This is a genomic window from Nocardioides jiangsuensis (genome assembly GCF_019679455.1).
GTDB lineage: Bacteria > Actinomycetota > Actinomycetes > Propionibacteriales > Nocardioidaceae > Nocardioides_C > Nocardioides_C jiangsuensis.
This window is the reverse complement of the sequence record NZ_JAIEZQ010000002.1, coordinates 1299630-1355366: the sequence shown is the minus strand read 5'-3', so window position 1 is coordinate 1355366 and position 55737 is coordinate 1299630. Positions and strand designations below refer to the sequence as shown.

Annotated in this window: 53 protein-coding genes (2 of these 53 running past the window's edge); 29 read left to right on the top strand and 24 right to left on the bottom strand. The window is 72.7% G+C overall.

What is annotated here, in order from left to right; all coding sequences use genetic code 11:
* Positions 1-3816, bottom strand: the 5' portion of a protein-coding gene (hrpA, locus tag K1X13_RS14850; protein WP_221025796.1) for an ATP-dependent RNA helicase HrpA. The gene continues 102 nt to the left of window position 1, outside the view; the window shows 3816 of its 3918 coding nt (coding positions 1-3816); its start codon is at positions 3814-3816; its stop codon lies off the left edge, out of view.
* 166 nt (positions 3817-3982) lie between these two features.
* Here hrpA and K1X13_RS14845 point away from each other — a divergent pair, with 166 nt between their 5' ends.
* Together K1X13_RS14845 and K1X13_RS14840 are read left to right on the top strand one after the other, a co-directional pair.
* Positions 3983-4270: a Fe-S cluster assembly protein HesB gene (locus tag K1X13_RS14845; RefSeq protein ID WP_221025795.1), complete on the top strand. Its 288-nt coding sequence runs from the start codon at positions 3983-3985 to the stop codon at positions 4268-4270.
* 199 nt (positions 4271-4469) lie between these two features.
* Positions 4470-4607: a GPGG-motif small membrane protein gene (locus K1X13_RS14840; protein WP_221025794.1), complete on the top strand. Its 138-nt coding sequence runs from the start codon at positions 4470-4472 to the stop codon at positions 4605-4607.
* 144 nt (positions 4608-4751) lie between these two features.
* Here K1X13_RS14840 and K1X13_RS14835 read toward each other — a convergent pair whose 3' ends face one another.
* A complete protein-coding gene (locus K1X13_RS14835) occupies positions 4752-5633 on the bottom strand; it encodes a universal stress protein (RefSeq protein ID WP_221025793.1) in 882 nt (293 codons plus the stop codon).
* Positions 5634-5783: 150 nt separating this feature from the next.
* On the opposite strand from K1X13_RS14835, the gene K1X13_RS14830 reads away from it, so the two are divergent.
* Positions 5784-6437: a response regulator gene (locus K1X13_RS14830; protein WP_221025792.1), complete on the top strand. Its 654-nt coding sequence runs from the start codon at positions 5784-5786 to the stop codon at positions 6435-6437.
* A gap of 32 nt (positions 6438-6469) precedes the next feature.
* Here the strand turns inward: K1X13_RS14830 and K1X13_RS14825 are convergent, their stop codons facing one another.
* Positions 6470-6931 (bottom strand): CHRD domain-containing protein, encoded by a 462-nt coding sequence (locus K1X13_RS14825; RefSeq protein WP_221025791.1) that lies wholly within the window; start codon positions 6929-6931, stop codon positions 6470-6472.
* 429 nt (positions 6932-7360) lie between these two features.
* Here K1X13_RS14825 and K1X13_RS14820 point away from each other — a divergent pair, with 429 nt between their 5' ends.
* On the top strand, positions 7361-7969 hold the full coding sequence (locus K1X13_RS14820) for a hypothetical protein (protein WP_221025790.1): 609 nt from the start codon (positions 7361-7363) through the stop codon (positions 7967-7969).
* A gap of 19 nt (positions 7970-7988) precedes the next feature.
* On the top strand, positions 7989-8909 hold the full coding sequence (locus K1X13_RS14815) for a universal stress protein (RefSeq protein ID WP_221025789.1): 921 nt from the start codon (positions 7989-7991) through the stop codon (positions 8907-8909).
* A 32-nt stretch (positions 8910-8941) separates the two neighbouring features.
* Here K1X13_RS14815 and K1X13_RS14810 read toward each other — a convergent pair whose 3' ends face one another.
* Both K1X13_RS14810 and K1X13_RS14805 read right to left on the bottom strand, forming a co-directional pair.
* Positions 8942-10546 carry a GAF domain-containing sensor histidine kinase gene (locus K1X13_RS14810; RefSeq protein ID WP_221025788.1) on the bottom strand — a complete coding sequence of 535 codons (1605 nt, stop codon included), beginning with the start codon at positions 10544-10546 and terminating at the stop codon, positions 8942-8944.
* A 16-nt stretch (positions 10547-10562) separates the two neighbouring features.
* Positions 10563-11003: a pyridoxamine 5'-phosphate oxidase family protein gene (locus K1X13_RS14805; protein WP_221025787.1), complete on the bottom strand. Its 441-nt coding sequence runs from the start codon at positions 11001-11003 to the stop codon at positions 10563-10565.
* Positions 11004-11167: 164 nt separating this feature from the next.
* On the opposite strand from K1X13_RS14805, the gene K1X13_RS14800 reads away from it, so the two are divergent.
* Both K1X13_RS14800 and K1X13_RS14795 read left to right on the top strand, forming a co-directional pair.
* The gene (locus K1X13_RS14800; RefSeq protein WP_221025786.1) at positions 11168-11599 is read left to right on the top strand and encodes a universal stress protein; all 432 of its coding nucleotides are present in this window, start codon (positions 11168-11170) and stop codon (positions 11597-11599) included.
* A gap of 5 nt (positions 11600-11604) precedes the next feature.
* A complete protein-coding gene (locus K1X13_RS14795) occupies positions 11605-13056 on the top strand; it encodes a DUF6544 family protein (protein WP_221025785.1) in 1452 nt (483 codons plus the stop codon).
* Positions 13057-13069: 13 nt separating this feature from the next.
* Here the strand turns inward: K1X13_RS14795 and K1X13_RS14790 are convergent, their stop codons facing one another.
* Positions 13070-13675, bottom strand: coding sequence for a TetR/AcrR family transcriptional regulator (locus tag K1X13_RS14790; protein WP_221025784.1), 606 nt, complete (start codon positions 13673-13675; stop codon positions 13070-13072).
* A 72-nt stretch (positions 13676-13747) separates the two neighbouring features.
* Between K1X13_RS14790 and K1X13_RS14785 the strand changes: the two genes are divergently transcribed.
* Genes K1X13_RS14785 through K1X13_RS14760 form a run of 6 tightly spaced genes read left to right on the top strand, consistent with a single transcriptional unit; the run spans position 13748 to position 18524 of the window.
* Positions 13748-15298: a flavin-containing monooxygenase gene (locus K1X13_RS14785; protein WP_221025783.1), complete on the top strand. Its 1551-nt coding sequence runs from the start codon at positions 13748-13750 to the stop codon at positions 15296-15298.
* Positions 15295-16140, top strand: a complete 846-nt coding sequence (locus tag K1X13_RS14780; RefSeq protein ID WP_221025782.1) for an SDR family NAD(P)-dependent oxidoreductase — start codon at positions 15295-15297, stop codon at positions 16138-16140. Before K1X13_RS14785 ends, K1X13_RS14780 begins: the two co-directional genes overlap by 4 nt.
* A gap of 30 nt (positions 16141-16170) precedes the next feature.
* On the top strand, positions 16171-17175 hold the full coding sequence (locus K1X13_RS14775; protein WP_221025781.1) for a YihY/virulence factor BrkB family protein: 1005 nt from the start codon (positions 16171-16173) through the stop codon (positions 17173-17175).
* A gap of 19 nt (positions 17176-17194) precedes the next feature.
* Complete coding sequence (locus K1X13_RS14770; RefSeq protein ID WP_221025780.1) at positions 17195-17710, top strand: DUF402 domain-containing protein; 516 nt, start codon at positions 17195-17197, stop codon at positions 17708-17710.
* Positions 17711-17712: 2 nt separating this feature from the next.
* The gene (locus K1X13_RS14765) at positions 17713-17997 is read left to right on the top strand and encodes an acylphosphatase (RefSeq protein ID WP_308249566.1); all 285 of its coding nucleotides are present in this window, start codon (positions 17713-17715) and stop codon (positions 17995-17997) included.
* A gap of 2 nt (positions 17998-17999) precedes the next feature.
* A complete protein-coding gene (locus K1X13_RS14760; RefSeq protein ID WP_221025778.1) occupies positions 18000-18524 on the top strand; it encodes a 2'-5' RNA ligase family protein in 525 nt (174 codons plus the stop codon).
* 10 nt (positions 18525-18534) lie between these two features.
* Here K1X13_RS14760 and K1X13_RS14755 read toward each other — a convergent pair whose 3' ends face one another.
* Positions 18535-19857 carry a threonine/serine exporter family protein gene (locus K1X13_RS14755; protein ID WP_221025777.1) on the bottom strand — a complete coding sequence of 441 codons (1323 nt, stop codon included), beginning with the start codon at positions 19855-19857 and terminating at the stop codon, positions 18535-18537.
* 159 nt (positions 19858-20016) lie between these two features.
* Here K1X13_RS14755 and K1X13_RS19735 point away from each other — a divergent pair, with 159 nt between their 5' ends.
* The gene (locus tag K1X13_RS19735; RefSeq protein ID WP_221025776.1) at positions 20017-21423 is read left to right on the top strand and encodes a M1 family metallopeptidase; all 1407 of its coding nucleotides are present in this window, start codon (positions 20017-20019) and stop codon (positions 21421-21423) included.
* A gap of 290 nt (positions 21424-21713) precedes the next feature.
* On the opposite strand, the gene K1X13_RS14745 is transcribed toward K1X13_RS19735, so the two are convergent.
* From K1X13_RS14745 to K1X13_RS14730, 4 genes are read right to left on the bottom strand one after another with little or no spacing between them, the layout of a single operon-like run.
* Entirely contained in the window at positions 21714-24869 is a 3156-nt protein-coding gene (locus K1X13_RS14745; RefSeq protein WP_221025775.1) for an ATP-binding protein, read from the bottom strand.
* A gap of 34 nt (positions 24870-24903) precedes the next feature.
* Positions 24904-26121, bottom strand: a complete 1218-nt coding sequence (locus K1X13_RS14740; RefSeq protein WP_221025774.1) for an NAD(P)/FAD-dependent oxidoreductase — start codon at positions 26119-26121, stop codon at positions 24904-24906.
* Positions 26122-26126: 5 nt separating this feature from the next.
* Complete coding sequence (locus K1X13_RS14735; protein WP_221025773.1) at positions 26127-27383, bottom strand: NAD(P)-binding domain-containing protein; 1257 nt, start codon at positions 27381-27383, stop codon at positions 26127-26129.
* A 30-nt stretch (positions 27384-27413) separates the two neighbouring features.
* On the bottom strand, positions 27414-27983 hold the full coding sequence (locus K1X13_RS14730; protein ID WP_221025772.1) for an OsmC family protein: 570 nt from the start codon (positions 27981-27983) through the stop codon (positions 27414-27416).
* Positions 27984-28155: 172 nt separating this feature from the next.
* Between K1X13_RS14730 and K1X13_RS14725 the strand changes: the two genes are divergently transcribed.
* Complete coding sequence (locus K1X13_RS14725) at positions 28156-28776, top strand: GNAT family N-acetyltransferase (RefSeq protein ID WP_221025771.1); 621 nt, start codon at positions 28156-28158, stop codon at positions 28774-28776.
* Complete coding sequence (locus tag K1X13_RS14720; protein WP_221025770.1) at positions 28749-30425, top strand: bifunctional AfsR/SARP family transcriptional regulator/alpha/beta hydrolase; 1677 nt, start codon at positions 28749-28751, stop codon at positions 30423-30425. The genes K1X13_RS14725 and K1X13_RS14720 overlap by 28 nt, the downstream gene beginning before the upstream one ends.
* Positions 30426-30438: 13 nt before the next feature.
* Here the strand turns inward: K1X13_RS14720 and K1X13_RS14715 are convergent, their stop codons facing one another.
* Positions 30439-30861 carry a MaoC family dehydratase gene (locus K1X13_RS14715; protein WP_221025769.1) on the bottom strand — a complete coding sequence of 141 codons (423 nt, stop codon included), beginning with the start codon at positions 30859-30861 and terminating at the stop codon, positions 30439-30441.
* 181 nt (positions 30862-31042) lie between these two features.
* On the opposite strand from K1X13_RS14715, the gene K1X13_RS14710 reads away from it, so the two are divergent.
* Positions 31043-31738, top strand: a complete 696-nt coding sequence (locus K1X13_RS14710) for an AzlC family ABC transporter permease (RefSeq protein WP_221025768.1) — start codon at positions 31043-31045, stop codon at positions 31736-31738.
* Positions 31735-32055, top strand: coding sequence for an AzlD domain-containing protein (locus K1X13_RS14705; RefSeq protein WP_221025767.1), 321 nt, complete (start codon positions 31735-31737; stop codon positions 32053-32055). The genes K1X13_RS14710 and K1X13_RS14705 overlap by 4 nt, the downstream gene beginning before the upstream one ends.
* On the opposite strand, the gene arcC is transcribed toward K1X13_RS14705, so the two are convergent.
* Genes arcC through K1X13_RS14690 form a run of 3 tightly spaced genes read right to left on the bottom strand, consistent with a single transcriptional unit; the run spans position 32033 to position 35235 of the window.
* Positions 32033-33007: a carbamate kinase gene (arcC, locus tag K1X13_RS14700; RefSeq protein WP_221025766.1), complete on the bottom strand. Its 975-nt coding sequence runs from the start codon at positions 33005-33007 to the stop codon at positions 32033-32035. The genes K1X13_RS14705 and arcC overlap by 23 nt on opposite strands.
* Position 33008: 1 nt before the next feature.
* Positions 33009-34010, bottom strand: coding sequence for an ornithine carbamoyltransferase (argF, locus tag K1X13_RS14695; protein ID WP_221025765.1), 1002 nt, complete (start codon positions 34008-34010; stop codon positions 33009-33011).
* A gap of 1 nt (position 34011) precedes the next feature.
* On the bottom strand, positions 34012-35235 hold the full coding sequence (locus K1X13_RS14690; RefSeq protein ID WP_221025764.1) for an arginine deiminase: 1224 nt from the start codon (positions 35233-35235) through the stop codon (positions 34012-34014).
* Positions 35236-35412: 177 nt separating this feature from the next.
* On the opposite strand from K1X13_RS14690, the gene K1X13_RS14685 reads away from it, so the two are divergent.
* Together K1X13_RS14685 and K1X13_RS14680 are read left to right on the top strand one after the other, a co-directional pair.
* Positions 35413-36981 (top strand): YfcC family protein, encoded by a 1569-nt coding sequence (locus K1X13_RS14685; RefSeq protein WP_221025763.1) that lies wholly within the window; start codon positions 35413-35415, stop codon positions 36979-36981.
* A 45-nt stretch (positions 36982-37026) separates the two neighbouring features.
* Positions 37027-37653: a hypothetical protein gene (locus tag K1X13_RS14680; RefSeq protein ID WP_221025762.1), complete on the top strand. Its 627-nt coding sequence runs from the start codon at positions 37027-37029 to the stop codon at positions 37651-37653.
* A gap of 44 nt (positions 37654-37697) precedes the next feature.
* Here K1X13_RS14680 and K1X13_RS14675 read toward each other — a convergent pair whose 3' ends face one another.
* The gene (locus K1X13_RS14675) at positions 37698-38354 is read right to left on the bottom strand and encodes a nucleoside/nucleotide kinase family protein (protein WP_308249565.1); all 657 of its coding nucleotides are present in this window, start codon (positions 38352-38354) and stop codon (positions 37698-37700) included.
* Between the two features lie 98 nt (positions 38355-38452).
* On the opposite strand from K1X13_RS14675, the gene K1X13_RS14670 reads away from it, so the two are divergent.
* The 3 genes from K1X13_RS14670 (at position 38453) to K1X13_RS14660 (ending at position 43212) form a co-directional block, all read left to right on the top strand.
* A complete protein-coding gene (locus K1X13_RS14670) occupies positions 38453-39190 on the top strand; it encodes a hypothetical protein (protein ID WP_221025760.1) in 738 nt (245 codons plus the stop codon).
* Between the two features lie 9 nt (positions 39191-39199).
* Positions 39200-41659, top strand: a complete 2460-nt coding sequence (locus tag K1X13_RS14665) for a zinc metalloprotease (RefSeq protein ID WP_221025759.1) — start codon at positions 39200-39202, stop codon at positions 41657-41659.
* Positions 41660-41733: 74 nt separating this feature from the next.
* Entirely contained in the window at positions 41734-43212 is a 1479-nt protein-coding gene (locus tag K1X13_RS14660) for an LVIVD repeat-containing protein (protein WP_221025758.1), read from the top strand.
* 4 nt (positions 43213-43216) lie between these two features.
* Here the strand turns inward: K1X13_RS14660 and K1X13_RS14655 are convergent, their stop codons facing one another.
* Positions 43217-44422, bottom strand: coding sequence for a sensor histidine kinase (locus K1X13_RS14655; RefSeq protein ID WP_221025757.1), 1206 nt, complete (start codon positions 44420-44422; stop codon positions 43217-43219).
* 141 nt (positions 44423-44563) lie between these two features.
* Here K1X13_RS14655 and K1X13_RS14650 point away from each other — a divergent pair, with 141 nt between their 5' ends.
* Positions 44564-45691, top strand: coding sequence for a glutamate--cysteine ligase (locus tag K1X13_RS14650; RefSeq protein ID WP_221025756.1), 1128 nt, complete (start codon positions 44564-44566; stop codon positions 45689-45691).
* Between the two features lie 104 nt (positions 45692-45795).
* Here K1X13_RS14650 and K1X13_RS14645 read toward each other — a convergent pair whose 3' ends face one another.
* Positions 45796-46170, bottom strand: a complete 375-nt coding sequence (locus K1X13_RS14645; protein ID WP_225914986.1) for a DUF6281 family protein — start codon at positions 46168-46170, stop codon at positions 45796-45798.
* A gap of 319 nt (positions 46171-46489) precedes the next feature.
* On the bottom strand, positions 46490-48472 hold the full coding sequence (locus tag K1X13_RS14640) for a hypothetical protein (protein WP_221025754.1): 1983 nt from the start codon (positions 48470-48472) through the stop codon (positions 46490-46492).
* A gap of 297 nt (positions 48473-48769) precedes the next feature.
* On the opposite strand from K1X13_RS14640, the gene K1X13_RS14635 reads away from it, so the two are divergent.
* Positions 48770-49159: a hypothetical protein gene (locus tag K1X13_RS14635; protein ID WP_221025753.1), complete on the top strand. Its 390-nt coding sequence runs from the start codon at positions 48770-48772 to the stop codon at positions 49157-49159.
* A 92-nt stretch (positions 49160-49251) separates the two neighbouring features.
* Positions 49252-49782 carry an XdhC family protein gene (locus tag K1X13_RS14630; protein ID WP_221025752.1) on the top strand — a complete coding sequence of 177 codons (531 nt, stop codon included), beginning with the start codon at positions 49252-49254 and terminating at the stop codon, positions 49780-49782.
* A gap of 57 nt (positions 49783-49839) precedes the next feature.
* Here the strand turns inward: K1X13_RS14630 and K1X13_RS14625 are convergent, their stop codons facing one another.
* On the bottom strand, positions 49840-50241 hold the full coding sequence (locus tag K1X13_RS14625; protein WP_221025751.1) for a cupin domain-containing protein: 402 nt from the start codon (positions 50239-50241) through the stop codon (positions 49840-49842).
* Positions 50242-50378: 137 nt separating this feature from the next.
* Complete coding sequence (locus K1X13_RS14620; RefSeq protein WP_221025750.1) at positions 50379-51191, bottom strand: hypothetical protein; 813 nt, start codon at positions 51189-51191, stop codon at positions 50379-50381.
* Between the two features lie 188 nt (positions 51192-51379).
* On the opposite strand from K1X13_RS14620, the gene K1X13_RS14615 reads away from it, so the two are divergent.
* Positions 51380-52036: an SDR family NAD(P)-dependent oxidoreductase gene (locus K1X13_RS14615; protein WP_221025749.1), complete on the top strand. Its 657-nt coding sequence runs from the start codon at positions 51380-51382 to the stop codon at positions 52034-52036.
* Here the strand turns inward: K1X13_RS14615 and K1X13_RS14610 are convergent.
* On the bottom strand, positions 52024-53070 hold the full coding sequence (locus K1X13_RS14610) for a DNA polymerase IV (RefSeq protein WP_221025748.1): 1047 nt from the start codon (positions 53068-53070) through the stop codon (positions 52024-52026). The genes K1X13_RS14615 and K1X13_RS14610 overlap by 13 nt on opposite strands.
* Complete coding sequence (locus K1X13_RS14605) at positions 53067-53408, bottom strand: hypothetical protein (RefSeq protein WP_221025747.1); 342 nt, start codon at positions 53406-53408, stop codon at positions 53067-53069. Before K1X13_RS14605 ends, K1X13_RS14610 begins: the two co-directional genes overlap by 4 nt.
* 352 nt (positions 53409-53760) lie before the next feature.
* Between K1X13_RS14605 and K1X13_RS14600 the strand changes: the two genes are divergently transcribed.
* Positions 53761-54645, top strand: coding sequence for a hypothetical protein (locus tag K1X13_RS14600; protein ID WP_221025746.1), 885 nt, complete (start codon positions 53761-53763; stop codon positions 54643-54645).
* A gap of 37 nt (positions 54646-54682) precedes the next feature.
* Complete coding sequence (locus K1X13_RS14595; RefSeq protein ID WP_221025745.1) at positions 54683-55303, top strand: cysteine hydrolase family protein; 621 nt, start codon at positions 54683-54685, stop codon at positions 55301-55303.
* A 128-nt stretch (positions 55304-55431) separates the two neighbouring features.
* Here the strand turns inward: K1X13_RS14595 and K1X13_RS14590 are convergent, their stop codons facing one another.
* On the bottom strand, positions 55432-55737 hold the final stretch of the coding sequence (locus K1X13_RS14590; RefSeq protein WP_221025744.1) for a nuclease-related domain-containing protein. The gene runs 519 nt beyond the window's last position; only the last 306 of its 825 coding nucleotides appear in the window; the start codon falls outside the window, past its right edge; its stop codon occupies positions 55432-55434.

The following is a 55737-nucleotide window of genomic DNA, read 5'->3' as shown; positions in this document are numbered from 1 at the left end:
CCGCACCTTGCGCAGCGCGGCACTCTCCGGCCGCCCGGCGGGCAGCGCGGCGACCCGGTTCAGGTAGGCCTCCTGCAGGCTCGCCAGCTGGTCCATGAGCAGCCGGTCGCGCCCGACGGACGACGGCAGCCGCTCCCGTCGCGCCTGCACGGCCGCCAGGTACCGCGGCAGCTCGCGCAGCTGTGCCGCCCCCGTGTCGGCGACGAAGCCGCGGTGCACCAGCCGGCCCACCTGGGCCTTCATGTCGCTCAGCGCCGGCAGCATCGGCAGGTCCGCCGACCCGCTCAGCGCGCGGTCGGTCTCCCGCCACACGGCGAGCACCCGGGTGACGTCGTACAGCACCGCCCGGGTCGTCTCCACCAGGTCGGCGCGCACCTTGTCGGTGAGCGCCGCGAAGCCGGCCTCGTCCCAGACCGGCCCGCCGTTGCGCTCCACGAGCGCGTCGACCGCGGCCGCCACGCAGTCCTCGAGCAGGTCGTGGACCGAGGGGTACGGCGACCCGGCGAGCGTGAGCTTGTCGGCGTTGGAGAGCCCCTCGGCCACGGACCGGGCCGGGGAGGGGATCGCGAGCATCAGCAGCCGGCGCAGTCCGTGGCGCATCGACGCCTCCTGCTCCGCCTCGGAGCCGAGCACCTGCACCCCGACGGTCGCGGGACCGCCGGCCTCCGCCTCGTCGACCAGCGCCGGGTAGCCACGCACCTCGTGCCCCGCGCGGACGCTGGTGAAGGTGCGCTCCAAGGTCCCGAAGGTCCACGTGGTCTGCCCGGTCACGGTCACCCCGCTCGACTCCGCGGCCGCCGACATCGCCTGCCGGAACTTCGGTCGCAGGGGCTCCTTGAGCGCCTCGAGGTCCTTGCCCTCGCCGACCACCTTCCCCGCCTCGTCGACGACCCGGAAGGTCGGCCGCAGGTGGCCGGGCACCTTCGACCAGTCCCAGGCCTCGCGCGGGACGACGACCCCGGTGGTGGCGCGCAGGAACCGCTCCAACGCGTCGAGCAGCGGCTCCTCCCCCGGCGAGACCGCGTCGAGGAACGCGCGGGCGTGGTTCGGCGCCGGCACGAAGTTCACCCGCAGCTGCTTGGGCAGGGAGCGGATCAGCGCGACCACGAGGTCCTCGCGGAACCCGGGCACCTGCCACGAGAACGCGTCGGCCTCCACCTGGTTCAACGTGGCGACCGGCAGGTCGACGGTGACGCCGTCGGCGGCGGTGCCCGGCTCGAACTGGTAGGTCAGCGGCATCACGAGGTCGCCCTCGCGCCACTCGTCGGGGTAGTCGTGCGCGGTCACCGACGCCGCCGCCTCGTTGACCAGCATCTCGGGGTCGAAGGTCAGCAGCTCCGGGTCCTTCTGCCGTGCCTTCTTCCACCACGTGTCGAAGTGCGCGCCGGACACGACCTCGGCGCCCACCCGGGCGTCGTAGAAGTCGAACAGCGTGTGCTCGTCGACCATGATGTCTCGCCGTCGGGCCCGGTGCTCGAGCTCCTCGACCTCCTCGAGCAGCGCGCGGTTCGCGGCGAAGAACCTGTGCCGCGTCGACCACTCGCCGTAGACCAGCGCGTGCCGGATGAACAGCTCGCGGGCCAGGGCCTGGTCGACCTTGCCGTACGACACCAGCCGTTCGGCGACCAGCGGGACGCCGTACAGCGTGACCCGCTCGTAGGCCATCACCGCCGCCCGCTTCTTCGACCAGTGCGGCTCGGACCAGGTGCGCTTGACCAGGTGCGCGCCGAGCGCCTCGGCCCACTCCGGCTTGACCGCGGCGTTGATCCGGCCCCACAGCCGCGACGTCTCCACGAGCTCGGCGGACATCACGAACTGCGGCTGCTTCTTGAACAGCCCCGACCCGGGGAAGATCGAGAACCGCGCGTTGCGCGCGCCCAGGTAGTCACGGCGGTCCGGGTCCCGCAGGCCGATGTGCGAGAGCAGCCCGGACAGCAGCGACTGGTGGATCGCGTCCTCGTCCGGGGTGTCCGCGGGCTGTCCGACGTCGAGGCCGAGCTGCTTGGCGACCTGGCGCAGCTGCGCCTCGAGCTCCTGCCACTCCCGGATCCGCAGGTAGTTGAGGTACTCCGCGCGGCACATCCGGCGGAACGCGCTGGAGGACAGGTCGCGCTGCTGCTGCCGGACGTAGCGCCACAGGTTCAGCAGCGTCAGGAAGTCCGAGCTCTCGTCGCGGAAGCGCGCGTGCATCTGGTCCGACTGCGCCTTGAGCTCGGCCGGCCGCTCGCGCGGGTCCTGCACCGACAGCGCCGCCGCCACGACGAGCACCTCTCGCAGGCACCCGAGCCGGTCGGCCTCCACGACCATCCGTGCGAGCCGCGGGTCGATCGGGAGTACGGCGAGCTGGCGACCGAGCCCGGTGAGCAGGTGCCGACCCGGGACGAGCGCGCCGAGCTCCTCGAGGAGCTGCACGCCCGCCTTCACGTTGCGCTGGTCGGGCGGGTCCACGAACGGGAACCGGCCGACGTCGCCGAGCCCCAGCGCGGTCATCTGCAGGATCACCGAGGCGAGGTTGGTGCGGAGGATCTCGGGGTCGGTGAACTCCGGGCGGCTCTCGAAGTCCTCCTCCGAGTAGAGCCGGATGCAGATGCCCGCCTCGACCCGGCCGCAGCGGCCCGTCCGCTGGTTGGCCGAGGCCTGGCTGATCGGCTCGATCGGCAGCCGCTGCACCTTGGTCCGGAACGAGTACCGGGAGATCCGCGCGAACCCCGCGTCGACGACGTACCGGATCCCCGGAACGGTCAGCGAGGTCTCCGCCACGTTCGTGGCCAGCACGACCCGGCGCTTGGTGTGCCGCTCGAAGACCTTGTGCTGCTCGGCGCCGGACAGCCGCGCGTACAGGGGCACCACGTCGAACTCGTCGACCACCCGCGCCGGCCGCAGCTTGGCCAGCACGTCGGCGGTGTCGCGGATCTCCCGCTCGCCGGGGAGGAACACCAGGATGTCGCCGGGCCCCTCCGCGACGAGCTCCTGGACGGCCTCGACGATCGCCTCGGTCTGGTCCCGGACGACGGTCTCGCCCTCGTCGTCGTCGTAGGTCTCCTCCACCAGCGGCCGGTAGCGCACCTCGACCGGGTAGGTCCGGCCGGAGACCTCGACGATCGGCGCGTCGTCGAAGTGCCGGCTGAACCGCTCCGGGTCGATGGTGGCGGAGGTGATCACGACCTTGAGGTCGGGACGGCGCGGCAACAGCTGCTTGAGGTAGCCGATGATGAAGTCGATGTTCAGGCTGCGTTCGTGCGCCTCGTCGATGATGAGCGTGTCGTACGCCGACAGCATCCGGTCGTGCTGCATCTCGTTCAGCAGGATGCCGTCGGTCATCAGCTTGACCAGGGTGTCCTGGCTGGAGCGGTCGGTGAACCGCACCTGGTAGCCCACGGTGCTGCCGAGCTCGGTGCCGAGCTCCTCGGCGATCCGCTCCGCGACGCTGCGGGCCGCGATCCGGCGCGGCTGCGTGTGCCCGATCAGACCCTGCACGCCGCGGCCGAGCTCGAGGCAGATCTTCGGCAGCTGGGTGGTCTTCCCCGAGCCGGTCTCGCCTGCCACGATCACGACCTGGTGGTCGCGGATCGCCGCGGCGAGGTCCTCGCGCCGCTGGCTGACCGGCAGCTCCTCGGGATAGCGGATCTCCGGCACCAGCGCCGCACGCCGCTCGACCTGCTCCGGGCTCAGCCGCCGCTCACCGCGACCACCCCTCCCGCCGGCGCTGCCGCGGTTGCCGCCGCCCCGGCCCGGGCGACCCGAGCGCCTGCGGGAACGCGGACGGTCGTCGCCGCCCTCGGGGACACGACGGGAGGGCGGGGCGGGCTCAGACATGACGTCACGAGTCTAGGGCGAGCCGGCAACCGGCTTTGCCGTCGCACCGGACGCACGGACATGTCCGACACGCCCGGGACCCCGCCGAGGATTTGAGTCGGAGTGCCATGGCGGGCACGGTGGAGGGAGAACGAACGCAAGACGCCATCGATCGAAAGGCACACACGTGCTCACTCTGACCGAGAACGCCAGCACCGTCGTCAAGAGCATCGTCGACCAGACCAGCGAGGCCGAGCAGGCCGGGCTGCGCATCAGCCAGGACGCCGAGGACTCCCCCGCTCTGCACGTCATTCCCACCGAGGCACCGCAGCCCGGGGACCAGGTCCTCGAGGACGGCGGCGCCCGGGTGTTCCTCGAGGAGACCGCCGCGGTCACCCTCGACGACAAGATCCTCGACGCGCAGGTCGACGACAACGGCGGGGTGCAGTTCACCATCGCCGCGCAGACCGTCTGAGGACGCACCTGCCGGGCGGCCACGCCGCCCCACGCAGACGAGGACAGGGCCGGAACCCCGCGCGGGTCCGGCCCTGTTCCTGTGTCCACCGCCGTACTGTTCGTCCGCTCGGAGCACGTCGTGACCAAATCTTGACCGCAGGGCGGGTTTGGGACGCGTGGTGCGCGGGCATCACTCCAGTCGAACAGGAGGAAACACCATGACAACGCTGCTACTGATCCTCGGGATCATCCTCGTCATCGCCGGTGTCGTCGGACTCGTCCGCGGCCAGATGCTCTGGGGAATCATTCTCATCGTGCTCGGGCTCATTCTCGCGCCCGGATCCCAGCTGCTGTAACCGCATCACCTGCACCACCCTTTCCAGAGCGGTGGGCCCGGCCACCGCACCCGGCCCCCCTTCCCCGCGGGGGGCCCGGGCCCGCGCCCGGGCCCACCGCTCTTTTCTCGTGCCGTGCCCGCCCTGGCGGGACGGGCCCGGCACCTAGGGCCGTACCACGGCGACCGGGCACTCGGCCCGCTCCACCACTCCTCGACTCACCGAGCCGAGCAGCCGGGACCTCACCAGGCGACGTCCGCGCGTACCCACCACGACGAGCGACGCCGCTCTGGACGCCTCGACCAGCTGGTGGACGGGGTCCCCGCGCCGGTACATCTCCGTGACGGCCACATCCGGGTACTTCTCCCCCAGGCCGGCCATCGTCTCGGCGACCAGCCGTTCCTCCTCCTCACTGAGGTTCACCTTCTGCGCATAGGTCCGCAGGTCGACCACCGACGAGACGTGCTCGCGCAGGTCCCAGGTGGCGTGCAGGACGGTGAGGGGGCGGCCCCGCACCGACGCGGCGTGGAAGGCGTGCTCCACGGCCGCGGTCGACGCCGGGGTCCCGTCGACGCCGACCACCACGGGCCCGTCCCGCAGCACGTCCGCCGCGGACCGGACGACCACGACCGGGCAGGCGGCCTCCCGGATGACGGGGGCGCTCACCGACCCCAGCAGGGCGCTGACGACCGCTCCCCGGCCGCGCGCCCCCAGGACCACCATGGCGGCGGTCTCGGAGGCCTCGACCAGCATCGTGGACGGGTCACCCGTCGTCACGACGCTCTCCACGCCCACGGTCCAGTCGGCCGCGCGCGCCTCCCGCACCGCCTCGCCGACGATCGACCGGCCGACCGAGAGCAGCCCCCGCTCGCTGGCGAGGACGTCCTCGAGGTCGTCCATCGCCCCGGCGAACCCGGTGGCGTGCACGACGGTCAGTCCGCGCCCCTCGAGGGCGGCGGCGCGCACGGCCCACAGCAGCGCGGCCGAGCCGGCCTCGGACCCGTCGACCCCGACGACCACCGTTCCGTGCACCACCGACATGTCCATGCCTCAACCCTCGCCGCGCCCGCCGGCACCGATAAGGGCCCATCGTCCGCGCCGGAAGGGACCTCCGACCCCCGGCGTGGCGTACGTCGCCGACGGCCGATTGCGCGACGTTGCGTGCAAAGAAGGGGGGCGCAGGGTAGAAACGACCTCATGGACACCACGCCCGGCGAACGGCCCATCCGCGTCTTCCTGCTCGACGACCACGAGGTGGTCCGTCGCGGGCTGCACGACCTGCTCGAGAGCGAGGGCGACATCGAGGTCGTCGGCGAGTCCGGGTCGGTCCGCGAGGCGATCGCGCGGATCCCCGCGCTGCGCCCCGACGTGGCCGTGCTCGACGGGCGGCTGCCGGACGGCAGCGGCATCGACGTGTGCCGCGAGGTGCGCTCGGTCGACCCCACTATCAAGGCGCTGATCCTCACCAGCTACGACGACGACGAGGCGCTGTTCGCGGCGATCCTCGCCGGTGCGGCCGGCTACGTCCTCAAGCAGATCACCGGCAACGACCTGATCGACGGGGTACGCCGGGTCGCCGCGGGCCAGTCCCTGCTCGACCCCACGCTGACCGCCCGGGTCCTCGAGCGGGTGCGCAAGGGTCCGGAGGCCAACGAGGAGCTCGCGAAGCTGACCGAGCAGGAGCGCAAGATCCTCGCGCTCATCGCCGAGGGTCTCACCAACCGGCAGATCGGCGAGCGGCTGTTCCTCGCCGAGAAGACCGTGAAGAACTACGTGTCGAGCATCCTGTCCAAGCTCGGGCTCGAGCGACGTACCCAGGCCGCGGTGCTCGCCGCCAAGCTGCTTAAGTAGCGGGCCGGCCGGAGCCGGGCCGCCCCTGGCCGCTACCGGTGCAGGACACCCTGGATCGCGCCCGCCGGGTAGTCCTCGTTGTGCACGTTGACGTAGTACCGGCGCGGGTGCTCCACGATCTTCCGGATCGTCGGCTTCGGCACCTTGCGCGCGCACGTGGCGCCGCCGGTGACCGACCCGGAGAGGCCGACGACGATGCCGCCGTCGGACCGACGGTGGATGTGCGCCGCGTTGGGCGTGGCGATCTTCGACCACGTGATCGTCGCGCACACCTTGCGCTTGGCCTTGAACAGCCGGACCACGGCGTACCCGGTGCCGTCCGGGTCTCCGGTGTCGGTGCCCTCGAGCTCCGCGACGAGCCGTGGTGCCGCGGCCTGCTGGGCGGCGGCCGTCCCGGAGCCGGTCCCGACGCCGACGAACGACGTCGCGGCCAGGGCGGCGCTGAGCGCGACCGCACTGCTGCGACTGCGCAGCGGCACTGTGTGGATGGTCATCTCTTCCTCCTCGAGGTTGCCGTGTCCTCGGGCGGCCCAGGGGCCGGCGGTGAGCCGGCCGGACCTGGACCGCCCTTCCCCGAGCAACCGAGGAGGGGCTCGGCCCCCGGGTGTCAGGGGTCGTCGGTCCGTCCCGCCTCCGGGCCGCCCGCTCGTGTGACATCCCCCTCAGCACGATGCTGCGCTCTCGCGGCGCCGGAGGGAATGGCGCACTGAGGCTGGCCCACCCGTCCGCACGGACGGCGCGGACCGGGGCGGTCGAACGGGTCGCCCCGCGGTGGGACAGCGGGGACAGCGGCCCTGGAGGGCTGGGACCTTGGGCCCTCGAGGTCGTGCCTGTCGGCACTCACCGCCGCCCCGCCGCCGCTCGATGCTGGTCATGTCAGGAGAAACCACTCCCGGCGCCAGAACCTCTCAGGGGAGGACAGGATGACCACCACCCACCACCGCCACGCGATCGACGTCGAGAGCGTCGTCACAGAGCCCGAGGTAGTCACCAGCTCGGCGGCGCGCAAGGCGCTCGCGGCGATGCGGATCATGTTCGGGCTCACCTTCTTGTGGGCCTTCTTCGACAAGCTGCTCGCACTCGGCTACCACACCGGCGCCATCACCAACGAGGAAGGCGTACGCACCGGGATCGACTTCTACGCCCAGGACGCCGCCTGGCTCAACGGCGGCAGCCCCACCGAGGGCTTCTTGAAGTTCGGCGTCGCCGAAAGCAACCCGTTCCAGGGCTTCTACAACAGCATCGGCGGCACGTTCCTGGCCGACGCGCTGTTCATGCTCGGCCTGCTCGGCATCGGCCTGGCCCTCACCTTCGGGTTCGGGATGCGGATCGCCGCCGCCAGCGGCGCGCTGCTCTACTTCCTGATGTGGACCGCCAGCCTGCCGCTGGACAACAACCCGGTCCTCGACGACCACCTGCTCGGCGCGATCGGCGTCATCGTCCTCGGCCTCACCCTCGCCGGCGACACCTGGGGTGTCGGCAAGCAGTGGGCGCGGACGCACCTGGTCCGCCAGTACCGGTTCCTCCGGTAACCACGGGCGACGATCTTCGATGACACTCGAAGAGAGCACGACGGCGACCGGCGAGTGGGCCGACACCCACAAGCCGATCGTCGTCGCCGTGGACGGCTCCGAGCGCAACCGCGCAGCCGTGCTGTGGGCGGCCCACGAGGCCGCCGACACCGGCTGCGTGCTCACGCTCGTCACGGCCGTCGAGGACCACGTGGTGGCCACCCCCCACTTCTCGGTGCGCAGCCAGGACCAGGAGGCGCTCGACATGCTCGCCGACGTGCGGCACGAGGTGCACCACGTCGTGGCCGAGCACCAGGTGCGTTCGGAGGTCGTGGCCGGCTCGCCGGTCGACGTACTCCTCGACCGGGCGCGCGAGGCGCGGCTGCTGGTCGTGGGCAAGCGCGGCCTCGGCACCTTCACCCGGATCATCGTGGGCTCCACCTCGATCGCGCTGGCCGGCCGCGCGCACGTCCCGGTCGCCATCGTGCCCGACAAGTGGCACCCGGAGGAGCACCGCGGCGCCCCGATCGTCCTGGGCATCGACCCGTACAAGGTCGACCAGCCGCCGGTGGACCTCGCGTTCCGCCGTGCCGCCCGGCTCGGCGTACCGCTCGTGCTCGTGCACGGGTGGGAGACCCCGACGGTCTACTCCTGGGACGCGGCCGCGGTCGCCGGCGTCACCTCCGAGTGGGAGCAGCAGGCCCGCGAGGAGTTCGAGCGGCTCGCCGGGACCTGGCACGCGCGCTTCCCCGACGTCGACCTGCGGGTGGTGCACCGCAACCAGCACCCGGCCATGGCGGTGCTCGACGCCGCCGAGGACGCCCAGCTCGTCGTCCTGGGACGGCACACCGACAGCAAGCTCGGCGGCTTCACCTTCGGCTCCGTGGCCCGCGCCGTCCTGCACTACAGCGAGTGCCCGGTCGTGGTGGCGCCCGCCGACAAGGCCGGCCACCACGCCTGACCAACCACCAACCACCGACGGCCTCGGGCCGCTCAGCCCAGCGGGACCCTCCACTCCAGGACGGTCCCGCTCGGCTCCTCCGGCATCAGCCGCAGGGACCCTCCGCGGTCGGCCGCCCGGCGCCGCGCGTTGCGCAACCCGCTCTCCTGCCGGTCCTCGGGAAGCCCCCGGCCGTTGTCGGCGATCCGCAGCAGCAGCTCCCGGTCCTGGACCGCGACCTCGATCACCGCCGCATCGGCCTCCGCGTGCCGGGCCACGTTGGAGAGCCCCTCGCGCAGCACCGCGAGCAGCTGCTCCGAGGTCTCCTTCGGCACCGCCGTGTCGAGCGGGCCGGAGGTGCGCACCATCGGCGTGAAGCCGAGTACCGGGACGTACTCCTTCACCAGGGCACGTACGTCCGCGCGCAGGGACAGCTCGTGCCCGTGCTGGAGCTCGAAGATCGTCGAGCGGATGTCGCGGATGGTCACGTCGAGGTCCTTCACCGCGCTGTCGATCCGCTCGGCCACGTCCTGGCTGGTGGCCATCCGCCGCGCCCCCTGCAGCTGGAGGCCGGTCGCGAACAGCCGCTGGATCACCAGGTCGTGCAGGTCGCGGGCGATCCGGTCGCGGTCCGTGACCAGCATCAGCTCCTGCCGGTCGGAGATCGCCTGCGCCCGGTCGAGGGCCAGCGAGGCCTGGTCGGCGAACGACGAGAGCAGCTCCGCCTCGTCGGCCTCGAGCGGGCCCCGGCCCCCCTCGAGCACCGCGAGCAACACTCCCTGGGTGGCCAGGTGGGCGCGCAGCGGCACGATGACCACCGTGGCCTCGTCGCCCTGCGGGACGACCACCACGTCGGCCTCGTCCTCCGCCCCGGCGATGTGCCGCTCCATGGCCCGCACGTACGTCTCCACCTCCCCGCTGCGGATCCCGTCGGCGGCTGCGATCTCGTGCTCCACGCCGCCGTCACGACGCCGTACGACGGCCACCGCCGACGCCCCGGCCACCCGGCGGGCGCTGATCGCGATCTGGCGCAGCGCGTCGTCGACCCGGATCGGGGGCTGGAGCGCGTCGCTGATCTGCGCCGACGCCTCGAGCCACTGGCGCTGCCGCTCGCTCTGGGAGTAGGCGCGGGCGTTCTCGATCACGAAGCCGGCCGCCTTGGCGAGCACCTCGACGAGCTCCTCGTCACCGGAGTTGAAGTCCTCGCCACCGGCCTTCTCGGTCAGGTAGAGGTTGCCGAAGACTGTCCCCCGGATGCGCACGGGGACGCCGAGGAAGCGCTCCATCGGGGGGTGGTGGGCCGGGAAGCCGTAGGACTGCGGGTGCTCCTGGAGGCGGTGCAGGCGCAGCGGCTCGGGGTGGTCGATCAGCAGGCCGAGGATCCCGTGCCCCCGCGGGAGCGCGCCGATCGCCTGCCGCTGGGCGTCGGTGAGGCCGTAGGTGATGAAGTCGACGAGCGTGCCGCTGCTGCCGAGCACGCCCAGCGCGCCGTACCGCGCCTGGGTGATCTCACAGGCGGAGGCGACGATCCGGTTCAGCACCGTGTGCATGTCGAGGTCGGAGGAGATCGCCACCACCGCGTCGAGCAGTGCCCGGGCGTTGCGGGGCAGGTCGAGCCCCTCGACGGTCGCATCCTGGACGGTCCCGTGGTCGCTCATGCGACCAGCCTAGGGGTCAGAGCGCGCGGCGTACCGGCATCATCGAGCCCCGGGACCAGTCCCCGCCGATCCTGCGTCCGGTGAGGTCACGCCAGCGGATCTTGACGTACAGGTGCCGGCGGCCGCCGGCCCAGGGGGTCGGGTCCCAGTGGGAGCGGATGTCGGCCAGCTCGTCGGGATCCTCGATCAGCGAGGACCGCCCGATGGCGACCACGCTCCAGCCCTGGTGCTTCTCGTAGTCGATGTGGTCGACCTCGAAGGCCAGGTCGGTGTTCCAGCCATAGGTGCCGAGCTCGCTGTACGGCGTGGTCCGGAAGACGATCTGGTCCTCGTACATGGCGTAGTTCACCGGGACGATCCGCGGGCCCATCGGTGTGGACATGGCCACACGCCCAAGAACCCCCGCGTTCAGCAGCTCCAGACACTCCTCGAGTGTCAGCTCGACCGGCTCCGCCATCTCGACCTCCTTCAGACACCTCCCATGATCCGGTCGGAGCAGGCTCGCAAACACGGGTCTAAGGTCCCGGTCCGGACGTCCGTTGCGCCCTTATCGCCCCTCTGTCGACCACCGCACGATGGACACAGGAATCGAGCACGCTCTGGAACCGGGAGGCACCACCCATGGCAACCATGGAGCGCATCGTCGTGGGCGGGGACCACACCCCCTCGGCCACCTCCGCCCTGCGCTGGGCCGTCCAGGAGGCGGCGGTGACCGGCGCGGCGGTCGTCGTGGTCCACGCCTTCGACCGGACCGACCGAGCCGACCTGCTTCTCGAGAAGGACCTGGCCCGAGCCCGGCGCAATGCGCGCTACCGCACTCAGTCGTGGGTGGTCGAGGTCCTCAGCGACCTGCACGTCGAGGTACCGGTGATCGTCTCCACCCCCGACGGGACCGTCGAGGACGCGCTGGCGGAGGCCGCGCAGCACGCCCGGATGGTGGTCGTCGGAGCCGCCGAGGGTCGCCGCTACCGCGACCTCGCCACCGCACTGGCCGCGCGGTGCGCCTGCCCCGTGATCACCGTGACCGGCGACCGCGTCGCCCTGCCGGGGTGAGTCCGATGTCGGTCCGTCCGCCGCCCACGGCACGGGTCGACCACGACCTCGCGCCGCTCTTCAGCCAAGGTCCTCGCGCGCTCCGGCGCAGCTGGCTCCTCGCCACCACCGTGGGCGAGACCCTGGGCTTCACCGTCCCCGTGCTGGTGGTCCTGCTGGCCCTGGACCTGCCCCCGCTGGCCTTCCTGGCCGTGACGGTGGCCGCAGGGGCGGGTGAGGGGCTCCTGCTCGGGGCCGCGCAGGCGTTCGTGCTGGGCCGGGAGTTCCTCGGGTTCTCCCGACTGCGCTGGGTGGTGGCGACCGCGGCCGGCGCGTCGTTCGCCTGGCTGGTCGGCATGCTGCCGAGCACGTTCTACGACACCTGGCGCGACTGGCCGGTGGCGCTCTCCGTCTCCCTGGGCGTCGTGCTCGGGCTCCTGCTGCTGTGCTCCATCGGCACGGCCCAGTGGGTGGTGCTCCGCCACCACGTGGAGCGGGCCGGCTGGTGGGTGGTGGGCAACGCGGTCGCCTGGCTGCTCGGCCTCGGGGTGCTGCTCGCGGTCGTCATGCCGCTGTGGCACGAGGGCCAGCCTGCCGCCCTGGTCGTCGGCATCGGCGTCGCCGGAGGCCTGGCGATGGCGCTCGCGGTGGCCTGGACCACCGGGCTGGTGCTGGCCCGACTGGTGCGGCCGCACCGGCCGGGCGGGCGCAAGGGGGGCCGCCCGCCGGACACGGTGCCGCGCGACGAGTGGACGGCGCTGGGCGAGCCCACCGACGGCTTCCGGGTCTTCGACCCCTCCCTGGTGGAGGCCCTCCCCGAGCCCGTGCAGCGCTGGCTGCTGCACAGCATCGTCCCCGGCACGTCCCTGCTCACCGCGGTCGAGGTGGACAGCATCGGGCAGATCCGGCTGGGACGCTCCTGGCACGGCTTCCGCGCACGGCAGCGCAGCTCGCTGCGCGGCGGCTTCGTGTGGGCCGCCAGCACCCGCGTGCTGGGCCTCCCGCTGAACGGTTTCGACCGGTGGACGCGCGGCACCGGCGAGATGCGGTGGCGGCTGCTGCACCGCCTGCGGGTGATGTCCGCGGACGACGTGACGGTCACGCGCAGCGGGGCCGGACGGCACGCCGCCGAGCTGCTGGTGATGCTTCCGGCGGTCGCCCTCGACCCGTCGGTGCGCTGGGAGCCGGTCGACGACGTCCGCGCCAAGGCTCACCTCCGGGTCGGCGACGACGACCAGTCCGTCACCGTGACCGTCGGTCCGACGGGGCGGTTGCGCCAGGTCGAGCTGCTGCGCTGGGGCACCCCGCCCGGGTCCGGCTACGGCCTGCACCGGTTCGGGGCCGTGCTCGACGACGAGCGGCTGATCGACGGCTACCGGGTGCCCACCACGGTGACCGCCGGCTGGCACTTCGGCACCGGGCGCTGGAACGACGGCCGGTTCCTGCGCTGCCAGGTCGTCCGGTGCAGCTTCCGCTGACCGCGGCCGTCGCTCAGCTCGAGCCGTTCGGGGGCTGAGCCGTGGGCGCGAGAACGGCCGGCAAGGCGGCGGCGAGCAGGGACAGCAGCTCGTCCTTGGACAGCTGCTGGTCGGGCACCCAGGCGATCACGGCCTCCTCGACCATCGCGGCCCAGCCGTTGGTGAGCAGGCGGACGGCGGGGGTGTCGTCCAGGCCGTACTCCCCCAGGCTCTCGAAGATCCGCCCGGTCAGCGCGGTCCGCGCGTCCTCATAGATCTCGCGGAGCAGCTGGTCGCCGCTGGCCGCACCCCGCACGAGCGAGGTGTAGGGCTCGAAGTGGTGCTCGACGTAGTCGACGTACGCCGCCAGCGCCGCGGTCAGCCGGCTGATCGGGTCGAGTGTCTCGTCGGGGACGGTGACCGCGATCAGGTCGTCGGCGGCGCGGCGTACGACGGCGCGGTGGAACTCCTGCTTGTTGCGGAAGTAGTGGTACAGCAGGCCACGCGAGATGCCCGCCTCCTCGGCCAGCACGTCGATCGACAGCTCATCGAGGGACCGGGTGCCGAGGAGCTGGACACCGAGGTCGAGCAGCTGCTCGCGTCGGGTGTCCGGGCTGAGCCGGACGCGGGTGTGGCTCATGCCCCCACCTTACTGAACTCCGTTCGACAACGCTATTGACCCTTGTTCAATACCGTCGGTATGGTCCTCGGCATGGACACCACGACTCCGACCTCCCCGGGCCTGCCCGACCACGTCCGCGTGCTCGTCGTCGGCGCCGGCTTCGGCGGTCTCGGCATGGCGATCCGGCTCGCCGAGCACGGCGAGCAGGACTTCCTCGTGATCGAGCGCGGCGACGACGTCGGCGGCACCTGGCGCGACAACACCTACCCCGGCGCCGCCTGCGACGTCCCCTCCCAGCTCTACTCGTTCTCCTTCGCGCCGAACCCGGACTGGTCGCGGTCGTTCTCTCCCCAGCCCGAGATCCAGGCCTACCTGCGGCGGGTCGCGGAGCGCTCGCAGGTGATGGACCGGTTCCGGTTCGGCACCTCGGTCGACGACGCCACCTGGGACGCCGAGCGCCACCGGTGGCGCGTCACCACCAGCGCCGGCGCCCTCACCGCCGACGTCGTGGTCTCCGCCGCCGGCGCGCTCTCGGACCCGAAGATGCCCGACATCGAGGGCATCGACACCTTCCAGGGCGAGGTCTTCCACTCCGCCCGGTGGAACCACGACTCCGACCTCACCGGCAAGCGCGTCGCGGTGATCGGCACCGGGGCCTCATCCATCCAGATCGTCCCGGAGATCGCCGGCAAGGTCGCCCACCTCGACGTCTACCAGCGCACCGCGCCGTGGGTCGTCCCGCGCCGCGACCGCGCCTACACCCGTCTCGAGCGGCTCGCGTTCCGGCACGTCCCGGGGCTCCAGAAGGCCTACCGCACCGCGATCTACTGGGGCCGCGAGGCGCTCGTGCCGGCCTTCACCGTGAACCCGAAGCTGGCCATGCCCGCGAAGAAGGCCGGCCTGGTCAACATCCACCGCGGCATCAAGGACCCCGCGCTGCGCGAGAAGGTCCGGCCGACCTTCGAGATCGGCTGCAAGCGGATCCTGCTCTCCAACGACTACTACCCCGCCCTCGACCGCGACAACGTCGACCTGGTCACCGACGGGATCGCCAAGGTCACCGGCAACGCCGTGGTCACCCGCGAGGGGGTGGAGCGCGAGGTCGACGTGCTGGTGGTCGCCACCGGGTTCCACACCACCGACCTGCCGATCGCCGAGCGGATCACCGGCCGCGACGGCGAGACCCTCGCGGCGCAGTGGGAGCGCGAGGGGATGTCGGCGTACAAGGGCGCCACCACCCACGGCTTCCCGAACCTGTTCTTCCTCGTCGGTCCCAACACCGGCCTCGGGCACTCCAGCATGGTGTTCATGATCGAGTCGCAGATCGCCTACGTGGTCGACGCGCTGCGCGAGATGACCGCTCGCGACATCGACACCGTGGAGCCCAAGCCGGCCGCGCAGAAGCGGTGGAACCGCGACATCCAGCGCCGGATCCGGCGCACCGTGTGGAGCGCCGGCGGATGCTCGAGCTGGTACCTCGACGCCCACGGCCGCAACGTCACCCTGTGGCCGCGCACGACGTTCACCTTCCGCCGGCTGACCCGTCGCTTCGACGCCGGGAAGTACCTCACCACGGCGCGGACCCGCACCTTCGACGACACCGCCGCCGCCCTCACCGAGAAGACGGAGCAGCCCGCATGAAGACCCTCGACGACAAGGTGGTCGTGATCACCGGCGCCGGCTCCGGCATCGGCCGGGCGCTGGCCCTGAACGCCGCCACCCGCGGCGCCGTCCTGGCCCTCTCCGACAAGGACGAGGTCGGCCTGCTGGAGACCGCCGAGCTCGCCCGCGCCCATCACGCCCGCGACGTCCACGCGGACAAGGTCGACGTCGCCGACCGCGCAGCGATGCGCGAGTACGCCGCCTCGGTCCGTGCCGACCTCGGCCGGGTCGACGTGCTCGTCAACAATGCCGGGGTCGCCCTGCACGGCGACTTCGAGGAGACGTCGTACGAGCAGCTCGAGTGGGTCATGAACGTGAACTTCTGGGGCGTCGTGCACGGCAGCAAGGAGTTCCTGCCGCACCTCATCGAGAGCGGCGACGGGCACCTGGTGAACATCTCGAGCCTGTTCGGCCTGATGGGGATGCCCGGCCAGTCGGCGTACAACGCCTCGAAGTTCGGGGTCCGCGGCTTCACCGAGGCGCTGCGCACCGAGATGCTCGTCGCCAGGCACCCGGTCCAGGTCTCCTGCGTCCACCCCGGTGGGATCAAGACCGCGATCGCCCGCAACGCGCGCACCACCGCCGCGCACGACCAGCAGACCGTGGCCGACTTCTTCGACCGGAAGCTGGCGAGGACCACCGCCGAGAAGGCCGCCCAGGTCATCGTCGAGGGGGTCCTGGCGGGGAGGCCGCGGATCGTGGTCGGAGCCGACGCCAGGCTGCTCGACGCCTGGGTCCGCCTGGTCGGCGCGCGCTACCAGTCCGGTGTGGCCCGGGTCGCCGGCAAAGTCGTGCCGAAGAGCGACCGCCGGGGCTGTTAGGCACGAGCCGGGGCGGGGTACGACACAGGTATGTCCAACCCAGCCACCCATGGCACCGACCCCTCCCGCGACCTCGACCGGGACTACCCGGGCGCGCACGCCAGCCAGCCCCGTGAGATCCCCCGAGGCGGCTGGGTCCAGGTCGTCAAACGGGCCTGGGCGGAGTCGAAGACCGACCAGGTCCCGCTGCTCGCGGCCGGCGTGGCCTTCTTCTCGTTCCTCTCCCTCTTCCCGGCGATGATCGCCGCGGTGATGGTCTACGGGCTCGTCGCCGACCCGCAGACCGTCGCCCGTCAGGCCGAGGAGCTCGCGAAGGTCCTGCCCGCCGACGCCGCCTCGCTGATCACCCAGCAGATGGAGGCGATCATCTCCACCCCCCAGCAGTCCCTCGGGCTGGGCCTGATCATCGCCCTGGTGCTCGCCCTGTGGAGCGCCTCGGGCGGCGTCGGCAACGTGATCACCGCGATCAACGCCGCCTACGACGAGGAGGAGACCCGGGGCTTCGTCAAGCGCAAGGCGCTCGCGCTGGGGCTGACCTTCGGCGGGATCCTCTTCGCCGTCGTCGCGGTCACGCTGATCGCGGTCGCCCCGGTCCTCCTCGACGAGTTCTTCCCCAGCGGCATCATCCGGGTGCTGCTCGAGGCGGCCCGCTGGATCGGGCTGCTCGTGGCCGTCGCCGTCGCGCTCGCGGTCCTCTACCGGATCGCCCCCGACCGGGACGCGCCGAAGATGCACTGGGTGTCGGTGGGCGCCGCCGTGTCCACCGTGGTGTGGCTGGTCGCCTCGCTGGGATTCTCGCTGTACGTCGACAACTTCGGCAGCTACGGCAAGACCTACGGCGCCCTGGCCGGCGTCGTGGTCCTGATGCTGTGGCTGTGGATCAGCGCCTTCGTGGTCCTGCTCGGCGCGGAGATCAACGCCGAGGCGGAGCAGCAGACCGTCACCGACACCACGGTCGGCTCCCCCGCGCCGCTCGGCGAGCGCGGCGCGTACAAGGCGGACTCGCTGCCCGGAGACGCCGACGACCGCCGCTGACCTTTCGTAGGATGCGCTCGTGAGCGCGGTCCGGGTGGTCTTCGGCAAGTGGGGTGAGCAGCCGCACTGGGAGTACGACGCCGTCCGGCTCGGCGCCGACGACCACGGGCTGTGGCTCGGGCTGCCCGAGGGCACCTCGATGACCCGGCCCGGGGCGCGGTTCACGACCACGGAGCCGCAGGTGGTACTCGTCCCAGCGGGCGCGGGCTACGTCGCCACCTTCTTCGGGCCGGGCGGGCGGGCGCCCTGCCACACCTACGTCGACATCACCACCGTCCCGGCCGTCGCCGACGGCGCCGTCCGGATGGTCGACCTCGACCTCGACGTGATCCGGGGCTGGGCCGGCCGGGTCTGGGTCGACGACGAGGACGAGTTCGCCGACCACCGGGTCCGGTTCGGCTACCCCGCCGCGCTCGTCGACCACGCGGTCACCACCTGCGAGGACGTCCGCCGGGCGGTGGAGCGGCGCGAGGGCCCCTTCGACCACGCGACCGCGGGGCGATGGCTCGACGTGCTGCGAGAGTCCATGATGTGAGGGTGGACCCGAACAGCCGCGTCGCGCGCACCGTCGTGGTGCACGGCCGCGTCCAGGGCGTGTTCTTCCGCGACACCTGCCGACGCGAGGCGGAGACGGCGCGGGTGGCCGGCTGGGTCCGCAACGAGCCGGACGGGTCGGTCGCGGCGCTGTTCGAGGGGCACCAGGACGCCGTACGCGCGATGGTCGACTGGTGCCGCAGCGGACCGCCGAGCGCCCGGGTCTCGCGGGTCGAGGTCACCGAGGTCGAGCCCACCGGGGCCGCCGCGTTCGAAGTGCGATTCTGACCATGGCGCTCGCGGTGTGCCTGATGTTCGATGCACGGGGCGACCACGCGGTGCGCCAGCTGTGGCAGCACCTCGAGGACGTCGGGGTCCCCACGCTGCTCAGCCACACCCACGGCCGGCACGTCCCGCACCTGTCGTACGCCGTGCTCCGCACCTACGACCTCGAGAAGGTCGTCGACACCCTCGGCCTGCTGCCCGACGAGGGCCCGATGACGCTGCACTTCGACGCGCTCGGGATGTTCCGCCGGAGCCGCACCTGGCTGGTCCCCGCGGTCACCTCCGACATCGCGGCACGGCAGGAGCGGGTGGTCCAGGCGGTGGAGTCGACCGGGGCGGACCTGCACCGGCACTACCGGCCGGGGGTATGGGTGCCGCACTGCACGCTGACCCCGCGCACCCGGCTGGACCAGCTGACCACGGTGGCGTCGGCGGTGTACGACGTGCTGCCGATCGTGGCGACGGTGGACCACGCCGTGCTCATCGACACGAGCACCGGGGCGCAGTACCCGCTGGAGAACCTCCCCTGAGCCTTCGGGCTCAGACCTTCTGCCTGCGCACCGCACGCGCGCGGATCGGACCGACCAGGCGGGGCCCGGAGAGCCGGTCCTCGAGGCGGCGGACCTCGCGCTTGAGCGGCTGGGCGATGTACTCGCCGAGGATGACGCCGGAGGCGAGCGAGATCGCGATGGCCATCGCGGTGGCGATCGAGACGATGCCGCTGCTGTCGCCGACCGACATCAGCGAGAGCCCGCGGTAGATGGAGAGACCGGGCAGCAGCGGCACGATCGCCGGCACCACGACCACGAGCGGCGGCACCCGGACCCGGCCGGCGACCGCGTAGCTGGTCACACCGATCACGATCGCGGCACTGGCCGCGGCCCAGGCCGGACCGGACTGGTCGCTGAGCCCGTAGAAGATCACCTCGCCGAGCCCCGCGATCATCGCGATCGGCAGCAGCGAGCGGACCGGGGCGTAGGAGGCGAAGGCGAACGCGGCCGCGCTGAGCCCGGCCCCGAAGGTCATCACCGGCAGGTAGGACCAGCCCGCGGCACCCGGGTCGAGCTCGCCGAGCTCCACGCCCATCATCGTGCCGACCGTCAGCCCGCCGCTCACCCCGGCGATGATGCCCGCGGTGGCCAGCATGGCCTCGAGGATCCGGGCGCCCGAGGTGATGTAGAAGCCGGTCAGCGCGTCCTGCACCGCCCCCATGAAGCCGACCCCGGCCAGCAGCATGATGATGCTCGCGGTGACCACCAGCGACGGGTCGACAGGCAGGTCGGTCGCCGCGGTGAGCACGGCGAGCAGCGTGGCGAGCAGGCCACCGGCCACCTGCTGGTAGAAGGCGGGGAGCCGGCGGCGGGACATCCGCTTCTTGAGCAGGTCGATGCCGCAGGCGGCGAGGAAGGCGATGCCGACCACGATCAGGTCACCGCCGAGGAGGAAACCGATGCCGGCCCCGGTGACGCCCCAGCCCAGCGTGACCGCCCAGCGGGGCAGCCGGTGTCCGGACGAGATGATCTTGGCCAGCCGGCGGCGGGCCTCGTCGCGGTCGATCTCGCCGCTCAGCACGTCCTGGATCAGGATGTCGACCTGGGTGAGGTCCTCGTAGTCGATGTCGCGGTGCCGGACGTTGCGGACCTGGATCAGCGCCGGGTCGTCGAAGCTCTCCTGGTAGCTCATCTGGAGCGCGGTGAACGTCACGTCCACGTCGATGCCGCGCAGCCCGAGGCCGTGCGCGAGGGAGAGCATGGTGGCGGTGACGTCGGCCGCGCCGGCGCCCGAGGACAGCAGGACCTCGCCGACCCTCAGCGCGAGGTCGAGCGTCTTGTAGATCTCCCTGGTCTCCGGCACGGCGTCCATTGTGGTCGTGCCGGACGGGGCCCATCCAGCCAGGAACCGGCCGTACGGGGGTGTCGTTCCTCACGTCCCCGCTCGGTTCGCCAGGCCCGCGCCCCGGCCTTAGCCTGGGTTCGTTCCTCGTCCTCTGTCCCGGAGATCTTCCCCGTGCACTCACGTCCCGTGTCCCGCGCCCTCACCTCGACGGCTGTGGCCCTGACCCTCCTGGGCCTGTCCGGCGGCTCCGCCGGGGCGCTGGAGCCGACCGGCTCCCCCGGGTCCACGGGCTCCGGCGACTCGATCCTCCCGGCCTGGGGCAACGGCGGGTACGACGCTCGGCACTACGACATCGACCTCTCCTGGCGGGCCGACTCCCGCACGGTCGACGCGAGGACCACCGTGACCGCGGTGGCCACGCAGAACCTGTCCCGCTTCAACCTCGAGCTGCGCGGCTTCGCCGTGGACGGCGTGACCGTGAAGGTCGGCGACGTACGGCAGCCCGCCACCGTGCGCCGCGACGGCGCCGAGATGACCGTGGACCCGCCGGTCGACATCGCCAAGGGGCAGACCTTCCAGACGACGGTCAGCTACTCCGGCAAGCCCTCGGCCCGGGTCAGCCAGCAGCTCGGCAAGACCGGCTGGCTCTCCACCTCCGACGGCGCGACCGCCCTGTCCGAGCCGCTCGGCTCCGAGACGTGGTTCCCGGTCAACAACACGATCCGCGACAAGGCGACGTACGCCATCGACGTCGAGGTGCCGAACCGGCTGATGGCCGCCTCGAACGGCAGGTTCGCGGGTCGCGACGTCGGGGACACCCGCACCACCTGGAAGTGGCGCGAGGCCGACCCCATGGCGCCGTACCTGCCCACCGTCTCCATCGGCAGGTACCGCATGTTCCGCAGCGCGATGGACCACGGCCGGATCCCCCTGGTCACCTTCGTCGACACCAAGCTCGGGCGGCAGGCCGAGGCCCGGCGCACGCTGCCCCGCGTGATCAGGTTCCTCGAGCGCACCTTCGGCCGCTACCCGTTCCAGTCCTCGGGGATGGTCATCGACCGGATCGACGTCGGCTACGCGCTCGAGACGCAGAGCCGCCCGGTCATGCCGTTCCGCGCGCCGAGCTACCTGATCACCCACGAGATCGCCCACCAGTGGGTCGGCAACTCGGTGACGCCGCGGGACTGGAAGGACATCTGGCTCAACGAGGGCTTCGCGACGTACACCGAGTGGATGTGGGACGCCGAGCGCTTCGACAAGCCGGCCACCCCGCAGCGGCAGTTCGACTTCCTGTACGAGATCTACGGCCCGAAGTCGGGCTTCTGGAAGACCCCGCCGGCGAACCCCGGCTCGGTGAACAAGCTGTTCGCGCTCCCGGTCTACAACCGCGGCGCGATGGCGCTGCAGGCGCTCCGGATGCGGATCGGCAGCCACGACTTCCTGACCGTCCTGCACCGCTGGGCCCAGCAGAACGCCGGGCGCACCGTGACCACCGGTGACTTCAAGAAGCTCGCCGAACGGGTCTCCGGCCGGCAGCTCGACGGGCTGTTCCGCACGTGGCTCTACGTCCCCGAGAAGCCGAAGGGCTACTGAGCGAACGGGCCTGCGGACCCGGCTGACGGCGTACGGCGTCCCCCCGCGGGGCGACAGGCGACCCGCGCCACACCACTCGCTCGGATCGTTGACAGATCAACAGGTGCGCACCGTCGCAAATCGCGCTTAAGTGGGGGTCGACCGCCAACGCGGCCTTGACCAGTACGAGTCGAGCAGGTCCCGGAGTCACGCACACGGGGCGGTGCCTGCCGACGACATGACGGTTGGGGTCGTGCGGGCGGTCTCCACATGTCCGGGTGCTCACCGCGCGCCGCTGCGGTGGGACTGGTTCAGGCCCCCGTACGGGCCACCTCGGCGCCCCGCCGGGCGCGGGCGCAGCGCTCCGCGTCGAGGGGGTGTCCGGAGGCGGCGAAGAGCCGGCCCGCCTCGTCGAGCATGGCCTCGGACTCCATGGTCCGGCCCTCGGCGCGGGCCAGGTGGGCGCGGGCCTCGAGCACGGCCGCGTCCCAGGCGCTTCCGTCCCAGCGGGCCGCCGACGCCTCGGCCACCGCCAGGTGCCGGCGCGCGCCCGCGAGGTCGTCGACGGCGGCGCAGGCGATGCTGGCCGGCACCGCGAGCATCACGTCGCAGAAGGGGCACGCGTCGGTCTCCCCCATCGTGGCCTCCGCCTTGTCCACCGCGGCCCGGGCCGCCCACGGGTCGGGCGCGGCGGCGATCATCGTCCCGTAGATGCGCTGGAGCAGGTGCATGCCGATCACCGACCACCGGGCCAGCGGCAGCGCACGCTGGAGCAGCCGCTGCGCCCCCTCGCGATCGCCACGGGCCAGCCGGACCTCGGCCAGCCGCTGGAGGCTGTGCGCCTCGCCGGCGGACGCGTCGGCGTCGCGGTGCAGGTCGACCGCCTCCTGCAGCTCGCGCTCGGCCAGGTCGAGGTCGCCCATCAGCAGCGCCGCCTCCCCGATCAGGGCGGTGGCGAAGGCGACGCCGCGCAGGGCGCCGAAGTGGGACGCCCGGCGGCGCAGTCCCTCGGCGAGCTCGATCACCTCCGGGTACGGGACCGGCCCGTAGAGCAGGTACTCGGCGACGCACAGGTGGGCGTCGAACAGGGCGGTGGCCAGCCCGGCGCTGCCCTGGGTACGCCGCAGCTCCAGGCGGAACCGCTCGAACCACTCGCCGCGCTGGTGCGCGATCAGCCCCTGCAGCGCGATGAGGTCGACGTAGTGCCAGGGGTCGTCGGGGGTCAGCAGGATCCGACGGGCGGCGGAGGCCGCGTCCCAGGCGGCGTCGACGTCGCCGGTGAAGTAGGACAGGTTCCCCCGCGCCAGCAGGATCGGCCCGTCGGCGGCGTCGCCCTCGAGCTCGAGGCCCGCCAGGGCCGCGCGCGCCGTGTCGAAGTCCCCGCCGAAGCAGGCCGCGCGCGCGAGCCTGGCCCGGACCAGTCGCTGCCGGGTCCCCGAGGTCACCGGGACCGCCTCCCGGTAGGCGCGGACCGAGTCGGGGTCGCCCAGCGCCATGAGGAGGTCCCCGCGCCGCGCCAGCAGCCGGGCCAGGTCCTCGCCGGTGGCGTGCGCCCGGACGGCGTCGACCAGGGCCAGCGCGTCCCGGTAGGCCCCCAGGGCACCGGCTGTCTCCACCGCCGGGAGCACGTAGGGGATCGCCCGCTCCGGCTGCCCGGCGGCCAGGAACTGGTGGGCCACCCGGGCCGGGGCGGCGCCGAGCCCCGCGAGCCGCTCGGCGACCTGCTGCCGCGCCGCGGCCCGCTCGTGCACGGGCACCGAGCCCAGCAGCCCCTCGCGGACCAGCGCGTGGCGGAACCGGTAGCCGGTGTCGGCCGGCTCCACGACGAGTGCCGTCAGCGCGACCTCCAGGTGCCCGTACGCCTCCTCCTCGTCCACCCCGGCGACGGCGAGCAGCTCGTCGGTGGTGAAGGCCGACCCGAGCATCGCAACGCGGGCGAACGTGCGCCGCACCGCGCGGGGCAGCGCCGCCCCCACGCCGGCCGCGCCGACGCTCGCCGGCCGACCCTCGACCTCCGCGCGCGCCAGCTCGAGCGCGGTGAAGGGGAGGCCGCCGCTGAGGTCCCAGATCCGGTCGGCGGCCTCCTCGTCGAGGGCGGGGAACCGCTGCGCCAGCAGGCGTCGCGTGGCGGCCCGCCCCAGCGGGGCCAGCTCCACCCGGCTCCCGATGCCCCGGCTCACCAGGCTGGCCTGCATCTCCTCGAGGGCCTCGCCCCCGCCGGTCCGGTGCGCCAGGGCCAGCACCGCCCGCTCGTCCAGCGCGCAGCGGGCGAGGTAGTGCAGCAGCCGCAGCGAGGCCTGGTCTGCCTCGTGCAGGTCGTCGACCACGAGCAGCAGCCCGTGACCTGCCGAGGCGAGGCGGAGCAGCTCGGCGGCGGCCACGAAGAGCCGCTGGTGCGCCGACTCGCCGCTCCAGCTGACCTCGCGCGCGGACAGGGCGCGGTCGAGCTCGTGGCGGTAGTTGTCGTCCAGCCCGTCGAGCAGGGACGGGTGCCTGCGACACAGGTCGCCGAGCGCCTCGAGCACCGGGGCGTAGGGCCAGGAGCCCTCGATCGCGGAGGCGCTGCCGCGTCCGGTCCGCCACCCGCCACGGTCGGCGAGCGCGACGGCCAGGTCGAGCACCGAGGACTTGCCGACCCCGGGCGGTCCGGTGACCAGCACGGTGCTCCCCCGGCCCGTGTCGGCCCGGACCAGCCGTTCCCGGAGGAGGTCGCCGACGTCGCGCCGGCCGACGAGCCGGTGCCCGCCCGTGGGAGCGGGGGCCGCCCGTGCCGGGGTGGCGGGCGCTTCGAGCAGCGACCGTCGCAGCGCCTCCGCCGCCGGGCCCGGTGCGGTGCCCAGCTCGCGGCGCAGGGCCTGGTCCATCCGCTCGAGCTGGCGCAGTGCTGCGCGCACGTCGCCGCGGTCGACGTACGCCTGGGCGACCGCGAGGTGCGCCTGCTCGTCGGCCGGGTCGTCCTCGAGGAGCTCCTCCCACCGCCCGGTGCGGCGGAGCAGCTCCACCCGCAGCGCCGTGAGCGACTGGCGGGGCTCCTCGGTCCACGGCTCGTAGACGTCGTCGGGCAGCAGCGGACCGGCGTACGCCGCCAGCGCGCTCCGTCCGCGCTCGACGGACGCCTCGGCCAGCGCCGCCTCGGCCTCGGCGCGGAAGGCGACGGCGTCGACGACGACCTCGGCGTCCGGCAGCAGGGTCACGAGGTCGTGGCGGAGCACCAGCGTGTGGGCCTGCTCGCCGAACGCGCGGCGCGCGTAGTGGGCGGCCTTGTGCAGCCGGGGCCCGGCGGCGTCGAGGGAGAGGTCGGGCCAGAGGGCGTCGACCACCTGCTCCCGGTGCAGCCGCCGGCCGCGGGCCAGGGCGAGCAGCTTGACCAGGCCGGCCGCGTGGCGGCGGCTCCAGGCGTCGTCCGGTACGGCGACGTCGTCGACCGTCACCGAGAATCCCCCGAGCATGTCGATGCGCACGTGCATGCGGAAGGCCCGATCTCGATGGAACGACGTCACGTTACTCCCGGGCGAGGGCCCTGTCAGGTCGGATGCCCGGGGCGATTCCGGCGCTTTCGTGGCGAACCGGGAGCCCTTCGAGCGTCTCCACCTCGTCGGTCATCGCCGAGCTGACCTCCCGCAGGAGCCGGCGCACCGTGAGCAGGTCCCAGTCGTAGGCCGCGATCCTCTCGGTGGCCTCGAACAGCCGGCGTGAGAGCGCGTCGCGGCGAGCCTGGTAGCCGGCCAGCGCCACGTCCTCCGGCACCGCTCCCGCCGCCGCCTCGACGACCGCGTCGGCGAGGAGCTCCGCGTCGCGCAGGGCGTCGGTGATCCCGTGGGCGGTGATCGGGTCCTTGAAGTAGCCGGCGTCGCCGACCAGCGCCCATCCCGGCCCCCAGGACCGGCGCACGAACCCCGGGACCCTGCCCCACCCGTGCATCCGTCCGGTGGGCTCGGAGGCCCGTAGCCGGGACACGTGGTCCGGCGCGGCGACGGCGAACAGCGAGTCGAACGCCGCCTCCGCGCCACCACGGCGCAGCGTCCGCATCCGCTCGGGCGTGGTGGAGACGAAGACACAGGTCAGACCGTCGTTGGTCGGGATCATCCCCGCCGCCGTCCCGGGGCCGTAGGCCCACTCGTAGCCGGCGGCGTCCACGCCCGCGTGGTAGCGGTAGAGCACTGCCCCGGCCGACGTCCCCCTCCGCTCGACAGCGGCCCGGACCTCGTCGGCCACGACCGAGCGGATCCCGTCGGCACCGACGATGAACCGGCTCCGCAGCACGCGGGGGGTGCCCTGCGGGTCGCTCAGGCGGACCCCGGCGACCCGCCCGTCGTCCGCCTCGAGCAGGCCGGTGACGGTGACGCCGTGGTGCACCTCGGCGCCGGCCGCGGCCGCCGCGTCGACGAGCATCCGGTCCAGCAGGTGCCGGCGGGGCGCGTACAGCGCGTCGACTCCCGGGCTCGGCCGGATCGAGACCTGCACGGAGTCGCCGTCCGCGTAGTGGAAGAGGGTCCGCCGGACGGGCGGTGTGCCGGCGGCGACCAGGTCCGGCAGGACCCCCCACCGGGACAGCTGGAGGACGCCGGCGCGCATCAGGCCGTGCGTGGACACGGTGTCGCTGCCGTAGGCGGCGCGGTCCACGAGCGCGACCCGGAGGCCGGCCCGCGCGAGCAGCAGGGCGGTGGAGGCGCCGGCGACGCGGGCGCCGACGACGACGACGTCGTACGTGGTGGTCATGGTGGTCACCTCGGGGTGGGGTCGAGAGGGCGGCCGGAGGCCAGGTGGGTGACGACGGACTCGGCGTCGTGCCGGGCGCCGTCGATGAAGCCGGAGTCGCGGCGGTGCTGGAACCGCTGGCCGACCACGTAGAGGCCCGGCGCCGGCGTGACCCCCCGGTGCTGCCGGATCACGCCGTCGTGCCCGGTGACGGGCACGCGGAGCCAGGGGTGGTCCGGGCGGTAGCCGGTGGCCAGCAGGACCGTGCCGATGCCCTCGGCCCTCAGGTCCAACCGGGTCGGGACGCGGTGCACCGCGAAGGGCCGAGGGCGCAGCGGCTCCCAGACCTCTGGGCCGAGCCCGGCGGCGTCCACGTGGGCGTCCACCGCGTCGAGGAACCGGTGCATCCGCGCGTCGGACTCGGCGACCGCCGCCGGGAGGCTGTCCTCGAACGAGGCGACGCCGCCGGAGACCGCGCGGAGCCGGCCGGTGACGCGGACGCCCCGGCCCGCCAGCGCGGCGAGGTCCAGGTCCTCGGCGGACCGGTCCGGCTCGTTGCGCCCGACCAGCTGGAGCGACGGCTCGTTGCGTGCGGCCGCGGGGTCGCGGACCTCGTCGATGGTGCGAGCGAGGCGACCGGTGCGCTCGAGCCACCAGAAGACGTCGAGCCCCCGGTAGCGCCGCGGCATCCGGGTGTGCCGGCCCGCGGCGAGCACGACGCGCCGTCCGGCGCGGGAGAGCTCGTCGGCGATCTGCACGCCGGAGGACGAGGCCCCCACCACGAGCACGCCGCCGTCGGGCAGGGCGCCGGGGTTGCGGTAGCGCGACGCCGTGGTGAGTACCAGGCCGGACCCCTCCAGGTCGATCCCGGCGGGCACCCGCGGCCGTCCCCAGGGGCCGGTGGCGACCACGACGTGCCGGGTCGCCCAGGTGCCCTGGTCGGTGGTGACCCGGTAGCCGCCTGCGCACGCGGTGACGGCCAGGACGGTGGTCCCGGTCCGCACCGGCGCCGCGAAGGAGGCGGCGTACCGCTCGAGGTGGGCGACCAGGTCCGCGACCGCCATGTACGCCTCGGAGTCCGGCCCCGGGTAGTGCCACCCGGGCAGCCGGGTCATCCAGTTGGGGGTGAGCAGGTGCAGGGAGTCCCACCGCTCGGTGCGCCACCGCTCGGCGACCCGCCCGCGGTCGATGACCACGTGGTCGCGGCCGGCGTCGGTGAGCAGGCGGCTGACCGCCAGTCCGGCGTGGCCGGCCCCGATGACGACGGTGTCTGTGGTGAGCATGATGGTGGGCCTCCCTGACTCGCCCGGGGGTCAGCCGGCGACGACCTCGACGGACACCGGGGTGGGGTTGGTGAGTACGTCGTAGACGGCGGAGCGCCGACGTGACTGCTCGACGATCCCGCGCAGGGTCTCGGCGTCCGCGTCGCCCTCGACGTGGAAGGTCACCTTGATCCCCTGGTAGCCGTTACGCACGGCCCCGTCGGACAGGCCGAGGATGCCCAGCAGGTCGATGTCCCCCTCGACCGTCGAGCTGACCCGGGTCAGGTCCACGCCGCGGGCGGCGGCGATGTTCGCCACCCCCGCGGTCAGGCACGCCGCCAGCGCGTGCAGCAGGTACTCCACCGGCGTCGGGCCGTGGTCCTGGCCGACCAGCACGGCCGGGTGGTCGGCGTCGAGGACGGTCTCGTGCTCGTGCGCCATCTCCTGCATCGCGCCGTAGAAGCCGGAGATCCGCGACCGGCTGTGCGTGCCGCTGACCCAGGTGTTCTGCGCACGGAACTGGAACTTGGCGATGTCGTTCTGCCCCTTGACCGCGTCGAGGGTGGCGAACAGGGTCGCGGTGTCCACTCCGTTGCGGCTGGGCTGTGCGGTGATGCTCATGGTTCCTCCATCGGTTGTGCCGCTCTCTGCGGCAGCTGTTGGTCGATGCCGAGGAAGCTATGAGGCCCGCCTTCCGTGGGCCTTCCTCCCGGGTGGGTGCCGGGGGAAGACCGGGGGAAGGAACGGCGCCGACGGTGGCGAGGTCAGTCCCGACCACGCCCCGGAGGACGTCGTGTCCCACCTCCAGCAAGCCCGCCCCGACGCGCGTCACGAGGAAGGCCGGACCGCGGTCCGCCTCCGCGACGGAGCCCTCGCCACCCTCCGGCCCCTGGAACGCGGCGAGACCGCTCCCCTGCTCGCGGTCTTCGCGGGGATGTCCGCCGACGCGCGGGCCCTGCGCTACCTCACCGGGCTTCCCCGCCTGCCGCAGCCGATGATGTCGATGCTGTCCGACGTCGACGGCGACCGGCACGTCGCCTGGCTGGCCACCGTCGAGGACGAGCCCGCCGGCATCGCACGCTACGTGCGGCTGCCGGGGTGCCCGACCACCGCCGAGGTCGCCTTCGAGGTGGTCGACCACCAGCACGGCCGCGGGCTGGCGACCGTCCTGCTCGACGCGGTCACGACCGTCGCCGCGGCCCGCGGCGTGCGACGGGTCCGGGCTACCCTCCACCCCTCGAACACCCCGTCGAAGCACCTGCTGGCCCGCGTCGGCGCGGACACGCGGCTGGTCGACGGGCTGCTGGAGGCGGACGGGCCACTGCGGCTCCTGGAGCCTCCGTCGGTGGACCGGTCCGCGGTGGTCCGCCTGGCCTGCCGTCGCTCGTGGGACGTCACGCTCGACATCGGCTGAGAAGGCGGCACACTGGTCGCGGAGGGACCATCCGTGCTGGTTCGTGTACTGGGGGCAGTCGAGCTCGTCGCGAGCGGAGGCACCGCCGTCTCGCTTCCCCGCAGCCTGCCCTCCTCGCCGCCCTCGCGGCGCGCGCGAACGAGGTGGTGAGCACCGACCGCCTGGTCGACCTGCTGTGGGGCGACGACCTGCCGGCGAAACCCGAGGCGTCCCTGCACAGCGCCGTGTTCAAGCTGCGGGGCAACCTCCGTGCGGCCGGCGGCCGGGAGGTGCTCCTCACCCGCGACCACGGCTACCAGCTCGCGCTGCTGCCGGGGGACCTCGACGCCGAGCGGTTCACCGGCCTCGTCCGGGAGGCGCGGGACCAGCCGCCCGAGCAGGCGGCCGCCACCCTGGTGCAGGCGCTCGGCCTGTGGCGCGGGTCGGCGTACGCCGGCTTCGCCGACACCGAGGTCGCCTATCTCGCCGCGCTGGGCCTGGAGGAGGCACGCCGTACGGCGGTGGAGCGCCTGGGCCAGGCACTGCTGGCCTGCGGACGCGCCGGCGAGGTGATCCCGGTGCTGGAGCCGTTCGTCGCCGAGCATCCCCTGCGGGAGGGAGCCAGGGGCATCCTCATGCGCGCCCTGCACGTGGCCGGCAGGACCGCGGAGGCGCTCGACCAGTACCAGGGCTACCGGCGCCACCTGGGCGAGGAGCTCGGCCTCGAACCGTCCCCCGCCATGCGCGCGCTTCAGGTGGAGCTGCTGCGGCAGCCCGCCGTGCCGCCCCCGGCCGGGCGCGGTGGGCAGCACCCGGAGACGGTCCCGCCGGAGCCGGTCCGCCCGCGCGGACTGCCCGGTTTGCAGGTCCGCTACCTGCGCACGGACGCCGGCAACGTCCTCGCCTACGGGACGACCGGCACCGGGCCACCGCTGGTCGTGCTGCTCGGCTGGGTCTCGAGCCTCGACGTCCTCGCGTCCGGGCGCGACCCCCGGTCGTCGGTGCTGGAGCGTCTCGCCGGCAAGGTCTCCCTCACCCTGTACGACCGGGCCGGGACCGGCCTCTCCCCCGGCCCCGTGGCCGACTACGGGATGGAGGCCAGCGTCGAGGAGCTGGCCGAGGTCGTCCGGGCCGTCGGCTCACCGGTGTCACTGCTGGCCATGTCGGCGGCGGGCCCGGTCGCGGTCGCGCTCGCGGCACGCCGGCCCGGCTGGGTGACCTCGCTCGTGCTGTTCGGGACGTTCGCCGACGGCCCGGGGACCTTCACCGACAAGTCGCTGCGAGACATGGTCGTGGAGATCGCACGCAGCCACTGGGGCCTCGGCTCGAAGATGCTCGCGGACCTGTACCGGCCGGGCTCGAGCGACGAGGCCGCCTGGCACCTGGCCCGGGTCTTCCGCGACTCCGCCTCACCCGAGGTGGCGGCGGAGTACCTCGCCGCGATGTTCGACTACGACGTCACGGGCCTGCTCCCCTCCGTCCGTGCCCCGGCGCTGGTCCTGCACTACCGGGGCGACCGGCTGATCCCCTTCCACGGCGGCCAGGACCTCGTCGCGGGGCTGCCGCATGCGACCCTCGTCCCGCTCGACGGCAGGTCCCACCTGCCCGACGCGGCCGACCTCGACCAGGTGGAGCGGGCGGTCGTGGACCACCTCCACCGGCACACCTGAGGAGCCGGTGGCCTCACTCCACGGCGGCCGAGCCCTCGGCCACCACCGGGTCCCGCCAGACCACGGCGGTCCCGTCCAGGACGACCACGCCGGCCTGGTTGGTGATGGTGGTGGCGAGGGTGGTGACCGGCTTGTCCTCCCGCGTCTCGAGCACGCGCGCCTCCGCCGTGATCACGTCGCCCGGCCGCACCGGCGCCCGGAAGCTCCAGTCGACGCGCAGGAAGACGCTCCCCGGCCCCGGGAGCTGCTCGGCCACGAGCGCGTTGAGCAGCCCGCTGGTGACGCCGCCCTGGACGACGATGCCGCCGAATCGGCTGCCCGCGGCCAGGTCCGGGTCGTAGTGCAGCGGGTTGCGGTCACCCGTCAGCTCGGTGAAGAGCTCGATGTCGCGGGCCGTCACCTCCCGGGTACGCCGGGCGACGTCACCGACCTTCACCGGACACCTCCGCCCGTGCCGCGACGAACGACTCGACCTGGTTCGTGCTCATGCCGTCAGTGTCGAGCGGGCGTCTTCCCCGAACCTTCCCCAGGCGGTGACCGGCGGCAGGGCCGGCGAGAAGGAAGGCGGAAGCCGCCGCGTCGACACTCGACGAGTCAGCACAGCCGAGGAGGTCGAGATGAACCAGGTCGACGTCGTCACCCACCACCACGCGGACGTGTCCGCCGGGGTGCGGGCGATGGCCCCCATGCTCGTGGCCTACGCGCCGTTCGGGCTGCTGGTCGGAGGTGCGGTGGCCGCCAGCGAGAGTCCGAGGGCGGCGTGGCTGTCCACCTGGACGATCTACGGCGGGGCCGCGCACCTCGCGGTCCTCGACGTCCTCCAGCGCGACACCGGCGTCCTCGGTGCGGCCCTGGTGGGCCTGCTCATCAACGCCCGGATGATCGCCTACTCGGTCTCCCTCGCACCGCACTGGCGCGACGCGTCGGCCGGGTCGCGGGTCGCCGCCGCCGCGATGCTCACCGACGCCACCTGGGCGCTCGCCCGCAACCGTGACACCGCCGATCCCCGCGCCCGTCGCCGGTTCTACTTCGGCGCCGGGCTCACCCTGTGGTTCGGCTGGCCGCTGCTCGTCAGCCTCGGCGTGCTGGTCGGCGGGTGGCTGGACGGCGTCCCGGTCGCAACCCTGCTTCCCTCCTTGACTTTGGGGTCGCTGGTGGTGCCCCAGCTGCGGAGCCGCCCCGGCCTCGCCGCCGGTGTCGCCGCCACCGCGGTGGCGGTCGCGACCGTCTCCCTGGACGGCGGTGCCGCGATGGTCGCCGCCGCGGCCGCCGGGGTCACCGCGGCCGGGCTCGTGCACCGGAGGACGTCATGACCACCGTCGTCGCCCTGCTCCTCGTGGGCGTCGGCAGCGTGGCCTACCGGCTGCTGCCGCTGCTCGGTGCGGCCCGGGTGCCGGAGGCGGTCTCGACCGCCGCGGGCTGGGCGGGCATCTCGGTGCTCACCGCCGTCACGGTCCGGGGCGTGCTCAGCCACGAGGACGACTCGATCCCGTGGGCGGTGCCGGTGGCCCTCGTCTCCGTGGGCCTCGGCCTGGCCATGGCGGTGCGCGGCCGTCCGCCGCTGGTCGTGCTCGGCGTCGGCGCCGCCTGCTACCTGGTCCTGGCCGCTACAGCGGGCGCGCTCGGCTAGGCACCGGGCGGCTGGGGCTCAGGTCGTCCGGTCCGCCGTAGTGGCCGGCCGGCGTGACGATGGTGCCGGCCGTGCCGGCGACGATCGCCTCCGCGTCCTCGAGCCGTCCGATGGCGGCCATGTCCCCGGTCACCTCGACGAAGCGGCAGACCGCGTCCACCTTCGGTCCCATGGACCCCGCCGGGAACGACTCCCGCTGGAGGGCCGCGGGGGTGGCCCGCAGGATCGGCTCGGCGTCCGGCGTACCGAAGCCCCGGACGACGTGCGGGACGTCGGTGAGCACGAGCAGCGCGTCCGCCTCGAGCGCCTCCGCGAGGACCGAGCTGGTGAGGTCCTTGTCGACCACCGCCTCCACCCCTTCGAGGTGGCCCTGCTCGTTGCGGATCACCGGCACGCCTCCGCCGCCCGCACAGACCACGATCGCGCCGCTGTTCAGCAGCAGCCGGATCAGCCTGGTCTCCACCACACGCTGCGGCTTGGGCGACCCGACCACGCGGCGCCAGGACGTGCCGTCCTGCCGCACCACCCACCCGCGCACGGCGGCGAGCTCTCGTGCCTCGCTCTCGTCGTACACCTCGCCCACGAACTTCGTCGGGTTCCCGAAGGCCGGGTCGTTGGCCTCGACCAGGGTCTGGTTGATGATCGCGGCCACCTGCCGACCGGGCAGCGCGTTCTGCATGGCCTGGAGCAGCCAGTAGCCGATCATCCCCTGGGTCTGGGCACCCAGGACGTCGAAGGGGTACGGCGTGGTGAGGTGCGGGTCGGACGCGCTCTGCAGCGCCAGCACCCCGACCTGCGGACCGTTGCCGTGGGTGATCACGATCTCGTGCGTCTCGGCCAGCGGCGCCAGCGCCGCGACCGCACGCGCGACGTTCGCCTCCTGGACGTCGCTGTCGGGCTTCTCGCCCCGTTGCAGCAGCGCGTTCCCCCCGAGCGCGATGACGAGGCGCACCTCAGCCGCCGAGCGTCGCGACGAGCACGGCCTTGATGGTGTGCATCCGGTTCTCCGCCTGGTCGAAGACGATGGAGTGCTTGGACTCGAACACCTCGTCGGTGACCTCGAGCGCGGTCATGCCCGTCTTCTGGAACAGCTCCTCGCCGACCCTCGTGTGCCGGTCGTGGAACCCGGGCAGACAGTGCATGAACCTCACCTGCGGGTTCCCGGTCATGTCCAGCAGGTGGGTGTTCACCTGGTAGGGCCGGAGCAGGTGGATCCGCTCTTCCCACACCTCCGTCGGCTCCCCCATCGACACCCACACGTCGGTGTAGACGAAGTCGACGCCCTGCACCCCCCGCGCGACGTCGTCGGTCTGGGTGATCCGGGCACCCGTCTCGAGCGCGATGTCGTGAGCCTGCTTGACGACGGGCTCGTGGTTCCACTGCTCCCGGGGCGCGACGACCCGCACGTCCATGCCCATCATCGCGCCGGCGACGAGCAGCGAGTTGCCCACGTTGTTGCGGGCGTCGCCGAGGTAGGCGAAGGCGATCTCCTCGTCGTGCTTGTACGAGTGCTCGCGCATGGTCAGCATGTCGCAGAGCGACTGGGTGGGGTGCCACTCGTCGGTCAGCCCGTTCCAGACCGGGACGCCGGCGTACCGGGCCAGCGTCTCCACCTTCTCCTGCGCCGAGCCGCGGTACTGGATCCCGTCGTACATCCGGCCGAGCACCCGCGCGGTGTCCTCCATCGACTCCTTGTGCCCGATCTGGGACCCGCTGGGGTCGAGGTAGGTGACCCGCGCCCCCTGGTCGAAGGCGGCCACCTCGAACGCGCACCGGGTGCGGGTCGAGGTCTTCTCGAAGATCAGCGCGATGTTCTTGCGGGTCAGCCGCGGCTGCTCCGAGCCGGCGTACCTGGCCAGCTTCAGCTCGGCGGCGAGGTCGAGCAGGAACTTCCACTCCTTGGGCGTGAAGTCGACCTCCTTGACGAAGCTGCGGTTCCGCAGGTTGAAGGGCATGTCAGATCCCCTCACGCTCGAGGGGGCAGCTCATGCAGCGAGGTCCGCCGCGACCGCGTCCGAGCTCGCTGCCCTGGATGGTCACCACCTCGACGCCCTCCTTGCGCAGGAACGTGTTCGTGGTGACGTTCCGCTCGTAGGCCACGACCACCCCTGGGCTGACCGCGAGCACGTTGCAGCCGTCGTCCCACTGCTCACGCTCGGCGGCGTGCACGTCCTGGGTCGGGGTGAGCACCTTGATCGAGTCCAGGCCGAGCGCGTCGGCGATCGCCGTGTGCATGTCCTGCGGGGGGTGTGCGGTGACCCGCAGCTCCTTCTCGGTGTCACCGGGCTCGATCGTGTACGACGGCAGCATCCCGAGCCCGGCGTACTTGGTGAACGTGTCCTCGGTGACCATGCTCATCACCGTGTCGAGGTGCATGAACGCACGCTTCTTCGGCATCGCCAGGGCGACGATCCGCCGGGCCGACCCCTTCGCGAAGAGCCGCAGCGCGAGCCGCTCGATGCCCTGGGGCGTGGTCCGCTCGCTCATCCCCACCATGACCGCCCCCCGGCCGAGCACGTGGATGTCGCCGCCCTCGGTGGTCGCCATCCCGTTCACCCTGCCGTCGGACCACACGGGGAAGCCGGCCTCCGCGAACAACGGGTGCCAGCGGTAGATCGCCTCGTAGTGGATGGTCTCGCGCTCCCGCGCCCGCTTGCGCATCGCGTTGATCGAGACGCCGTCGTAGATCCAGGCGGAGGTGTCGCGGGTGAACATGTGGTTGGGCAGCGGCGGCAGCAGCATGTCCTCCGGGTCGAGGGCCTGGACGACGACCGACTTCGGCTCCTCGACGTACTGGAGCAGCTCGCGCTTGGTGATCCCGCCGACCAGGTACTTCACCAGCGACTCGTCGTCGAGCGCGGAGAACATGCTGAACAGCGCGTCGAGGGCCATCGGCCCGTACACCAGCTCGTCGAGGGCGGCGTCCAGGATGTAGTGCCTGGCCTCGGGGATCGCCACGGTCTCCCGGAGCAGCTGCTCGAGCATGTGCACCCGGACACCGAGGTCCCGCAGGGACTCGGCGAAGGCGTCGTGCTCCTGCTTGGCCCGCTTGACCCAGAGCACGTCGTCGAAGAGGTACTCGTCCTTGTTGCTCGGCGTGAGCCGCTTCAGCTCCAGGTCCGGCCGGTGCAGGACCACCTGCCGGAGCCGTCCGACCTCGGAGTCCACGTGCAGGCTCATGGCGGCCCCTTGTCGTCTACGAAAGTGCCCCCGACGTTCCCAGGCTGCTCCTCCTCCCCGTGTCCGTTCAGGGCCGAAGGACCTCACGCGAGGGGTCCAAGGGCCGGAGCGCCCCACCGGGCCCGCTGTCACGCTGGGGGGAACGGGGGTTCCTGCTTGCCCGCGGAGGGATGACACATGGCCACCGCAGAAGCGCGACCGGCCGGCGGGCGACCGGCCGGCGACAAGAAGAGGAAGTTCACCTTCCCGAGCGCGTTCACCGTGCTCTTCGCGGTCACGGTGTTCGTGTGGCTGCTGGCGTTCGTGATCCCCACGGGCAGCTACCGGACGACCCCGGACGGACGCCCGATCCCGGGCAGCTACCACGCGGTCGACGCCGGCCTGTCGTTCACCGACCGGCTGATGCAGCTGTTCCTGAGCCCGGTCAACGGCCTGTACGGCGTCCAGAGCGGCGACACCGGGTTCATCGGCCCCTACGAGGCCGGAGAGCTGTTCGGCGCGGCCGGCGTCTTCCTGTTCGTCGTCGCCATCGGCATCTTCATCACCATGTCGATGCAGACCGGCGCCATCGACAACGGCGTCGCCCACGTCGCGCAGCGCTTCGGCAACCGCGGTGCGCTGGTGATCGTCATGCTGATGGTGCTGTTCTCCATCGGCGGGACCACCGAGGGCATGGCCGAGGAGACGCTGGGCTTCTACGCGCTCGTCGTACCGCTCATGCTCAGCCTCGGCTACGACCGGATGGTCGCGGCGGCCACCATCATGATCGGGGCCGGGGTCGGTGTGCTCGCCTCCACGGTCAACCCCTTCGCCACCGGCGTCGCCTCGGACGCCGCCGACATCTCGCTCGGCGACGGCATCGCCTTCCGGTTCCTGATGTACCTCGTGCTGGTGCCGCTCAGCATCCTGTTCGTGCTGCGCTACGCCAAGAAGGTGAAGGCCGACCCATCGACGTCCCTCGTCGGGCTCACCGACGAGGACAGGCTCCTCGCGGCCCGCGGCGCGGAACAGACGGGCGAGTTCGCGAAGAAGCACCCCGACCTGGTCGTGGTGCCACCGAGCCTCACCGGGAAGCAGAAGAGCGTGCTCGCCATCGTCGGCTTCACGTTCGCCTTCATGATCTTCGCCATCGTCCCCTGGGCGCAGGTGATCAACGGGCCGAACGCCGACAGCTACCCCTGGCAGCTGGACTGGTACTTCCCCGAGCTGGCCGCGCTGTTCATCGTGATGGCGATCGTGGTGGGTCTGATCGGCGGCCTGGGCGAGAAGGGGCTGACCGACACGCTCGTGCGGGGCGCCGGTGACTTCGTCGGGGTCGGGCTGATCATCGTCCTGGCGCGCGGCATCACCGTGATCATGAACAACTCGCAGATCACCGACACGGTCCTGCACTCGATGGAGAACGCGGTGAGCAACACCTCCGCGGCCGTGTTCGGGGGCCTGATGTTCCTGATCAACCTGCCGCTGGCGTTCCTCGTGCCGTCCACCTCGGGCCACGCCGCGGTCGCCATGCCGATCCTCGCGCCGCTCGGCGACTTCGCCGACGTCCCGCGCGCCATGGTGGTCACGGCCTACCAGTCGGCGTCCGGCGTGGTGAACCTGATCACCCCGACCTCCGCGGTCGTCATGGGTGGCCTGGCCCTGGCCAGGGTCCGCTACGACCAGTGGCTCCGGTTCACCTGGCCGCTGATCCTCGGCCTCCTCGTCATGTGCACCGCCTTCGCCGCCATCGGCTCGCGACTCTAGGGTCGTCGTCTTGCGCCCCGCCCCCGGCGGTCGCAGGCTGGTGCCATGACCAGCGGCGACGAGCACCTCGACTTCGGCCGGGTCGACGTCCTGCGCGTCACCGTCGCCGTCGGACCCACGCTGGACGCGACGCCGGACGAGGTCTTCGTCCTCGACCTCGACGACCCGCATCCCGAGGGGAGCCGGTGGGACGAGACGCCGTACGTCGACGCGCTCGAGGCCATGCTGCGCCGGGTCGGCACACCGCCCCCGCCGCACGCGATGGAGGTGGCACGGCTGCACGCGACCTGGCCGACCCGCCTGGCCACCGCGCGGATCGTGCTGTCCCTCGGCGTCGGCGCCCGAACGCCGCGTCCCCCGCTCGGCGCCGCCGTCCTCGCCGCGTTCGAGACCATGCTCGCGAACCCGGAGGGGCAGCCGGCGCTCCCCCGCGACGACGCGCTGTCCCTGAGCCGTCGCCTCGTGCACTCCGCGTGGCCGGAGGTCGGCGTGGGGACGCTGACCGTCACCGACGAGGAGCACCACCACGCCACCGGGCTGTGGCGGGTCGGGCTCTGCTCACCCGCCCGGACCCGGTTCGAGGTCGACCTCGGGGTCCTCGGCGGCGACCCGTCGACCGCCCACCTGCGCCGTACCCCGGCCGCCGAGGTGGTCGACTCCGTCGGCGTCTGAGCCGCCGTCCGGCCGGTGCGGTCGAGTGAGCGGGTGGCGGCCGGTCAGGCCGGCCGCCACCCGGTCAGGTCGAGCTCGCGGTCGGCCCGCCCGCGGGAGGCCTCGATGAGGCGCGCGTTGGGCTCGTCCACCGACGCCACCCAGGCGCGCGCCTCGTCGGTCTCCTTGCCGAACTCCACGTGCCGTGCGAGGAGCCGGGCCGTGCGCACCGGCTCCTCGGCGGTCACGAACCACACCTCGTCGAGCTCCCCGCGCACGGCCCGCCACTCCGGCCGGTCGAGCAGCAGGTAGTTGCCCTCGGTCACCACGACCTCCACCTCGGGGCCGACCGACGCCGCGGCGGCGAGCGGCTGCTCGAGGGTCCGGTCGAAGCCGGGCACGTAGACCGGGTACGGCGGGCGCTCCGCGAGCCGTGCCAGCAGCGCGGCGTACCCCCAGGCGTCGAAGGTCTCCGGCGCCCCCTTCCGCGCGGACAGGCCCTGCCGCGCGAGCTCGGCGTCGGCGAGGTGGAAACCGTCCATCGGCACGTGCGCGGCGCTCCGGCCGGCCGCGCGGAGCGCACGGACCAGGTGCTCGGCCAGGGACGTCTTGCCCGCGCCCGGCGACCCGCACACCCCCAGGACCAGCCTGCCGCGCGGACCGGACGTCGGCACGAGCGCGGCGAGCTCGGACCCGGAGGGTGAGACCAGATGTGCGGACACGGCGCTCATGCTTCCACCTGTCAGGTTTGTCCGCAGCCCGCCGGGGTAACAAACCCCCACGACCCGCGTCCGCGGGTACAGGGAGAAAAGAGGGGGACATGAGCGACGTGGAGAAGGCACCGCTGAGCGCAGACGAGCTGGCGGCCGAGGGAGCAACCGCCCTTCCTGACAAGGAGGTCGTGTCGCTGCTCGACCTGAACGCCGACCTGGATCTCGCCATCGACGCCGCCGCGCCGATCGACCTGGCCATCGCCGCCAACGCCAACGTCGCCGCGCCGATCGACGCCGCCGTGGGCGCCAACATCCTGTCGTTCGACTCGACCGCCCAGTCGCTGGCCGACCAGAACGTCAGCATCAACCAGGGCATCGAGGCCGACGCCACCGCGAACGCCACCCAGGACTCCGGCATCGACCAGAGCAACGACACCATCGACGACGGCTCCGGCACCACGGACGGGACCGCCGACGGCACCACGTCGGGCACCGACCTCGGCGGCACCGTGGACGGGGTCACCGAGGGCACCACCGACGGCACGGTCGGCGGGGTCACCGACGGGGTCACCGAGGGCGCCACCACGGCCGCGGGCGCGCTCGACGGGGACCTGCTCAACGTCGACGTGAACGTCGCCGCCGACGCCGACATCGCCGCCCCGATCGACGGTGCCGTGGCCGCGAACGCCAACGTCGCCGCCCCGATCGACGCCGCCGTGTCCGCCAACGTGGGCTCGGTCGGCTCCGAGGCGGTCGCCGTCGCGCAGCAGGACGCCGTCATCAACCAGTCGATCGAGGGGGCAGCCGAGGCCAACGCCGAGCAGACCTCCGACATCCAGCAGTAACGCCCACCGGTGAGCGTGACCACCGGGCCGTCGGCTCCTCCCGAGCCGGCGGCACCGGCGCTGGCCGACGGGGTCGAGCTGATCGGGGAGATGCGGGGGTCCGGCTACCGGACTCCCCCGGCTCTCGTGCGCCGTGCGGACGGCCAGGTCATCCAGCTCACCCGGCTGCTCTACCTCGTCCTTGCGGCGGTCGACGGCCGCCGTACCCACGCCGATATCGCAGCCGACGTCAGCGACCGCTTCGACCGGACCGTCTCGGCCGAGAACGTGGCCACGCTCGTGCAGCAGCAGCTGCTCCCGCTCGGCCTGCTCCGCCTCGCCGACGGCACCCAGCCGGCGGTGAAGAAGGCGAACCCGCTGCTCGGCCTGCGGTTCAAGTACGTCGTCTCGGACCCCGCCGCGACCCGCCGGATCACCGCCCCGTTCGCCGCGCTGTTCAACCCCCTTGTGGTGGCGCTCGTGCTCGCGGGGTTCCTCGTCATCTGCTGGTGGGTCCTCTTCGAGAAGGGCCTCGCCTCCGCCGCGCACGAGGCGATCTACCAGCCGGGGCTGCTGCTCGTGGTCTTCGCGGTCACCGTGCTCTCCGCCGGCTTCCACGAGTTCGGGCACGCCTCGGCGGCGCGGTACGGCGGCTCCACCCCGGGCGCCATGGGCATGGGCCTGTACCTGGTGTGGCCGGCGTTCTACACCGACGTCACCGACAGCTACCGCCTCGGCCGCGGCGGACGGGTCCGCACCGACCTCGGCGGCCTCTACTTCAACGCGATCGTCGCCGTCGCGATGTTCGGCCTGTGGTGGGTGAACCAGTGGGACGCCCTGCTGCTCGTCATCGTCACCCAGGTGCTGCAGATGATCCGGCAGCTCGCTCCCCTGGTCCGCTTCGACGGCTACCACGTGCTCGCCGACGTCACCGGCGTCCCCGACCTGTACCACCACATCAAGCCGATCCTGCTCGGGCTCCTCCCGCAGAACTGGCACAAGCCCGAGACCAAGCTGCTCAAGCCCTGGGCCCGCACGGTGGTCAGCGTGTGGGTGCTGCTCGTGGTGCCGCTGCTCGTGGCCAGCATGGTCGTGATGGTGGTCGCTTTCCCGCGCGTGGCCGCCACCGCCTGGGACAGCATCGGCAACCAGTGGGCGACGTTCCGGACCGCCTTCGGGTCCGGCGACGTGCTCGAGATGGCGACCCGGCTGCTGTCGATCGTGGCGATCGGCCTGCCCGTCTTCGGCACCGCCTACATCCTGGTCCGGCTGGTACGGCGCACCACCACCCGCGTCTGGGCGGCCACCGAGGGCAAGCCCGCGCAGCGTGCCCTCGCCGTCGTCGTGGCGTTGGCCATCGTCGCGGCGCTGGCCTGGGCCTGGTGGCCCGAGGAGGACCGCTACCGCCCGATCCGCTCCTACGAGCGCGGCACCCTCACCGACGTGCTCCCCCTGGCCTCCGCGCCGGCCGGGCTCGCCCCCGGCGTGGTCTCCCGCTCGGCGACGCTGTGGCCGGCGAGCCAGCCGCTGCCCACCGCCGACGAGCCCGCGCTGGCCGTGGTGCTGGTGCCCCGCGAAGGAGGCCCGGCCACCGCGTCCGAGACCGTCACCACGGGCGGCACCGGCACCGGGACCGGCGGCGCCCCCGGGGCCGGCGACGTCGCCACCGCCGACGACCAGACCTGGGTCTTCCCGTTCAACCGGCCGCCCGCCCCCGGTGAGGGGGACAACCAGGCGCTCGCGGTCAACACCGAGGACGGCTCCACGCTCTACGACGTGGCGTTCGCGCTCGTCTGGGCGGAGGGCGACACCACCGACAACGTCAACTCGGCCTACGCGCTGGCGAGCTGCCGCGACTGCACCACCGTCGCGATCGCCTTCCAGGTGGTGCTCGTCGTCGGCCAGAGCGACACGATCGTGCCGCAGAACCTCGCGGCCGCGGTCAACTACAACTGCATCTCCTGCGTCACCGCGGCCCTGGCCCGCCAGCTCGTGCTCACCATCGAGGGCCCGCTCAGCGACCTCGCGATGGAGGAGCTCACCGCGCTGTGGCAGGAGATCGCGGCGTTCGGCGCGGACCTCGAGGGGCTGTCCCTCGGCGAGATCCAGGCGCGGCTGACGTCGTACGAGGAGCAGATCATCGCGATCATCGAGCGCGACCAGGGCCCGCTCGTCCCGAGCCGGACCGAGGCCTCCGCCTCGGCGTCACCGACGCCGAGCGGCACCGCCGGCCCTTCGGCAGGCCCCGGGGCCGGCGCGAGCCCGACGGCGTCGGGAGACGGGACGACGACGGGTGGGACGGACTCCGACCCGGACTCCGAGCCGACCGCCGGGGAGCCGAGCGCCACCACGGACAGCGAGCCGACCACCGAGCCGACCCCGGCCGAGGAGCCGGAGCCGACGCCCACCGCGGAGGCCACCGAGCCGGCGGCGGAGCCCGAGCCGACCCCCACCGCGGAGCCCACCCCGACGACCTCCACGTCACCGTAGGCAGTCGGCGGCGCCGGCACCCGTAACCAAGCGGGCCGCTCCGCGTTCTAGGTTCCTACCGTCGAAGGGGACCCATGACTCGCGCACCCGAGCACCCGAACCGTCGCGCCCTGCTGCTGCGCCTCGTCGCCCTCGTCGGCGTCGCCGCGCTCGGGGCAGGGCTGCTGGCCACCACGTCGAGCGCCCAGGGGGACGTGCCGCTGACAGCCGTGCCCCGGGCGGACTGCGGTCCGGGGTCGCGACCGGAGACCTCGATCCAGGGGCGGGTGCCCGCCGGCGACTACCGGACCGGGCGCGCACAGAAGGGGTACACCTGCAACGCCAGGCTGGTCGGGCACCACGGCCAGAGCGGCGGGTTCAAGGTGCTGCGGTACGTCGACCGCGCCGGCCACCGCTGCGCCTACTACGACTCGACGCTGATGCTGCCGGTCGACGTGCCCTACAACGTCGGCGCCGAGGGCACCGGCGTCATCGCGCTCGACATGAGCGACCCGTCGCGTCCGCGCCGTACCGCCAACCTGGTGACCCCGGCGATGCAGAGCCCGCACGAGTCGCTGCTGCTCAACAAGCGGCGCGGGCTGCTGGTCGCGGTGACCGGCAACGCCGCCACCAACGCCGGCGTCCTCGACGTCTACGACGTCCGGGGCGACTGCCGGACGCCGCGGCTGCTGTCGAGCACTCCCGCCGGCCTGCTCGGCCACGAGAGCGGCTTCGCCTCCGACGGCCGGACGTTCTACGTGGCCTCGGCCTCAGGGCAGACCCTGACCGCGGTCGACCTCACCGACCCGCGGCTCCCCCGGCCGATCTGGACGCGGGCGGGCGTGGTGTACCACGGCATGCGCGTCAGCGGGGACGGCAACCGGCTCTACGTCGCGGAGATCGGCGAGCCGGGCGACGGCGTCCTGTCCAACGGCGGCCTGGTGGTCCTCGACGTCAGCCAGATCCAGGCCCGCAGGCCCGACCCGGAGGTCCCGGTGGTCAGCAAGCTGGCCTGGCGCAGCGGGTCGATCCCCCAGGTGCCGATCCCGATCACGATCAGGGGGCACGAGTACCTCTTCGAGGTCGACGAGTTCGCCAACTACCGGATCGACTCCCCCGAGCTCTACAACCCGGACGCCGAGGTGGGCGCCGCGCGGCTGATCGACATCGACGACGAGCGCCGTCCGCGTGTGGTGTCGAACATCCGGCTCCAGGTGAACCAGCCATGGGCCCGCCGCGGGGCGTCGCAGGACGACCCGGGCGCGCAGTCGCCGGTGCAGGGGTACGCCGGCCACTACTGCTCCGTGCCGCGCGCGGTCGACCCGAAGCTCGTCGCCTGCAGCTTCATCGCGTCGGGCCTGCGGATCTTCGACATCCGGGACCCGCGCAACCCGCGGGAGGTCGGCTACTTCAACCGGCCGCTGGCCCCCGGGGTGAAGCCGGGCAAGGAGGGGGCGCACGCGATGTCCGCGCCCGCGTGGGACATGAAGCGGCGCCAGGTCTGGTACACCGACGGGAACACCGGCTTCTTCGCCGTACGCCTCACCAACGGGATCGCGCCGCGCGGCTGGTGACCGCTCAGGCGGGGAGCTCGAACCAGACGGTGGTGCCCTGGGGGTCGGCCGCCTGCATGCCGATCCGGCCGCCGTGCGCCTCGACGACCCGGCGGGCGGTGGCCAGGCCGATGCCGCTGCCGTCGACCCGCTTGTCGGCGCGCGAGAAGAGCACGAACATGTCCTCGCGCCGCTCGGCCGCGACGCCGATCCCGTTGTCGGTGACCGCGACCCGCCAGACGTCGTCGCGGCGCTCGGCGGCCACGGTCACCTGCGGTACGACGTCGTCGGCGGTGAACTTCACCGCGTTGGCGAGCAGGTTGAGCAGCACCGAGTAGAGCTGGTGGGTGTCGGCGTGGACGACCGGGAGGTCCTTCACGGTGACGTCGGCCCGGCGGGCGTCGAGCACGGGAGCGAGGTCGGAGAGCACCTCGGCGACGACCTCGCCGAGGTCGGTGTCGCGGCTCTGGAGGTCGCCGCCGACCCGGGCGTAGGCCAGGATGTCCTCGAGCATGGCGGCCATCCGGTGCCCGGCGCGGTCGATGCCGCTGACCATCCAGGCCAGGTCCTCGTCCTCGACGACGGTCGGCTCCATCGAGAGCATCTCGGCGTTGGCCAGGATCGCGGTCAGCGGCGTGCGCAGGTCATGGCTGACCTGGCCGGCGAAGAGCGAGAGGTGCTCGTTGGAGCGCTTGAGCTCGTCGCGGGCGGCGGTGAGCTCGGCGAGGGAACGCTCGAGCTGGTGGCTGCGCAGGCGGAGCTCGAGAACGTCGAGGACCCGATCGGCCAGCGCGAGCAGGGCGCCGTGCTGGCGGACGCTCAGCACCCGCGGCTCGTCGTCGAAGACGCAGAGCCGGCCGACGGTGACGCCGGCCGGGGTGACCAGCGGCGCCGAGGCGTAGAACCGGACCTGGCCGAGCGAGCCGGTGACGAAGGGGTTGTCGGCGAACCGCGGGTCCGCGCTGGCGTCGGCCACGACCACCGGCAGCGGCTCCCCGAGGACGGCGGCGCACATGGAGTCCTCGCGGGCGCAGATAGACCGGTCGAAGCCCGCGGCGGCGACCTGGTGCTGCTCGGTCGCGGTGATCATGTTGATCGCGGCGGTGGGGACGTCGCACACCTGGGCGGCGAGCTCGACGAGGGCCTGCAGGTCACGGCTGGGCGGCTTCCCGAGGACGTCGTACTGCTCGAGCCCGGCCTGACGTGCCGCGTCGGCCTGTCCTGCATCCACTGTGTCCCCTGAGGTTGGTGATGTCCGCGGACATTGTTCCAGACCGGGTCGTCGCCCACCGGGTTCTCCGGGGAGGTCCCCGGCCGGATGCCCACCCCTCTCCCGCTCCCTTTACCCGGACGGGTGTGTTTCCATCAACGGGTGGGCATCGACTTCGCCGCGTCAGAGCGGCCGACCCTCGGGGTGGAGTGGGAGTTCGCCCTGGTGGACAAGGACACCCGGGACCTGTCCAACACCGCCGCCGAGCTCTTCGCGCGGGTGTACGACGAGGAGGGCACCCAGGACCCCAAGCTGCACAAGGAGCTGCTGCGCAACACCGTCGAGGTGGTCACGGGGGTGTGCGAGAACGTGCAGGAGGCGATCGAGGACCTGCAGCAGACCCTGGCCTTCGTCCAGAAGGCGGGCGACGAGCTCGGCGTGGACCTCTACTGCGCCGGCACACACCCGTTCGCCCAGTGGTCGTCGCAGCTGCTCACCCCGGGGCACCGGTACGAGGAGCTCATCGCGCGGACCCAGTGGTGGGGACGGCAGATGCTGATCTGGGGGGTGCACGTGCACGTCGGGGTACGCCGGCGCGAGCACGTCCTTCCGATCATCTCCTCGCTGCTGAACCAGTTCCCGCACCTGCAGGCGCTGTCCGCCTCGTCGCCGATCTGGGCCGGGACGGACACCGGGTACGCGAGCAACCGGGCGATGATGTTCCAGCAGCTCCCGACCGCCGGCCTGCCGTTCCAGTTCGAGCGGTGGGAGGAGTTTGAGGCCTTCGTGCACGACCAGAAGAAGACCGGCGTCATCGACCACATCAACGAGCTCCGCTGGGACATCCGGCCGTCGCCCCACCTCGGCACGGTCGAGGTGCGGGTCTGCGACGGCATCCCCACGGTCCGCGAGCTGCGGTCCATCGTCGCGCTGATCCACTGCCTGGTCGTGGACCTCGAGGAGCGGCTCGAGGCCGGGGAGGCGCTGCCCACCATGCCGCCGTGGCACGTGCAGGAGAACAAGTGGCGTGCGGCCCGGTACGGCCTCGATGCGGAGATCATCCTGGACGCGGAGTGCAACGAGCGGCTGGTCACCGACGACCTCGACGACCTGCTGACCCGGCTGGAGCCGGTGGCGGTGCGGCTGGGCTGTGCGTCGGAGCTTGCCTCGGTCGCGGAGATCCCGAGGCGGGGTGCGTCGTACCAGCGTCAGCGCGAGGTGGCGGCGGCTACCGGCGGTGACCTGGTCGCCGTGGTCGACTCCGTGGTGCGCGAGCTCCACGAGCCCTGACGTGCCGACACTCCTCACGAGGTCGATCAGATGATGTCGCCCTGAACGGGGAGTCCGGATGGCGCTCGGCGCCGATCGCCGGGTCATCCACTCCAGGGAGCCGTTCACCGCTTGCCGACGTCCAGGAGCCCTGACTGCCGGATCTCACGTTTCGCGATGGTGGGGAGGTCCTCGGCGAAGAGCACACGAAAGGTCTGTCCTGACTCGCGGACGCCGACAACCAGCGCCGGGTCATACCCGGGGAAGGACCACACGGGCACCCGGGCTGCGTCATCCGCGATGTAGGTGCCGCGCGGATCCGGCCGCCCCATATCTCCGCACGACGCTCTGTCGGCCCGTCCAAGATGCTCGACGGCCTGCTTGGAGAACCCGCCCTCGACGTAGACGACGCCCTCGAACCGGATGGCCACGGCACAGTCCCCCGCGGTTGGCGTGCTCTCGCTCCCCGACTGCAAGCAGGCGGAGAACACCACGGTCATCGTCAGTGCCCCGCCAACTGCCACATCGGTCCGCTCCCCCCTCGATGGCCGAGTCACCTGCACTGGACGTTGTCCCGCCGCAGCCGGTTCCAGCGTGACCCGCTGACCTTCCTGGATCGCTTGATCTCACTGACGTCGTGAGGGGCGTGCGGGTGAGCCCTCTACGACGATCGCGGGCAGAGCCCGTGGTTCGAGCGGCCGGCGACGCGCCGATCGCGTCACGGATGGCGCAACGATGTGTGGGCGTCGATGGAAGCGCGGCAGTGCGTGCAGCAGGACGAACTGGCAGGCGCCGTGACCCGACAGACGTCAGCCTGGGTCAGGCTGCGCCTTCGGTAATGATCAGGGCGAAGTGGGTCTCAAGCGGGGTGACCGTCGCGAGGCCGTCGTGCGGCTGTGACTCGCCGTTGTCCGTGGACTTGGTCCAGGGGTCGGTGACCTTGCGGGTGCCGGTGTGGTCGACGAGGTAGATGCTGCCGTGGGGTGCGCGCCAGAGGTAGATGCCCGGGAAGGGTTGCTCGACGGCCCAGTTGCCGTGGGTGCGGACCCGGTGGTGGAACCGGCCGAGCGGGCCGAGGTTGTCCATCCCGGTCTGAGCTGCCGACCCGCCGTGCCGGTAGGGCCGGGTGTGGTCGAGGTCCATCCGGCGGCTGGTGTTCGACGCGTACGGGAACACGTCGGCCGGGGTGCGCAGGTGCACCGCCTCGCGGAGCCGGTCGGGGATCTCGTAGGCGTCCACCGGGGCTTGGCCGGCGAGGTCGATCACCGGTTTGATGGTGAAGCGGCTGGTGGGGCCGAGGAAGTCGCGGACGTACTGCGCGGAGATCGGTCCCTCGCCCTCCCAGCGGGCGACCCCGTGGCCGGTGGCCAGGGTGTGGTCGGTCAGGTGCACGTACAGGGTCACCGTGGGCAGCAGCCGGGCCCAGTCCACCCCGACCACGTGTTCACGGCCGGGCGCTGGTGTGGGCAGGTCGACGGGGCGGAACCATGCCGGCTGCGTGAACGGTGACGGGTCACCTGTCGGCGGCGTCCCGCGCTCGCCTGGCGGTGACGCCGAGGCTGCCCGTGAGGCGGCGGTCCCGCAGGTGGGGCAGGGCAGAGCTGTCCCCTGGCCGGGGTCGGGTGGGTCGTCGGCGTCGTTGTCGCCGGGGTGCAGGTCGTGCTCGCCGAGCCTCGGCGGCCCGGCATCCGGCCCAGACGTCGAGTCCGACCCTGAGTCCGGGGTGGTGCTGGATGCCGGACCAGACGCCGGGCCGTCGAACGGCAGCGGCATGTCCTCGTCCTCGTCCGAACCACCGAACGTCGAGCCGCTTGCTCCGGTGCCTTGCCCGGGAGCCGGACCACCCGCAGCAGGGGCCGCGCCGGAGCCCGGTGCGTGGTCGTCCGACGCATCGCAGCCTGGCTCGGTGCCAGCCTCAGACCTGGCCGCGCTCGGCCCGGCCGCGCTCGGGTTGGCGGTGCTGGGATCGGCGGCGCTCGGACCGGACGGGTCGGAACGGGTGTGGCCGTCGCGGCTGTGGGCGTGCTTGTAGGCGGTCAGCAGCTCGACGGCCTGGAGCGGGTTGGCGAGCAGCAGCATCGCCTTGACCCGCAGCTCGTCCGCGTTCTCGGTCTCCCCGAGCGCCCGCAGCGCCTGGCACAGGTAGTCCAAGGTGGCGTCGATCCTCGTGATCACCGCCGCGGTGGACCTCACGTACAACGTCTTCTGGCCATGCTCGTTGGACCGGCCGACCTTCGCGAACTGCTCCGCCGCGGCCGCGGCCTCCCGCGCCGCCGCCGCCTCCGGGTCCGCCTCCACGACCCGGGCCTCCAGCACCGTCTCGAACCTCGACCACGACAACCGCCCGTCGGCGTACTCCGCCACCCCGGCGTCGACGAACAACGCCTGCTCCGGTGTCAGGTCCCGGGTCGCGACCGCGACCTTCCGCGCCACCCACGTCGCCACCTCACACGCGGTCACCCGGGCCCACAGCCGGGGCAGCCGGTGCCGCACGTCGAGGACATCGGCCAGCAGCGCCCGGGCGGCGTAGGTGGAGATCTCCAGCTCCCCGGCCACCTCCGAGGCGGCGAACTCCCGCACCAGCGGCGTCCCCACCCCACCCAGGGACACCGCCCGCTCCATCCCGGTGAACACCCCGCCCACCCGGGCCGCGGCCTTCGGCAGGGAGTCGGCCTGGCACAGGTCCGCGAAGTGCGCCACGAACAAGAACACGTCCCGCTCCGCCTCCACCCGGACCCGACGCAACCGAGCCAACGACGCCAGCGTCCCCGCCGCGTCCTGGTCCTCGATCACCGCCTCCATCACCCCAACCTACGACCGACCACCGACACTTTCCGGCCACCCAGAACCAGGCGGATCCCCATCTGTGGAAGACGATCCCCGGCCGTGGCCTGACTAGTAACCCGCACGACGGACGGCATCGTCGTCGCCTCTGACCGCAGCTAGTCCCCGACCGAAGACACCCGGATCAATGCCGACGAAACATGTCCGTCAGAACGGACGGGCAGAGCGCGGAGCGGGACGGGTGGCCAGTGCCTGGGCCCGGGCCTCCGCGAGGTGGGAGCTCGATGCGACATCCGTAATGGCACAATCTCGGGCATGCTCTCGGGAACCCTGCACCGCCGCACCGTCGCCAACCGCGCTGCCAACCGCGCCGCCGACGACCACGCCAACCAGCGCCCCAGCGCGCTCGCCAAGCCCCGGCTCGCCGCCGCGGTCGTCCTGGCAGTGCTCGCGCTGTCCGCCTGCTCCGCCGAGGTGGTACCGCCTTCGCAGGGCGAGTCGCGTGACGCCGGACGGGACTACGGGAAGACGATCCGCGACACCATCGGCGTCCGGGCGACGCCCGAGGAGATGGAGGAGCTCTGCGGGCAGGGCCTGATCGACGGCAAGATCGTCGGCGAGAAGGGCGGCCGCACGGGCGACGAGACCGACCTTGAGGTCGACGAGTTCATCGCCGGGTGCAAGGAAGCCGTCGCCGCCGAGTAGGCCACACCCCGGGCCACACGACGCGCACGGTCGCTGCTCGTCCGGTGGCTCCGGTGCTAACTTCGGGAGACAGCCGAGCCGGAGGAGCACCCATGTCCGAGGAGCCGCGCACCACAGCCCAACCGTCCACGGCGCGCGAGAAGCACACGCTGCTCGTCGTCGGCAGCGGGGAGGTGGCGACCGCCCTCGAACCGATCGCCGAGGTCCTCGGGTGGCGGCCCGTCATCGTCGACGACCTGGCCGGTGCCGAGGAGAGGCTGGAGGACGCGGACTCGGTGGTCGTGCTCAGTCACCACGACGGCGTGGACGCACCCGCACTCAAGGCCGCACTCGCGGCCGGCCGGGCGACGTACATCGGTGCCATGGGCTCGCGCCGGACCCAGGCGCGGCGGCGCGAGTGGATGGTGGAGAACGGCGTACCCGAGGAGGCCCTGGACTCCGTGCACGGTCCCGCCGGGCTCGACATCGGCGCGAACACCCCCGCGGAGATCGCGGTCTCGATCGTGGCGGAGGTGCTCGCGGTCAGGCACGGGCGTACGGCGGACGTGTCGGCCTTGAGCGACCGGTCCGGGCCGATCCACCCCGAGCTGGAGCCCGGGACCGCCGAGTGTCCCGCGGGCTGAGCCGGCGCCGGTCCGCCTGAGACACCAGCGGCCGCCGGCCTCCCGCCCGCGACCGGCTCAGTCGTGGTGCTGGGCCTCCGCCGCGTCGGCGTCGGCCTTCGTGACGTGCACCGTCCCGTCCGGGTGCTCCGGCGGTGCGTAGAGCGAGTAGAGCTTGAGGTCACCGTCCCCGGTGTTGACCACGTTGTGCCAGGTCCCGCCCGGGATGATCACCACCCAGTCGTCCTCGAGGTCGTGAGTCTCCGCGACCCGGTCCCGCTCAGGGCCCAGGGTGACCCGCGCACGCCCGTGCTCGACCCGGATGAACTGGTCGCGGTGGTCGTGCATCTCCACCCCGATCTCCTCTCCCGGGGCCAGACGCATCACGGTGAGCTGCATCGACGTCCCCGTGAACAGCGCCGTGCGGAAGTTCGTGTTGCCGAGGGTCGCTTCCTCGATGTTCCCGACCCAACCCGTCATGGTTCATCACCTCCGTGTGGAGCCGACCGTACCCATCGAGCTCCAAACATGCCCGGGAACGCGGAGTGGGCCGCTCCCCCGGTAGGGGAACGGCCCACTGCTGCGAGCTGGTTGACGCTGGGCGAGAGAGCGGGACGTCAGACAGCCGGGTCGGCCGGCTCCTCGGTCACAGGCCCCTCCTCGACGGGCGCCTCCTCGACGGGCTCCTCGGTCACCGGCCCCTCCTCGACCGGCTCCTCAGTCTCCGGCTCGGTCTCGGGCTCGGTCGCAGGCTCGGTCTCCTCCACCTCCAGAGCGTCCTCCACGGCGCCGACCATCTTCCACGCGGCCGAGAGGTCGCGCTGGGCGGCGCGGAGCTCGGCGCGGGTGGTGCTCGCGTCGAACGTCACCAGCTCGGCGACCAACGCGTCGAGCAGGATCACCGCGGCGGCGTTGGTCTCGACCAGCGTCGCGTCGGCGTCCGGGACAGCGGCGAGCTCGGCAGCGTTGGCGACGGTCGCGGCCTGGAGGCGCGCGACCTGGCGTGCCTGGTTGACCACGGTGTTGTAGCCCTCGGGGCGGACACCACGGAGCTGGCGGGCCAGCGCCTGCAGGTCGTCGCCGGTGGCCGTCGCCGCCGCGGTCACGACTGAGGCGAGCGCCGTACGGTCGGCGTCGATGTTCGCGCGGAGGGCGGTCTCGACGGCGTCGTCGAGACCGGCGAGGCCCTTGCTCACGAGCAGCCGGGCCAGGTAGGCGTCCTTACGGGCGGCCTCCTTGGTGACCTTCCGCTGGGCCGCGGTCAGCTGCCGCGAGCCCTTGTCGGACTTCGCGGCCTTCGCCGACTTGCCGTGGGCGGTGGAGCCCTTGACGTGGTCCGTCTTCGGAGCGGCGGTGGCCGCCGGTGCCGACACGGAGAAGGCGACGACCGCGGCGAGCGCGGCCGCGGCGTTACGGGTAAAACGGTGCATAAGTGGCCTCCCAGACACTCATGAGGGCACCCCAAGCAGGCGGAGCGCCGGTTCAGTTGTGGGGAAAGTGTTCCATTACGTCCCGATTTGTGACGCCGAATGTAAAAAAGATCCCGACGTCGCGACATCCGCTGACACAACCGTGATGGGCACTTCCGAGAGATCTCATCGGCACTAAGGTCGGCGGCATGAGCAACAAGGTGGTCCTGGTAGTGGGCGCGGGCCCCGGCGTCGGCGCCTCGGTCGCCCGCCGGTACGGCGCCGCGGGGTACGACGTCGCGCTGGTCGCACGCTCGACGGAGCGCCTCGACGAGCTCGGGAGGTCCCTGCAGGCCGACGGGGTCACCACCGGCTGGACCGCCGTCGACATCACCGACACCGACGCGTTCTCCGACGCGGTGACCCGCTTCGGCCGGTTCGCCGACCGGATCGACGTGCTCCACTTCAACCCGAGCGCCTTCCGGCACCAGGACCCGCTCACACTCACCGCCCGCGACCTGCTCGCCGACGTGCACCTCGGAGCGGCCAGCCTGCTCACCGCCGTCCAGGCCGCCCGGCCTTTCATGAGCGCGGGCGCGCGGATCACCGCCACCGGCTCGATGGCAGCCGACCAGCCCTGGTACGAGGCGGCCTCGCTGGGGGTGCAGAAGGCTGCGCTGCGCAACCTCCTGCTGAGCCTCGACACCACGCTGGCGCCTTCCGGGATCCATGCGATGTCGCTGACCGTGAAGGGCACGCTCGCCGCGGAGGGCCGGTTCACCCCCGACCTGGTCGCGGAGGCGCTCTTCCGCGCCGCGCAGACCCCCGACGCCGACTGGCGCCCCGAGGTCTCCTACGACGGCTGATCCTGGGGCGGGGCCATCTCCGCGCGCACACCCAGCAGCCGGACCGGCCGCGCCGGCTCCAACCGGTTCAGCAGCTCGACCGCGGCCGCCACGACCACCTCCGGGTCACTGGTCGGGCCGTCCAGGGTCAGGCTGCGCGTGTAGGTGTCGAACGGCGCGAACCTCACCTTGACCGCCACCCGGACCGCGGGACGCCCCTCCCCGCGGATGTCGTCGGTGACCTGCCGTGCGAGCCGGCGCGTCTGCGCCTCCACCTCGTCCCACGCGGTCAGATCCTGCTGGAAGGTGCTCTCCCGGCTGTGCGACCGGGCGACGTACGGCGTCCCCACCACCGGGGAGGAGTCCACGCCCCGCCCCAGGCGGCGGTACCACGGCCCCATGGTCGGGCCGAGCTCGTCGGCCAGCCACCGGGTGTCCGCGTGCGCGAGCTCCCGCACCGTGGTGATCCCCAGTGCCTCCAGTCGTCTCGCGGTCTTACGGCCGATCCCCCACAGCGCCGAGGTGGGCCGGTCCCCCATCACCGCGTCCCAGGTCTCCTCGGTCAGCCGGAACATCCCCTGCGGCTTCCCGAACTCGGTCGCGATCTTCGCGCGCAGCTTGTTGTCCCCGATCCCGACCGAGCAGTGCAGCCGGGTCGCCTCCAGCACCCGGTGCTGCACCTCGGCGGCGAACGCCTCCGGGTCGTCGGTCTGCACCGCCAGGAACGCCTCGTCCCAGCCGAGCACCTCGACCACCACCCCGTCGAGCGAGCGCAACGTCGCCATCACCTCCGCCGAGACCGCGTCGTAGGCCGGCGCGTCCACGGGCAGGAACACCGCGTCGGGGCACTTCCGGGCGGCCGTCCGCAGCGGCATCCCGGACCCGACCCCGAACGCACGGGCGGCGTACGACGCCGTCGCCACCACCCCGCGCTCGGTCGGGTCACCGCGCCCGCCCACGACCACCGGCCGCCCCTCCAGCTCGGGGCGGCGCAGCATCTCGACCGCGGCGATGAACTGGTCGAGGTCGACGTGGAGCACCCAGCTGCGGGTCATGGGCCCATTGTGGCGTCCCCCTCCCCGTACAGGCGGGCGTACCGCAGCGCGCGCTTGGTGTCGCCGAGGTCGCGGTACCAGGTGCGCACCTGCACCCGGCACCGAGCACGGGCGAGCAGCCGGTCGTACTCCCCGCACTCGGCGACCGCCTCGGACAGCGTGGGCGTCCACAGCTGCGAGCCGTCGTGACGCTCCACGTGGAAGCCACGGTCGGCCGTGCCGCTCACATGCGTGATCGTGTCGTCCGGCGGCACCCAACGCGTTCCCGCCCACGCCACCGTCACCATGCACAGCAGCGGCAGCAGCACCGCCACCACCAGCACCCGTCGTCCGCCCATGCCCCTCTCCCCTCATCTCCCCGTCAGTCCCGGCACGGTCCCGACGTCCCGCGACGCCGCCGTACCGACCGGACGCTAGGCGCTGCCGAGAACCGCGCGGAGCCCCGATCCCACGGCGGTGGACCAGGCCACGGACGGGGTCTCTGGGGACGGAACCCGGCATGCCGGGGACGACGCAGGGGTGTGCCGGGCCGCCGAGCGTCGCGTCCGTGCGTGGGCGGGTGCCGGGGAGCACCCGGACGTAGGCGACCGCCCTGGAAAGACTGGGCGAATCCGCTCCCCGCGGCCCGGCGACCCTCCAAGATGGGCGGACGCCGCGACGCCGCGGTTCCGCCGATCCAGGGAGCACCTCGTGTCCGCACCTCTCCGGTCCCCAGCCCTGCGCACGTCCCACGCCCTGCGCACGCTGGCGGCCGCCACCGTTGCGCTGGCCTCCGTGCTGCTCGCCCACCCGCCGGCCGAGGCCGCCACGCCCGAGCGAGCGATGTGGGTGTGGACCCAGCCCCCGGCCAAGACGCTGGTGAACTTCGCCAAGCGGCACTCGGCGCAGGACCTGTTCATCTCGGTGCCGCCGAACCTGCCCTCCTCCTCCTCCGCGCTCTCCTGGGTGCGGTCGGTGAGCAAGGCCGCCCGCGGCACCGGCATCCGGCTGCACGCGCTCGGCGGCGACCCCGGCTGGATCGACGACCCCGCCGCGGCGCTCGCGTGGCAGGAGGCAGCGCTGTCGACGGGGCTGTTCACCGGCTCGCACGTCGACGTGGAGCCCTGGGGCCACCCGGCCTGGGACACCGACCAGGCCGGCACGGTCGCCCGGTACCTCGACCTGCTCGGCGCCCTGGAGGCGTCGACGGCCCTCCCGGTGGAGGCCGACGTCGCGTTCTGGCTGCACACCGTCGGCACGGCCGAAGGGCGGTCGCTGGACGCCGCCGTGCTCGATCGGGTCGACGCGGTGACGATCATGAGCTACCGCAACACCGTGACCGGCGCCGACAGCATCACCGATGTCGGCGCGACCACCCTGGCCACCGCCGCCGCGGCCGGCAAGCCCGCGCGGCTCGCCGTGGAGACCCGCTACCTCGGCGATGACGCGATCTCGCGCAAGCAGACGTTCTACGGCCAGAGCGACATCGACCTGGCCACCGCCCTGCAGCAGGTCGACGCGGCCGAGGCCGGCTCCCCGAGCTACGCCGGGATCTCCGTGCACGACTACGCCGGCTGGGACGCCCTCCCCGGATGAGCCCACCACCGACGGCTGCCGCCTCTAGGGTGAGCGGGTGACCAGCCTGCGCCTCGACCCCACCCCCGTCGGCGACCTCGGCCGGACCGCGCTCGTCGTCGTCGACGCGCAGCGCGGCTTCGAGGACCCGTGGTGGGGACCGCGCGACAACCCGGACTGCGACCGGAACATCGCCGCGCTGGTCCGTGCCTGGAGCCGGCACCGGCGCCCGCTCGTCTTCGTCCGCCACGACTCCGAGTCGCCGGACTCGCCCCTCGCCGCCGGGTCCGACGGCAACCGCCTGAAGGGCTACCTGACCGCGCGCCCGGACCTCGAGGTGACCAAGACGGTCAACTCCAGCTTCCACGGCACCCCGGACCTCGACGCCTGGCTCCGCGCCGGTGACATCTCGAGGATCGTGGTCTGCGGGATCACCACGAACCACTGCTGCGAGACCACCGCGCGCGTGGGCGGCAACCTCGGGTACGACGTCCTCTTCGCGCTCGACGCGACGCACACCTTCGACCGGACCGCGCCCGACGGGTCCACGGTCACCGCCGACGAGCTCGCCCGGGTGACCGCGACCAACCTGCACGGCGAGTTCGCCACGGTCGTCTCCACCGCCGACCTCCTCGACGACGAGGACGCGTCGGCACCGGAGACGCCCGCGACCGCGTGAACAGCCTGCCCGGCCGGGACAGCGTCTTCGTCGGTGTCGACCTCGCCTGGTTGCGGCCCCGCACCGCCGCTCCTGCGGTGACCCCCGGGCCACCGGTCCGGCCGTGGCCCGGTACGACGAGCCGGGACCTACCTGGCCGGCAGGTCCAGGACGTTCGAGACGAACCAGTTCGGGACCACGGTGGTGACCACCTCGAGGTTCCCCCACAGCAGCACCAGCAGCATGATCGCGACGAGGTAGCGGAGCAGGTCCGGGCCGGACGACTGCTTCCCGCGCGACCGGGAGCCCGCGCGCGCCGGCTTCCCGGCGGTACGGCGCCCTGCCGCAGTGCCGCGGCCCGACGTCGTGCTGCCCGACGTCGTACGGCGCCCCGTCGAGGCACCACCCACCGCGACCGACGCCGTCGCCGGCCGCAGCTGCTTCGCGAGCAGCTC

Bases quoted from the DNA above. Each gene is read 5' to 3' on its own strand.
- K1X13_RS14840 (WP_221025794.1), top strand. From the start codon at position 4,470: ATGACAACGCTGCTACTGATCCTCGGGATCATCCTCGTCATCGCCGGT.
- K1X13_RS14835 (WP_221025793.1), bottom strand. From the start codon at position 5,633: ATGGACATGTCGGTGGTGCACGGAACGGTGGTCGTCGGGGTCGACGGG.
- K1X13_RS14830 (WP_221025792.1), top strand. From the start codon at position 5,784: ATGGACACCACGCCCGGCGAACGGCCCATCCGCGTCTTCCTGCTCGAC.
- K1X13_RS14825 (WP_221025791.1), bottom strand. From the start codon at position 6,931: ATGACCATCCACACAGTGCCGCTGCGCAGTCGCAGCAGTGCGGTCGCG.
- K1X13_RS14820 (WP_221025790.1), top strand. From the start codon at position 7,361: ATGACCACCACCCACCACCGCCACGCGATCGACGTCGAGAGCGTCGTC.
- K1X13_RS14815 (WP_221025789.1), top strand. From the start codon at position 7,989: ATGACACTCGAAGAGAGCACGACGGCGACCGGCGAGTGGGCCGACACC.
- K1X13_RS14810 (WP_221025788.1), bottom strand. From the start codon at position 10,546: ATGAGCGACCACGGGACCGTCCAGGATGCGACCGTCGAGGGGCTCGAC.
- K1X13_RS14805 (WP_221025787.1), bottom strand. From the start codon at position 11,003: ATGGCGGAGCCGGTCGAGCTGACACTCGAGGAGTGTCTGGAGCTGCTG.
- K1X13_RS14800 (WP_221025786.1), top strand. From the start codon at position 11,168: ATGGCAACCATGGAGCGCATCGTCGTGGGCGGGGACCACACCCCCTCG.
- K1X13_RS14795 (WP_221025785.1), top strand. From the start codon at position 11,605: ATGTCGGTCCGTCCGCCGCCCACGGCACGGGTCGACCACGACCTCGCG.
- K1X13_RS14790 (WP_221025784.1), bottom strand. From the start codon at position 13,675: ATGAGCCACACCCGCGTCCGGCTCAGCCCGGACACCCGACGCGAGCAG.
- K1X13_RS14785 (WP_221025783.1), top strand. From the start codon at position 13,748: ATGGACACCACGACTCCGACCTCCCCGGGCCTGCCCGACCACGTCCGC.
- K1X13_RS14780 (WP_221025782.1), top strand. From the start codon at position 15,295: ATGAAGACCCTCGACGACAAGGTGGTCGTGATCACCGGCGCCGGCTCC.
- K1X13_RS14775 (WP_221025781.1), top strand. From the start codon at position 16,171: ATGTCCAACCCAGCCACCCATGGCACCGACCCCTCCCGCGACCTCGAC.
- K1X13_RS14760 (WP_221025778.1), top strand. From the start codon at position 18,000: ATGGCGCTCGCGGTGTGCCTGATGTTCGATGCACGGGGCGACCACGCG.
- K1X13_RS14755 (WP_221025777.1), bottom strand. From the start codon at position 19,857: ATGGACGCCGTGCCGGAGACCAGGGAGATCTACAAGACGCTCGACCTC.
- K1X13_RS14745 (WP_221025775.1), bottom strand. From the start codon at position 24,869: ATGCACGTGCGCATCGACATGCTCGGGGGATTCTCGGTGACGGTCGAC.
- K1X13_RS14740 (WP_221025774.1), bottom strand. From the start codon at position 26,121: ATGACCACCACGTACGACGTCGTCGTCGTCGGCGCCCGCGTCGCCGGC.
- K1X13_RS14735 (WP_221025773.1), bottom strand. From the start codon at position 27,383: ATGCTCACCACAGACACCGTCGTCATCGGGGCCGGCCACGCCGGACTG.
- K1X13_RS14730 (WP_221025772.1), bottom strand. From the start codon at position 27,983: ATGAGCATCACCGCACAGCCCAGCCGCAACGGAGTGGACACCGCGACC.
- K1X13_RS14710 (WP_221025768.1), top strand. From the start codon at position 31,043: ATGAACCAGGTCGACGTCGTCACCCACCACCACGCGGACGTGTCCGCC.
- K1X13_RS14705 (WP_221025767.1), top strand. From the start codon at position 31,735: ATGACCACCGTCGTCGCCCTGCTCCTCGTGGGCGTCGGCAGCGTGGCC.
- argF (WP_221025765.1), bottom strand. From the start codon at position 34,010: ATGCCCTTCAACCTGCGGAACCGCAGCTTCGTCAAGGAGGTCGACTTC.
- K1X13_RS14690 (WP_221025764.1), bottom strand. From the start codon at position 35,235: ATGAGCCTGCACGTGGACTCCGAGGTCGGACGGCTCCGGCAGGTGGTC.
- K1X13_RS14685 (WP_221025763.1), top strand. From the start codon at position 35,413: ATGGCCACCGCAGAAGCGCGACCGGCCGGCGGGCGACCGGCCGGCGAC.
- K1X13_RS14680 (WP_221025762.1), top strand. From the start codon at position 37,027: ATGACCAGCGGCGACGAGCACCTCGACTTCGGCCGGGTCGACGTCCTG.
- K1X13_RS14670 (WP_221025760.1), top strand. From the start codon at position 38,453: ATGAGCGACGTGGAGAAGGCACCGCTGAGCGCAGACGAGCTGGCGGCC.
- K1X13_RS14660 (WP_221025758.1), top strand. From the start codon at position 41,734: ATGACTCGCGCACCCGAGCACCCGAACCGTCGCGCCCTGCTGCTGCGC.
- K1X13_RS14645 (WP_225914986.1), bottom strand. From the start codon at position 46,170: ATGACCGTGGTGTTCTCCGCCTGCTTGCAGTCGGGGAGCGAGAGCACG.
- K1X13_RS14640 (WP_221025754.1), bottom strand. From the start codon at position 48,472: ATGGAGGCGGTGATCGAGGACCAGGACGCGGCGGGGACGCTGGCGTCG.
- K1X13_RS14635 (WP_221025753.1), top strand. From the start codon at position 48,770: ATGCTCTCGGGAACCCTGCACCGCCGCACCGTCGCCAACCGCGCTGCC.
- K1X13_RS14630 (WP_221025752.1), top strand. From the start codon at position 49,252: ATGTCCGAGGAGCCGCGCACCACAGCCCAACCGTCCACGGCGCGCGAG.
- K1X13_RS14625 (WP_221025751.1), bottom strand. From the start codon at position 50,241: ATGACGGGTTGGGTCGGGAACATCGAGGAAGCGACCCTCGGCAACACG.
- K1X13_RS14620 (WP_221025750.1), bottom strand. From the start codon at position 51,191: ATGCACCGTTTTACCCGTAACGCCGCGGCCGCGCTCGCCGCGGTCGTC.
- K1X13_RS14615 (WP_221025749.1), top strand. From the start codon at position 51,380: ATGAGCAACAAGGTGGTCCTGGTAGTGGGCGCGGGCCCCGGCGTCGGC.
- K1X13_RS14610 (WP_221025748.1), bottom strand. From the start codon at position 53,070: ATGACCCGCAGCTGGGTGCTCCACGTCGACCTCGACCAGTTCATCGCC.
- K1X13_RS14605 (WP_221025747.1), bottom strand. From the start codon at position 53,408: ATGGGCGGACGACGGGTGCTGGTGGTGGCGGTGCTGCTGCCGCTGCTG.